The organism is Streptomyces mabaensis (assembly GCF_053763515.1).
The window spans coordinates 228,822-286,492 of record NZ_JBSOPZ010000004.1 but is presented as its reverse complement, the minus strand read 5'-3'; the positions used below and the strand labels follow the sequence as shown (position 1 = coordinate 286,492).

The window sequence follows — 57,671 nt, the reverse complement described above, 5'->3', positions numbered from 1 at the left end:
CTGACCCAAGGGCGGCGCTTCAAGGCCTACACCACCCTTGGAGGGTCCGGTTGTTGTCAGGTCCAGGGTGGGGGTTGTGCTGGTGATGGCCAATGCGTTCACCGTCGCCGCGCTGACGCCGGCCGAGTTGGTGGCAGCCCTCGCGGCGGTCCTGGGTGTGGCGCCGGCCGATGTTGATGTAGCCGATGCGAATGGCGATCAGGAAGGACGCCATTGGGACTCCCCGGTTCTGTGTACGTATGAGGTTCCGGATGGAGGTGACTTGCGCTTGATGCTGGATGTCTACGTCGCGGAGGAGCAGGCTGGAGCGCTCACCGAATCGGATGCAGCCAGGCGCTTGGCTGCATGGACGGGAAGCACGATCCTGTGGCCTGCCGCCGAGCCGTATCCGAGTGCCTACTGGGCTGTCACTCCTGTCGGCGCTGCGACGCGGGCCAGGGTCACGGCGTCAGATGGTGACGAGATGCGTTTCACCGTCGATGCCGTTGAAGCGACAGTGCCGGATCTGCCCCATGCGCGAGTCCAGCTCCTCCCAGAGATTCTGCGGTTGCACCCAGTCTCCACACCGGCGTCGCATGTCTTTCTCGCTCCGCTCCCCCCGGCGGATCCGGGTAGCGAGCAGGATCAGATCCGGGTGGCTCTTTCCTGGTGGGAACGACTGGCGCGGAGGATGGAGGACGGCTGGCCTCCGTCGGGACGCTACTCGGCAGAGATGTATGAGGAGGACTTGGCTATGAGGGACTTGTTGGAAGAGCTTGCACCCGGGATTCCTTCGAGATTCCAAGCGGGCTTCCTACGCGCCCTCAGGGACGTCGACGCCGTGTACGAAGCTCACACACTTCCGTGTCCTGACGAGACAGGGGACGGCGGGTGGTGGCGTCGACGACGGCCCCAGCTCATCACTCTTGAGGACTGAGTTGAGGAAGAAGTGCCTCGTGGCGTTCGATGGTGGAGCGGGAATGGCCGCATGCCGGCATCAAGTTCGGAACCCGTAGCTGGTGGGGACTTCAGACGATCTTGGATAGTATCCATGGCCGCCCGGCGTTGAGCTCGCACAGAGCGGTGAGGGGGTTCAGGTCGTGCCTTCGGACGGTGCAGAAGTAAACGGCGTGTCGCTACCTGCCGATTTTCTCGAGGAGTTCACTTCCGGGCTTCTCGCGATCTCGGCCGACTTCGTCGAGCAGGTCGGAAGCCGGCCCACGCTCGGAGAGCTGCTGGAGATTCTCGGCTGGGCGGCACCGGCGCAGAGCGAGTTTGTGACCGACGCGCTGGCGGTGCCGCTGAAGTTCAAAGCGAAGGCGAAGGGAAACAGGCGCTACGAGGAAGGTAGAGATTCACGTGTCGGCGAATTGAACGACTCGGTCTTCGTCGGCGCCGCCGACCTGCTGGCCTCCCTCGCCGAGAGCTCCGCCGCCGTACACCGGCAGCCAGTGTCGGCGTCGGTGTTCGCCTCAAGCGTCGCCTTGGCGCTGAAGGCATCGGCGATCCCTCTCCTGGACGCCAACAGCAAAGACGTGCTGAGCCTCGCCGTCGACCTTCCCAAACGGAAGCGAAAGCCCAGGATCGGCGACACCCTGTCCATCCCGGCCAAGGGCAGCGGATACCACCTGGCCGTAATCTTGGCGCGCAACGCCTTCGGCACTGCTCTCGGCTTGTTCCTGGGCACGTTTCCGTTGCCGAGGGTTGTAGCCGCGGACCGTGATGCTGTATTGCCCCACCCTGTCTATACGGACGAGCACCTGATCGGGTCGGGGCTCTGGAACATCGTCGGTCACAACGATGACCTGCTCGAGCTTTTCCCGGCCAAGCCTGAGATCTACCACGCGCCGGATCTGACGGTCCCTGGTGTAGAGCTCGGTGAATTCGGCGCGGCTGAGACAGCCGACGGCGAGATGCGGCTCCTCGGGGCTTACGAGGCCCGCGACGTCGGCCTCACCGACGGCACCTACCAACAAGGCTACGTGGGCGAGGAACTTCAGCGACTCCTCGACGACGGCTTTGCTGGTCCGGCTTCCGCCACTTGATTCGAGGAGGTCCGGAGGTCCTCATGGTGAAGATGGGCACGGCCGGTCGGCTGGTCGGTGGAGACGACGAGGGCCGCTCTATCCGGGTCGATCTGCTGATGGACCTTGCCGAGACTCAGGAGGAGCGGGGAGACGTCGAGGGTGTGCCCATCCGCCTGGCTGACGACCCCGGCATGGAGATCAACTGCATGGGCGAGTGCCGGGTTCTGATGCCCGCCTCGGCTCCGTCGACAAGCTTGACCAGGGTGACGTCAATCGGACCGCAGGACGAGAGGCTACGGAGGCAGGATGCGACGTGTGGTGAGGGGTTTCTGGGGACCGCGGGAGGAGTCGGCCGAGGCGCTGGCCGGACGCTGGAAGCTGACCCTGGACCGGCTTGCCGAGCTTCTCCCGGCGGCGGGTTCCGGGTCCGGGGCGGGCCAGGTGTGGACGTGGCGGCACGTCCACACGTCCGGACCCGCCACTGACTTCCGGCCTGACGAGGCGTCCCTCCTCGCCGCCCTGCGCGTGGAGCGGGCGGCCGACGGGTGGTCGGACCGTACCGGCTACGGATTGGGGCTCGTCAGCGGGGACGAACAGCGCTGGAAGATCGACATCAGCAGCCGGGCGGGCGGGGCCTCGGAGTTCCTGCTTCAGGCCATGGTGATCGGCATCGACTCGCCCGACGGTGCCGAGATCCCCGACGTCGCACTCCTCTCACTTGTCGCCGAGGCTTGGGAGCCCGACTTCGGCGATGTGACCGACGACGACATGCTCGACGCCCTGGAGGACGATGCCGGTTTCGGCCCCGATGAGCCTGCCGTCGGTTGGGTCGGCTACCTCTCGGCGGGTCGCGCGGCCCGGGTGCCGGCCGACGTGAAGGCTGCCCGCAAGGAGGTGCGCAGCGGCGGCATCCTCCTGGAGATCGCACCGCGTGGCGACGTGGACGGCGTGGTCCGCGCCAACGAGCAGCTGCGGGACGTCGGCGCGCTGGAACCGCTGCCCCGCCCGATGGGCCGGGCCGCGCTGTGACCGCCCAGGCGGGTGAGGCATTCGATACCGACCGGGCCGTGTCCCACATCGAGGCGCTGCTGTCTGAGCCCGTTCCGGTGGCCGGGTCGACGGTCAGCGAGGAGGAGGCGGTCACGGAGGGGTGGACCGTGACCAGGGGTGAGGGTTTTCTCATCGTCCCGCTCTGGGAGGGCAGGAGCCTCGTGGGTCTCCGGGATCCCGAGTGGAGCGAGGCGCTGGAGGCAGCCGAGGGGTACCTGGCCGACCTCGTACAAGAGTTGCACCGCCGGTGGGGCTCGCATCGGCGGGTGGCCATGCATGTGCCGCTCTTTCGGAAGCAGGCGGGTCAGCCCATGCCGGCGCTGTTCCAGGCGCTGTGCGACAACGACTCGTACGGGGATCTGACGGTGTGGGGGCCGGTGCCGGTGGGTGGCGAGGAAGGCGACGGCCGGTGGATCGGAGTCTCCGTTGGCCACAGTGATGGTGACGCCCCGCTCGTCATGGTCGCCGTCGTCAGCGACCGGCCGATCACCGAACTGGAGGACCAGCCGTAAGCGGTGCGCAGGACCTGCCACTCGGAGGGCCGGCCGGACCACCCCGGCGTCAGGGAGAGAGATCCTGAACTGATGGGCTGGCTCGCTGAGTTCTTTGCGCTCACCAGGGAGAGTGTGCTCGCTGACATCGAGCTGGGCGACGATACGGAAACGCTGGACGCGTTGCGTGGCCTCCTCGACAGGATCGACCTGGAGCACGATCCGCACGAGCGGCGTCAGGTGTTGCATGACGCCCTGGCCTATACGGTCGAGTGGCTGGCGGACTGACCCAGGGTCGGCGCTTCAAGGCCTACGCCATCCTTTGAGGGTCCGGTTGTTGTCAGGTCCAGGACGGAGGTAGTGCTGGTGATGGCCAATGTGTTCACCGTCGCCGAGCTGGCGCCGTCCGAGTTGGTGGCAGCCCTCGCGGCGATCGTCGGTGTGGAGCCGGCAGATGTCGATGTGGCCGATGTGAACGGCGATCAGGAGGGACGGAACTGGGACGCGGCCGTGCTCTGCGGCTACCACCTTCCTCCCGGCGGGGATTTGGCAGTGATGCTCGACATCTACATCGCGGATCGGGTGCCTGTGCAGCCGGACGAACCAGAGTTGTCCAGGCGCCTGGCGGTGTACGCCGGGACGACGGTCTTGTATCCGGCGGAGTCGCACCCCCATAGTGCGTACTGGGCCGTAACGCCTGACGGGTTGGTGACCCGGGCTCGTCTCGAGGCCTCAGACAACGACGAGCCGTCGTACACCGTGAGTGCGGTCGAGGCACCGGTACCGGATCTCCCGGGGGCGCAGGTGATGGTGCTCGAGGAGATCCTTTGGGAGGAGCGCATCGGCACGCCGGTGACTGACGCGTTCAGGGCGGCCACGTTCGAAGGTGAGCCCGGCAGTGATCAGGCTCGCACGCAGGTGGATCTGTTGCTGTGGGAGCGGCTGGTGCGGCGGCTGGAGGCGGACTGGGAGCCTTCTGGGCGCTACCGGGCCGATCTGTACGAGCAGGACCTTGAAGTGCGGGACGAGTTGGAACGGATCCGGAGACAGATCCCGACCGAGTACGCAGCAGCGTTCCACACAGCCTTGAGTCGGCTGGATGTTCTCTTCAGAGACCACACCGTGCCCGGCGGGGGCGCCGAGCCGGGAAACGGCGGCGCCTGGTGGCGACACCGCACACCGCGCCGCATTCCCTGGGGCTGGGAATAGCCGTCTCCCTGCATCCGACGTCGGCGATGGAGTACCTGAGGTTCTCGTGACGAGCGAACGGAACGCGAGCCTGGGCCAGCGTTCTGACCTGGATGTGTGAGGCAGACGTGGAAGACATCCTGTTCGGTGAGATGCCGGTGCGCGTGGTGCCTGGTGATCCAATGCCCTGCTCCGTACGACTGAGCCTTAGTGACCTGCTGGTCATCTCGGGGCCCTATCGGAGCGCGGACGACCATGAGGGGCACCTTCTGGAGACGAGTGGCGCCGGGACGTGGGTCTACGACGCCAGCGATGAACTGCGGTTCTCCTTGGACACTGGTGAGCTGGCGAGCGCCTGGTTTCAGATTCCGGGGAGCCTTGCTCCGGGCCGCGCTGATCTGGGTTCATGGCTGGGGGCCGGTCGTGTCGAGGGGCGGCCGGCAGTTGTCCCGGGCAGCAACTTTGACCTGCCGCCCGGGTCCGTGCGGTGGTGTGAGGGTTCCGGCTCGGTGCTGGTCTGTCTGACCGATGAGGGCTATTCGGGGAACGCAGCCGTCCGTTCGCGGCTGCGGATCGCGCAGGACCTCGACGTACTCATCGCCGATGGGCAGTACGCGGGTTGGCTTCTGGAGCATCCCGCCAGACATCTCGGCAACTCCTGGACGGGGCACCCGGATTTCCCCGAAGATCCCGAACTCGGCGCTTGGCTCGCGCGGTACTTCGCCCTCACCGATGACGTCGTGTTCGAGGCGATCGAAGACGGTGATGGCACACCACTCGATCGTCTCAAGGAGCTGCGGGCGGACGTCCACAGCGAGGAAGGGGACCGGCCCCGTCGCAGGATCTTCCGGGACGTGTTGGACGAGCTGATCGGCTGGCACACTCCCGCCCATGGTTGAGGCAAGGCCGGGCGGCGAGATCTCCCGCTGCCACAGCCTGGCGCGCGCGTGGAGATTGACCATGCTGGTCGCGCAGTGAGACTGGCCGCGGAGTGCTCGGTCAACGCGATGCTCTATGGCGCGGAGTACGAGATCCGACAGTAGTGCGGGGTCTTTGGACCCGCTTTTGGGCCCGTGGGCCCATGTGAGCCAGCAAACTGCCGCACTAGTGTCGTGAGCATGTCTGGCATGGGTGGGGTTTCAGGGGTGGGTGGGCGCGGGGGCGTAGGTCGGATACGGCGGCCGTGCGCCGATGCCGCGACATTTCCTTCGGAAGCGCCCTAGCGTAACGCTGTATATGCGGAAAGGGTGACGCGCTAGTGCGTGTCACGCAATTGGGGAGAGAGATATGGGTGTTGATGTCGTCCTGATGCAGGCGCATCAGCCTGGCACGAGTCCAAAGCGGCGTCAGAGGCAGCAGGTCGATGTTGTTCTAGATGGTGCAGATACATTCGCTCGACTTTGCGAAAAGAGTCAAAAGCCCATGCTCGGCAGGGTTGATCCGTACGGGACGCTCGCTCTGACGGCGGAAGATATGGCTCAGTTCATTTCCGAACTCGAGTCTCTGCGAGAGAGTGTGACTGTGGCGTCGCACAAGTCTCTACTTGAAAGCATCTGCCACCTGGCGCGGCGGTGTTTGGATGACCCGACCCTGGAGATCAGCCTCGAGGGTGACTGATGTTGATCGATTCGCCAAACACGTCCGGGTAGCGAGCTGCGCTTGCCGCTGAGGTCGTTATGCAGAGACCCCCGCTTCCGGGCTCGCCGGGAATCGATCCCCACCTTTGGCCTGACGGACGTGGCTGTCGCCCAGATGAGCATGACGTGCACCTGCATGAGATGTTCGGCTGCGGCAGTGGGGGGCTCCGGCGGTGACGTTCCGGTATGGGCGACAAGCCGCATGCGACGCACGCGGAAACCCAAGAGAGCCGAGTCATGGTGAGGATGCGAACGGTCGGTCGGCTGGTCGGTGGAGATGACGAGGGCCGCTATATCCGGGTCGATCTACCGTGGACGATTTGGGCATGGCGCCGTGCTGCGTACGTTGCCCCTTCCGAGCGACGTCCTCCCCCGGTCAGCCCACTGCCCCTCCCTCTACCCCCTTGTGCATGGGCATTCCTGGACGTGTTGTGGTGAGGAAGTGAGTTGAGAATGAAGTACCTCGTGGCGTTCGACAGCGAAGTGTGGAGACTGGCACGGCACTTGCTGGCCGCGGCGCTTGGGCGGGATTGGCCGGATGCCGACGTTCAGGTGTCGGAACCCGTCGACTCTGAGGTGCGCGACGTCGAGTGGCATCTGGTGGTTGGTGGAAGAGAGATTGAGGGTTACTCCAACGTCAACGGCCAGTGCATCTACCTCGTAGGGCCGCTCGATCTCGCTGCCCCATTTGTTGTCTGGTACCGAAAGCTCGTGCCGGAGAATGAAGAGGTCATCTTCTGTGACGATGCTTACAGCTTCGATGAAGAGGTCCGATTGGACACCACCGAGGAAGAAGTTGTAGCGATGGCTGAGGCTGCGTTCTGAGTCAAGCCTGTCAGCGCTGAGCGTACAGATGGCCGCGGAGAGGCCGAGTGGTGCGGCAGTCCATGGATGAGGTAACGCCCGTGGAGTGACATTCCACATCGAGGCGGGTCGGCCTCTCCAGTCGAGCGCGATGGACGCGATGGAGACGATCTCGAGCCAGATCTGATTCCTCGCCGCGTGGTGCTGGGGCAGGTTGCGCCGGCCGGTGTCGCGGGCCTTTCGGCTGCGCGGCCACGTCTGCTGTGTGTTGCCGGGGGTGATGGAGTGCCATCGCAGAGTTGGCCGGAACGCACATGCGTTCTCCGCACATGTGACCGACTGTATGTACTGTCTGACGCCACGCATGGGGAGTGCGGGGTCTCGTGAGTCCTGAGCGGCTCATGGGAGATGCTCTGGGGAGGGCGCAGTGCGCATGCACGGTGAGCGGTTCGGGGTACGACTCTCGGCACGTTGGCGGTCGTTGGCGGTCGGCACGCTCGTGCTGGCCTTGGCCGCCGGCACAGTGTCCGCGGAGGCAGCTTCACCGCCACCCTCGCCGTCGACCTCCGCGTCGGGCGGCGCGACCCCGTCGCCGCCGGCTTCCCCGGTGCCCAGTGTGAAACCGGCGTCGCCTGTCCCACCGAAGCCGACGGGCAGGTCCTCCAAGGCTGCCGCCGCGGGTGAGCCGACGACCAGCAACGCGGTCTATGCGTATGACGCGGTGGGCCGCCTGGTGGGCGTGACGGATCCGGCCGGGGAGACTGCCCGGTATCGCTTCGACGCGGCGGGCAACCGATTAGGCGTCGACCGGTTCGCGTCGAGTGAACTGTCCGTGTTGTCGGTTGTCCCGGTGCGGGCGGCGGCCGGTGCGAAGGTGACGCTGTCGGGTACCGGATTCTCGGCCACGGCGGCGTCCAACGCGGTGTCGTTCGGCGGCGTGGCAGGCGAAGTGGTCTCGGCCTCCCCGACACGTTTGGTGGTGACAGTTCCGGCCGGTGCCGCGCATGGCAAGGTCTCGGTCGTCGTGGGCGGGAAGAGCGTTGAGTCGCTCGAGGCGTTCACGCCCGCCTCGTCCGGACCGTCGATCTCGAAGATCGAGCCGGGTTCCGGCCAGGCCGGTACAGAGGTGAAGGCCACGGGATCAGGCTTCGCGGCGGCGGCCACGGACAACGTGGTGCGGTTCGGCGGCGGGATCGTGGCCGAGGTGGTCGGGCGTACCGATACGGCTCTGACGGTGAAGGTGCCCGCGGGAGCGGTCACCGGGCCGGTTGAAGTGGAGACCCCCGACGGACTGGCCGCCGCTGCCGCTCAGTTCCGCGTGCAGTCCGGTGGAGCCGGTGAGATCGAGTCCTCCGCCACTACGTCCGCAACAGATGAGACTCCGCCGACGCTGTCGGTCACCACTCCGGGCAACCGGGCGCAGGTGCTGTTCGACGCCGAGCAGGGTGAGGACGTCGGGCTCGGGTTCACCGGGAAAACGTTCAACCAGTCCGTGACGGCGAAGCTCTACGATCCGCAGGGCGTGCAGGTCGGCACAGGGCGTTCGTTCTCCGGTGCCGAGGCGGACTGGGAGATACGCGATCTGCCGCTCGCTGGGCGGTACTCGCTGATCATCGACCCCGGGCCGAACAACATCGGCGCGGTGACGGTGACTCTGTCGCACCCGCGGACGAGTGTGCTGGATCTCGCCGGACCGACCGCTGAGGTGCAGCTGACGCGTGCCGGTCAGGACGCGCAGTTGACCTTCCCCGGGGTGCAGGGGCAGTCGCTGAGTCTGGGCGTCGATACCGCGGGCATGACCAAGGCGACGTACGCACGGCTGTACGGCCCTGGCGGCGATGAGGTGGACAACGTCTTCGTGTCCGCCAAGCGCAAGGGATCCCTGGACGTCGACGCGCTGCCGGCGTCGGGCCAGTACACGGTGATCATTGACCCCGAAAACGGCGGCACAGGCGCGCTCAAAGTCACCGGATCGCGCTATGCGGATGCAGGAACCCTCGATCCGGCAGGCCCCGCAGTGGAGTTGGCGATCACCCGACCGGGGCAGAACGGCATCGCGCGGTTCTCGGCCGAGGCAGGACAGCGGGTGTCGCTCGGCGCGGCGAGCACGGGGCTGGGCACGTCCACCGAAGTGGAGATCCGCCGTCCGAACGGGACCCGGCTGGACTACTTCACCATGTCGGACCGCGCTCCCGAGGACTGGGACAGCGAGCCACTGCCGGAACCGGGGACGTACACGATCGTCGTCGAGCCGAATGAACTGGGCACCGGCACACTCGCTCTGACGCTGTCCCGTCCCGTAGCTGGTGTCCAACTGTCCACGACAGGGCCCTCCGGCACGGCTGCTGTCAGCCGTTCGGGCCAGAACGCGGAATGGTCCTTCCGGGCCGCGGCCGGGAACTTCCTCTCTCTGGGCCTCACCGGCAACACGTTCAGCTCGACGGTCCACGTGAGCGTCATCGCGCCCTCCGGCGCGAAGGTCGTGGACGAGAGGTACGTTTCCGCCGGCGCCGCCGGCACGATCGGCTTGCCCGATCTGGGGGAGACCGGCTCCTACCTGGTGATCGTGGACCCGAACGAGGGGAAGACAGGGACGCTGGCACTGACGCTGTCCGCCGATGTGCTTGCACCGGTATCCGCCGACGGCGCCGAAGTACCGGTCTCTGTGGGGCGGGCCGGACAGCGGGTGCGGGCCCGCTTCACTGCTGCGGACACCGTGTCACTCGGCGTCGCGGTGACCGCGAACACCGTGCCGCAGGCCACGGACATCCGCCTGGTCGGTCCGGGCGGCGGGGTGGGCACCTACGTCGGAAACGTGTCCAAAAACTCGGCAGAGGCGAAGTACCTGAACGGACTGACGCCGGGCGCCACCTACACACTGCTGTTCGAGCCCGACAAAGCAGCGACCGGCGGCATGACGCTGTGGCTGTCGAAGCCGGTCCTGGCAGGGGCGTTGTCGGTGAGCGCACCGACAGCACAAGGTCAGATCACCCGTCCCGGTCAGCAACTGGAGTTCACCGTCAACGTGTCGGCGGGCGACGGAGTCGCTGTCGACTTCACGGGCACCACGCTGGCCGGTCTGTCGCGTCTCTTCCACCGCGCACCCGGCGCCGCGGGCGAGGAGCAGATCGACACCCTGAGCAGCCAGGCTTTGGACGCCGACTTGAGGGCCCCGCTTGCCGCGGGCTCGCACCGCCTCTCCATACGGCCCATGGACGCGACCACCGGACGCACCAACGCGTCCCTCGTGCCGGACATCGACGGTGGAAACCTTGAGGTGGGAGGCGCTCAGCGGGCCGCCACCATCATCACCGCCGGACAGAACGCCCACTACACCTTCACCGGTACCAAGGGCCAGAAGCTGACGGTCGGGCTGAAGACACCGCCGTACGACTGGTCGCTCTCCGTCTTCGGACCGGACGGCAAGTGGCTCGTCGACTCGCGGTACATGACCTCCGCCAAACTGGCCGACGTTCTTCCCGTCCTTCCTGCCGCCGGTGTCTACACATTGGTGGTGAACCCGCAGTCCCGCAGGACAGGCACGTACACGCTGGGCGTATCGGCCACGGCCGCCGCTGCGACCACGGCCGCCGCTGCGGCCACAGCCAGCAGCCCGCATCCGCAGACCACGGAGAATGCGCCGGCAGCCAAAGCTCCGGCCGGCCTGGTGCCCTCGGGTGCGGATGCGTGGCAGCCGGGGAAGGTCAACCTGTCCGGCCAGGACTGGATCACGGCCCGCGGCCGTGCCCCGAAGGCCCCCGCCCAGTTGCGGGCTCCGCCGGGAACGACTGCGCTGACCGGGCGCGTACTGAAACTCGACGGAAAACCCCTGCCCAAGGTCACCGTCCGGGCCGGGAAGAAGTCGGCACGCACGGATGCCCAGGGCCGGTTCCTGCTCCCCGGAATCAGCGCGGACGCCACCACCCTGGTGGTGGACGGCGCGAGTGCGAACAGCAAGCAGCGGCAGTACGGCCGGTTCGACATCCGCATCACGCCGAAGGCCGGCACATCGGTGGACGTCGGATTCCCGGTGTGGATGACCCCGCTGGACACCAAGCACACCGTGAGGTTCGCCGCCCCCGCGAAGACCGAGGTGGTGCTGAAGACCCCGAAGATCCCGGGCCTCGAGGTACGTATTCCCAAGGGCTCCGTGGTTCGTGACGAGCAGGGAAAGCCCGTCACAGAGCTGGGGATCACGGCGATTCCGATCGACCGGCCACCTTTCCCGCTGCCGAAGAACAGCGTGGTGCCCGTCTACTTCACCGTGCAGCCCGGCGGCACCTACGTGTTCCCCAAGGGCGCGCAGGTCATCTACCCCAACTACACCCGCGAAGCCCCTGGCACCCGGGTCGAGTTCATGGACTACGACCCGAAGAAGAAGGGCTGGTACGTCTACGGCTACGGCAAGGTGTCCGCCGATGGCCGCCAGGTTGTCCCGGACGCGAAGACCCGCGTGTGGGCCTTCCACGGGGCGATGTTCAACGTCTCCGATCTCGTGCCCTGGGACGTGCCGTGGCTGAAGGACACCCTCGACTGGCTCTCCGGCGACCCGGTCGAGCTGGGCACCGGCCTGCTCACCGACTCGCGCACCGACCTGGCTGTCGCTGATGCACGCGGATCGGCCGAGGTCACCCGTACGTACTGGCAGGGCGACACCCGCACGAGGGCCTTCGGCATCGGGCGTGATCTCTCGTACAACGCGTTCCTGCACTCGAAGCAGCAGTACAAGGAAGTCGACCTGTACCTGCCGGGCGGCGCGAAGCTCCACTACGTACGGACGTCACCGGGGACCAGCTTCAACGATGCGGTCTTCGAACCCCTCGACACACCTTCCGAGTTCCATGGGTCGAAGATCGTCAACGGAGACGGCGAGTGGGAGCTGCGCTTCCGTGACGGCACGGTCTGGATCTTCCCGCAGTACGCGGCGCTGAAGGAGATCCGCGACCGGCACGGCAACACGGTCAGGCTGACCCGGCTGAACGGCAAGAAGGGCGAGATCACCCGCATCACCACGCCCGGTGGCCGCTGGATCAGCCTGGCCTACGACGCCCAGCACCGGGTGCGTGAAGCACGCGACAACACCGGCCGCACCACGACCTACACCTACGACAGTGCAGGCCGTCTGGAGACGGTGACCGACCCGGCGGGCAAGGTCAGCCGCTATACGTACGACGGCACCACCCACCGCATCAAGACCGCCGTCGACGCCCGCGGCATCACCTACATGACCAACACGTTCGACACGGACGGGCGGGTCAGGGAACAGATCCTCACCGAAGGCGCCAAGTACACCTTCGGCTACACGAAGAACGGCGCGGGAAAGATCACTGCCTCGGAGGTGACCGAGCCCGGCGGTGCGGTGCGGCGAGTCGAGTTCGATGCCGGCGGCTATGGCGTCTCCGACACCCAGGCCTATGGATCACCGCTGGCCCGCAAGACCATCTACCAGCGAGGTGCCTACCACCGCATCGATGCGGTCACGGACCCGTACGGCCGGCGGACCGAGCTGACTTACGACACCAACGGGAACATCACCTCCACCCAGGAGCTCGCGGGCACCGCGAACGCCCGCAGCTCGGGCACGGTCACATACGACGGCCCCTTCGACCAGCCGACCAAGGCGACCGACCCGCTGGGCAACAGCACCACCTTCGGCTACGACCCGTCCGGCAACCTGCACACGGTCACCGACCCGGAAGGCCGCACCACCAGGCTCAGCCACACCGCCGACGGACAGATCAAGACGGTCAGCGACGCCTCCGGGGCGGTCAGCGAGTACATCTACCGGCACGGCGAACGGGCGTCGGCAAGGGACGCCGAGGGCCGCACCTCCGGCCAGTTCAGGGACGCGGCGGGTCGCCTGACCGTGCTGACGGACCCGGCCGGTTCGGTCACCACCATCGCCTACGACAAGCTCAACCAGACCAGGCGCACCCTCGACCCGCTGGGCCAGTCGATCAGCTTCGACTACGACGACAACGGCAACCTCACCACACTCACCGACGCCCGCAGCAACACCACCACCTGGGCTTACGACCAGGCCGACCGGCCCAGGACGGCGACCGACCCGCTCGGTGCGCAGGCGAGCTTCGCGTACGACGCGGCCGGCCGGATCACGCAGGCCATCAGCCGCTCCGGGCAGGCGGCCACCGCCGAGTACGACCTGCTCGGGCGGCCGAAGAACGCCAAGCACGGCGTCAACACCCTGGGCCAGGCCGAGTCGACGGCCACCTACGCCTACGACGGCGTCGACCTCCTGGCGAAGATCACGGACACCCAGGCGGGTACCCAGGCCTTTACCTACGATGCCTTCGACCGGATCCGCTCGACCACCGGCCCGACCGGCACGGTCGGTTACGACTACGACAACCTGGACCGCCGCAAGGTAATGACCGCGGCCGGAGTCACCACCACCTACGGCTACGACAAGTCCTCCACCCTCACCTCGGTCAGCGCCGGCCCGGACACCGTCACGTTCGGGCTCGACCGGGTCGGCCGTGAGAAGACCGCCACCCTGCCTGGCGGCTTCACCCGAAGCACCGGCTACGACAAGACCGGCACGCTCACATCGATCGCCTACACCCGCGGTGCCGGCACGGTCGGCGACCTCACCTACAGCCGCGACATCCGCGGCCTGCAGACCGGCCTGACCGGCAGCCTCGCCAACGTCGCCCTGCCCGCGGCTGAATCCGGCGCCACCTTCGACAAGGACAACCGCCTCACGCAACTCGGCGGCCGCTCCTTCACCTACGACAGCGACGGCCGGCTCAAGACCGACGGCATCCGCGACTACACCTGGAACGCCCGGGGCCGGCTCACCGGACTCACCGAAGCCGGCCGGCCCTCGTCCTTCACCTATGACCCATTCGGCGGCCGCAGCGGCAAGACCATCGGCGGCACCGCCAACAGGTTCCTCACGGACGGCTCCAACCCCCTCGTCGAGCAGAACGGACTCGGCGAAACCACCGCCACAGTCACGACCTCGGGGCTGGACCGCTTCCTCACCCGCACCGAGGCCGGCAAGACCCAGATCTACCTCACCGATGCCCTGGGCACCGTCGTCGGCCTCGCCGATGCGGACGGCTCCATCGCCACACGCTACGCGTACGACCCCAACGGCCGGGCCACGGCCAGCGGTGCCACGTCATCGAACCCGTACACCTTCACGGGCCGGGAAGACGACGGAACCGGCCTGCTCTACTACCGCAACCGCTACTACGACCCCGCCACGGGCCGCTTCATCAGCCAGGACCCCATCGGCCACGCCGGCGGGCCCAACCTCTACCAGTACGCGCTGTCGTCCCCAACGACCTACACCGACCCTTCGGGCAACAGCCCGTTGATCGCCGGCTGCCTGGCGGGAGGCCTCACCGACGGCCTCATTGACTGGGGCTTCCAACGCCTTTCCGGTCGCAAGGTCAACTGGGGCCAGGTCGGCAGTGCCGCTGCCATGGGATGCGCCTTCGGAATGGTCGGAGCAGGCATCGGCGCGAAGTTGGGCGCAGGCGGTATGTGCAAGTCGCCGAACAGCTTCACCGGTGACACCCCGGTGATGATGGCCGACGGCACACGCAAGCCGATCAAGGACGTCAACGTAGGTGACAAGGTCGTCGCCGCCGACCCGGAAACCGGCGAGAGCGGCCCCCGCGAGGTCACCGCTCTCATCAAGGGCAGCGGCGACAAGCAGCTCGTCGACATCACCATCAAGCCCGGCGGCCCGGAGACCACCGCAACAGAAAGGCTCACCGCTACCAACGGCCACCCGTTCTGGGTCCCTTCACTCCGTAAGTGGGTCGACGCGGGCGAACTCCAGCCCACCCAGTGGCTCCGGACGAGCGCCGGCACATGGGTTCAGATCACAGCAGTACAACAGCGCACGGAATCAACGACGGTCTACAACCTCACGGTCGCCGACCTCCACACGTACTATGTGCTGGCGGGTGCCACGCCGGTCCTGGTTCACAACTGTGGCGGTGCCCTGAAGGGCGCTCAGCAAGTCGCTGATGCGTCAGCATCCATTCGCCCGTCCGCGTCAAGGCCGGCGGTTGCGGAAGCGATTCAGCTGTCGAGTGGGCGGGTCATAGCGAGTGCCAGTGTTCGCGGGGCGAAGGTTCGCATGCACCCGGCCGTTCAGGCAGTCCTCAATACGGTCGCTCCTGGCGCACGCGGTGTCGGCCATGGGCAATGCGGGATGGCTGTATGCCTCTCACAGGCACTCTTTAGTGGAGAGAGCCCAATAGGCGCCGATGCGGCAGCGGTCTTGATCAGAGGCGACGTTGGACATCCCAAGCATGGGTTCCCGGTAGGCCCGTGTAATAGCTGCAAGGCTCTTTCTGAGCACTTCAACCTCAACTTCTTGACAGGTGGCTAGGGTGAGTGAGCTATCCGAAGAGGCGGAGCGGGCACTAAGGCTCGCGGGTTGGTCGCCTGGTCGGTGCGTTGATACATCGGCCTGGCGTGCCCGACTAGAGGGCTCCGGATTCGTCATGCACGAGGCGGCCGAGGGCTTCCTCTCTGAATTCGGTGGTCTGTCTTTCGAGTACGGTGGTGACGGGATTTCACGGGCGCGAGAATCCTTCGAATTTGATCCGCTACTCGGACTCGGCGAGGATGACAGGTTCGGCGAGTGGGGTGAATTGATCGGGCGGAGGCTGTTCCCGATTGGTGAGCTTGATCAGGGACGGTATTTCCTTGGTCTCGACGAAGCGGCGACGATCTACCTTGTGGCCGATTGGCTGGGGCAGTTTGGTGTCGGACTCGACGGGATGGAGAGTCTCATTCTGGGCGTCGCGCCACAAGTGCTCTACGATTGCTATCCGAAACCTTGATTGCCGGATTAGGCTCGAGCGTGCACGATTTACCGAGTTTGACGGAACGGTTGCAGCCAGAATCCCGCAGGCTCGAATTCCGGCGGGCTCGCGCTGAGGCTCCTGCGGGCGAGCAAGGGTCGTTGTCACGGATGCAGGCGGCCTGGCAGGTTCCTACGGGTGAGACGCCGAGGTCGAAGCGTCGGCGTGAGGGTCCGAGAGTTCCAGAACGCGATTGGGGTGGTCATGCTCAGGCGGCGTACGTTGCTGGGGGCGTCCTCCGCGGCAGTGGTTCTCGGTGGAGGGGGGTACGTCGCGGCTCACTCCGGGATCTTGACGGGAGCGGGCGGCGCCAGTAATGCCCCGGACTGCATTCGCGGGGTCTTACCTGCGCCGCATGCTCGCTTGGTTGCCTTGGATCTCATGGACGGCTCAGCGCGCGAGAGTGCAGAACTCCGTAGCCTGCTGAAGGGTGTGGACAGGGCGCGAGGCTCTGGGGCGAGCGTCTGGATCGGTCTGGGAGCCGATTTATTGCCGCGTGCCGTCGAAGTGCCACGGCAGTTGAAGACCATGCCGCTGTTCGCCGGGGACGTCCTGGACCCCGCTCAGTCGCATGGTCACGTGCTGGTTCAGATTGCGGGGCGGACCGAGGCTGTCGTCCAGGCGGCCTGGGAGCACGTGGTGAAGACGGCTCCAGGGTGGCGGATCCGGTGGCAGATTGACGGGTTCCGGTCCGAGAACCGGGTCGAGGGTGGCGCCGGGCTGACGCGAAATCCGTTCCATTTCACCGAGGGATTCGGCAATCCGGGCAGTGAGCGGGAGCTCGCAAACCGGGCGCTGGTGCGGGCCGGTCAGGGGGAGCCGGAGTGGGCGGTCGGCGGGAGTTATCAGGTGGTGCGGATTGTCCGGCTGGCGACCGAGCTGTGGGACAGAGACTCCCTGCACGAACAGGAGCGGATCGTCGGGCGCCGCCGCGACGGGCGGTGGCTGGATGGCACACCTGTCGGTGAGAAGCCGAACCTCACGGCCGACCCCACGGGGAAGCTGACACCACTGGATTCGCACGTGCGACTGGCGGCTCCCGACCGGCGCAATCCGCCGCCGATCGTGCGGCGCAGCTACAGCTACGACCGCGGCGACGGCGACACCGGGCTCATCTTCTCCTGCTTCCAACGGGACTTGGAACAAGGCTTCGAGGACGTGCAGAAGCGACTGCAACACGAGGCCATGGCCAAATACCTCCTCACCACCGGTGGCGGGTACTTCTTCGTACCGCCGGCCGACGGGACCTGGATCGCGGCCATGTTCTCGGAGTGAGCCGAGCGAGCAAGAATGCTCCGTCTGGGACCGGCTGTTGGGTCCGACGAACATCAACTTTGGGCCCTGGGGCCCATGCCATAGGACCCGGTTCGCACTAGCGTACGTGGCAGGTCTGGTACGTGGGGGGAACAAGTGAGTACGGGTTCGCTGGGCAGCTCGGCTGCGGGTGGGGCGAGTTGGACGCCGTGGGTACCGGGGGAAGGCCGCCGGGAACTGCCGCGGACCGTACAGGCGGCGCAGGTGCTGCTGTACGCGCAGTTCGGCATGACGCTCCTCTACGTCCTGACGGTGCTGGCCATGGTGCCGTACTACAGCGGCGAGTTGTTCGGGCTGCTGGTCTACGACTCGCTGCCCGCCGTCCTGGGAGTGTTTCTGGCCCGCCGGGCCTGGTCCGGCGGCCGGTACATCAACTGGGCACTGATCGCGGCTGCGGCCCTCGTCGGGTTGCAGGCGATCGGATCCCTGCGGTACGGCGATGCGCGCGGCCTGACACAGCTGCTGCTGCCGGTGGCAGTGATCGTGCTGCTGTGCCGCCCGGCATCCAGGGAGTGGTTCGCCCTCCCGCTGGACAAGCGGTCGGAACCACGGCCGTTCAGCCTCGCCCGCATGATGCGGTGGCGGCCCCGGGACGAGGGGCAGACCGCCGTGGAGTACATCGGCCTGCTCGTGGTCGTGGTGGCCGTCATCGGGGGCCTGGTGGTGTCCGGGATCGGTACGGAGATCACTTCGAAAATCAGCTCGGCGATCTGCTCCATCGGGGGCGGCGGTGACTGCGACGGCGCGGACGACGGTACGGCTCCGGTGGCCGGTGGAGACCCGGAGGGCGGTACGGAGCCGGAAGGCGGCACCGGAGACCCGGACGGCGGGGAGAGCGGGGATGCTCCGGCCGGCGGGGATGCTCCGGCCGGCGGGGACGCTCCGGCCGGTGGTGACAGCCCGGACGGCGGCCCCGGTGATGAAGTGCAGGGCGGAGATTCGCCCGCGGCGGGTGGCGACGACGACTACACCACCCAGGACGGCTATGGGGACGGGCCCGTCCAGCTCGCGCCCGGGCCGATGGACGATCTCGGCTCCGAGCTGGACGAGTGGCAGAACGACCAGGAGCGGAACGACAAGACCTTCGGTGACCACTTCCGCGGCTTCTTCGTGGCGCCCGCGAAGAGTTTCGTCAAGGGCACAAGGGACTTCGTCAAGGACCCGGTCGGCGAGGTCAAAGCCGGCCTGGTGGGCCTCAAGGACTACTCCTCGGACTGGTTCTCGGAACGCGGCGACCGGATCTCCGGTGCGTGGAACGACGGGAATCCGCTGGAGGCCGGCTTCGAGGTCGTCAGTACCCCCTTCAGCTTCGTCAGCGATCTCGCGGTCAACACCGTCGTCGACAAGGAGAACTTCGACAAGGGGAACTGGGGCGCGGGGCTTGGCAACACGGTCCTGAACGTCGTCGGCATTTTCAGCCCGAAGTCGATCAAGAACCTCAAGAACCTGCCGAAGAAGCCCAAGGGCGCCGAGGCTGCCGGCGACGCGGCCGAGCGCGCCCGCAAGGCGGCGGAGGACGGCAACCTCGACGAGGCGATCAAGCACGCCGACGAGGCGCAGAAGCACGCGGACGAGGCCCGTAAGAAGGCGGAGAAGGCCGGCTGCACCATCGCGATGGGCCCGCGCATCCCGTACGGGGAGCAGCAGGCGCCGCGCGGCAGCCTCGGCGTGTCCGGTTCAGGCCGCGGTGACCTGGCGGCTTCGCCGGGCGTGCTCGCCTTCGTGGTGGCCGAAAAGAAGTGCGGCGACGACGATGCCGCCGCCGACGCACGCGATGCGCAGCAGCAGGCACTGGACGCGCGCGCCGACGTGCTCCGCCTCGCCATGGAGGAAGCCACGAAGGATCGCGTCCACGTACAGCCGGACCTGCTGGACAACCTTCTGAAGAAGGCGAAGGACGATCCGGACCCGAACAAGAAGGAGATCGGCAAGAAGGATGCCGCTGACGCCATCGACGAGCTCACCGACCTTCTGCAGCAGAAGAACGTCGACCCGCTGAGCCGTCAGCAGCTGGCGCAGAACGCGCTGAACTCGACGAACAAGGACAAGCTGGCCGAGAACATGGCCGAAGCCAATGTCACCCGTCGGGTTGCGAAGAACGAAGCCGCGGAAGGCAGCATCGTCTACTCGGGCGTGGGCGACGAGAAGAAGAACCGTTCCAAGCTGCCCGACGGAAACGGCGGCGAGATCGATGTCACCGGGATTCCGGAAGTCGATGTCGTCTACCGGGGCAAGGACGGCAAGACCCATGTGGTGGAGGTCAAGAACAGGGGGCAGGCGACCACCCAGTACTCCTTCCCCAAGCAGGTCGAGCGGCTCGGCGATTGGCAGAAGAAGAACCCCGGCCGGCAGGCACGCTACGAGATCGAGTCCAACGACAACTGGCACCAGGTCTTCGACCAGTTCCAGTACAAGCCGCAGAACAAGACGGACAAGGCGGCCAAGAAGCCGAAGGAGCGGCCGCCGGGCAACCCGGCGTCCGAGATGGCGAGGCACGACGTCGGGGTGCGCATCGCCGGCCAGGATGTATCGCCGTCGCAGCTCAAGAAGATGGAAGCCGCGTGGAACGCCAAGTCCGACACGGAGAAGTACGAAGCCCGGATGACCGGCAAGATGAAGGATCCGAAGACGGCCATGGAGTACCTGGGCGTTTCATGACGAGCGATCGGAACACGACCATGGGCGAGCGTGCTGATCTGGACGCCCTGGGAGCGGCGCTCGACGCCCTGCCGCCGCCGCGGTTCGTCTGGACGGATGAGCTGCATGACCTCTACGAGCGATCCGAGCACGAGTCGGATCTGCCGCTCACGGATGAGCAGAGGGAGGTGTTCGCAGGGCAGCGGCGCCGGGAGCAGTTGTCCTCAGCTGCTCATGAGCTGCTGCGGTCCCTGGAGGAGCAGGCGGAGAAGGGCGGTCTGCAGTCCGCCGCCGTACGTGCCGAGGCGGTCCGATTGGCGGAGCGCTGTGCGCGGGCCGGCCTCGGGGCGTCGGATACGGCGGTGCACTTGCTGTATGCGCTGGGCGCGCCGGCCGGTGAACAGGCCCTGATGCGTCTGGTGCGCGACGAGTCGGTGTCCGAGGACCAGAGGCTCAGGGCGCGTGAGTATCTGATCCGGCTGCGCCGTGCGGGTTACCGTGCCTCCGCGGAGGAGTCCGCGGAGGGCGAGGAGCCGCTGCTGCCTGCCGTGGTGAGGGAGATGCCTGAAGCCTGGGGGCTGGGCTTCAACTGGTACGACGCGGTTCCCGTGACCCGGGAGAACGTCGACCGCGCGCGGGCGGTGCTCGAGGCGCTGCTGCCTGCCGAACGGCTTACGTGGCCCGAGCCGCCGCCCCGGTGGGAAGGTGACTGGGACGAAGACGCGTTTGAGCGGCCGGAGTGGCTTGAGATCCGTATCGTGCTGAATGAGCTGATGCCTTACGCACGCCTGGTTACCCGGGAGCGGATGGCTGAGTTGCAGCGCGAGTGTGAGCTGGTGGGTCTGGACGCGGGTCTGGACGCCGGTTCCGAGGACTTCGTCGAGCGGTGGATCGTACGGATCAGGGCGTGGATCTCCGGAGAAGCCCTTGACTGGGTCGGTCGCTATGGCCGTGGGCGGCTGGATGAGATCACGCCATGGGCGATGGACCTCGCCGAGCTGTATGTGCAACGCGACGCCGCCGCGGAAGAGGCGGTGGGGATGCTCCGGCTGACGAACGAGGAACCGCGCAGTCGCGAGGTCTCGACCCGCCTCGCGGCCGATGAGTCGCTGCGGCCCGAGGTCCGGATGCTGGCCACGAACGCCCTGAGGTAGGGCGGCGCGCATCCAGCCGAACTGGGCCCAGAGCCTGCGGCTTTGGGTCCTGGGGCCCATGACGGGTCCGTCGGCCTCGAAGTAGCGTTCGGATCATGTCTGTAACGGGTGGCGGATTCACGGGAGTTGGGCTGCAGGGCGCGTACGGGGGTTCGGGCGCCGCCCAGGTGCCGCCCGTGTACGGGTCCGGCAGGCGGCCGAGGCCACGGCCGTTGCGGGTGGCGTTGGTCCTGGTTCGCGTGCTGTTCGGGTTCACGGTGCTGGGCGCGTTCGGGGTGCTGCTTGCGGCGTCGTCGGTGGATGCGGTGGACGGCGAGCTGCTTGGGCTGCTGCTGTACGCGGCTGCGCCCGGGGTGGCCGGGTTCGTACTCTCCCTGCGGGTGTGGCTGGGCGGAGTGTGGGTCTGGCGGGGCCTGCTGGGTGTTCAGGGCTGGCTGATCCTCGGGGCGTTGCGGATCCTGGGGGAGGGCGATGGCCGTGGTGTGACGCAGCTGGTGCTGCCGGTCGTCATCATCGTGCTGCTGTGCCGGCGGCCGGTGCGTGAGTGGTTCCTGCTCGAGGAGCGTGAGCGGGAGGAGTGGCGGCCGTTCAGCCTCTCCCGGATGATCCGGTGGCGTCGTGACGGCGGTCAGACGTCGGTCGAGTACATCGGACTGCTGGTTGTGGTGATCCTGGTGATCGCCGGTCTGGTGACGGCCGGGTTCACGTCCGAGATCGGTAAGACGGCGGGATCGAAGATCTGTGAGGCGGTCGGCGGTTCGGACTGCGGCGGGGACGACGGTGGTACGAACGTCGAGGCGGGCGAGGGCGCGGACACCGAGGGCGCGGATACCGAGGGTGCCACCGGCTCAGGCGGCACGGACGGCGGCAATGGCTCCGGCTCGGGTGGTGCCGCGAACGGCGGTGGGTCCTCCGGCGGTTCGGGATCGGCGTCCGGCGGTGACGCGGCCACCGGAGGGGAGTCCACCGGCGGAACCGGCAGCGGCTCCGGCGGAACCGGAGGCGAGTCCACCGGCGGAACCGGCGGCGGCTCCGGCGGCACCCAGGCCGGAGAGGGCACCGACAGCGTCGTCTACGAGGACACCGACGACGACAGGAGTGACGCCGCCGAGGGCGAGCCCGGCTGGGAAGGGGACGCGCCGGCCGACGACGGAGGCGGCGACGAGGAGGAGGAGGACTGCGGGGGCTGGGGCTTCTTCTCCTGCGCGGCCGACCGCGTCGGCCAGGTCGGCGAGGGCCTCTTCGTCGACGGGTTCTGGGGCGACGTCACCGGCATCGGCGACCTCTTCAGCGCCGACACCTGGTCGGGGATGGCGGACTACGGCAGCGCCCTGGGCGACCAGTGGTCCAAGGACTCCAAGGACGCCGGCGAGAAGTGGGAGAACGGTGACTACTTCGACGCGCTGACCGACTGGGGCGGTGCCTCGGTGAACACGGTCGTCAAGGTCGGCGACGACATCTTCGTCGGTGACGACGTCCGCGACATGTGGAACAACGGGGAGAAGACGAGGGCGGCCTCGAACGTCGTCTGGAACGTCGGCTCGTTCTTCATCCCTGGCTACAACGGAGCCAAGGTAGCCAGCAAGCTCGGCAAACTGGGCAAGCTCGGCAAGTTGGGTGCACTCGGCAAGGCCGCGGAGAAAGCCTCGAAGGCCGCCGAGAAGGCCCGTAAGGCGGCTGAGAAGGGCGATGTCAAGGCGGCGGAGAAGGCGGCCGACGAGGCGCAGAAGCACGCCGACGACGCAGCGAAGGAGCTGGCGGACAAGGGCTGCGTGATCCGCTCCGCCCCGGCTCCGGCCCGGATACCGGTCGGCGGTACGCCACCGTCCTTCGCCGGCGGGGTCAACGCCGCGGGCGAGTTCCGGGCGGCCTACCGCGTCAACGGCAGGCCCGTCGTCCTCGTCACCGGGAAGCCGAAGGGCTGCGACGGCGCCAGCCAGGAGGAGATCGACGCCGCCGAGAAGGCGCAGAAGGACGCCGACGCGGCGAAGGCGGCGGAGAAGGAGGCCGGCCGCAAGGCGGTCGCGAAGTGGAAGAAGCCCTCCTGGTACGGCGACCTGAAGAACCCGCGCAAGGGCTCCGTGGACGGCGGCGACGGCAAGTGGAAGTCCAAGAAGTCCGTCGCGTACGGGCCGAAGATGGAGAACTGGATGCGCTTCCAGGAACAGGTCTCCAAGGTCAAGCGCGGCAAGGAGTACGCCGTGAAGGACCCGAAGACCGGCCGGGACGTGGACTTCGACGGCTGGGACTCGGCCACCAAGACGTACAAGGAGGCCAAGTTCGGGTACGGCAAGAAGGTCCGGCCGGATGGCACCCTGGAGCCCGCACAGGCGAAGAAGTTCGTGGAGCAGGCGCGGCGGCAGCTGCGTGCCGCGAACGGCAAGCCGGTGGAATGGAACTTCTCCAACAAGCAGGCGGCCGACGCGGCGCAGAAGGCCTTCGACGAGGCTCGTGTCAGGGTGATCGTCAAGCACACGCCCTGGGAGAAGTAGGCAGAAGCAGGGGAGAGGCAGGAACATCCACCATGACCGAAGTGATCGTGACGGTCGAATGGGGACCGCGCGGCGAGAGCCCGCAGGTACTGGCGGAGCGCTGGCTCAGCCTGCTCGACAGGCTGACCGCGGCGTCCGGCGGTGAGCTGGGCCAGTGGCGCTGGGACGTGGACGGCCCCGCGCCGGGTCCGGCGGTCCCGGCGGACGCGAAGGAGTTCGCCGCGGCGCTGGAGGCGGCCAATCCGCAGGACGACGCGGACCTCATCGGCTGGACGGGCTTCGTGGTGGGCCGGCAGCCGGACGGCGGCTACGCCCGGCTGCGGATCTCGGCCGGCGGGACGGACGAGTACACGCCGTTCACCGCCACGCTCAACCTGTTCGCCGGACCCGGCGCGCAGGCCCCGCCGCTCGACGGCCGGTTCGATGCGGTCCTGGCCGTACTGGCTGACGTGTGGGACGCGGACTGCGGTCTCGTGTACGACCGTGAGCTGTTCGAGGCGGTCAAGTCGGCGTACGGCCTGTCCGCCGCGGACCCCCGGGTGGGATGGGCGGTCCACCTCTCCGCGAACCGGGCGGCCCGGGTTCCCGAGGACTTCCCGGCGCGGCGTCTGGACGCCGGGCACGGGGGAGCGGTCCTCGCCATCGGCACCGTGACGCAGGAGGTGCTCGCCGCGCAGCGGATCCTGGCCGATGCCGGGGCGCTGGAAGCGCTGCCCTTCCCGGCGGACCGGCCCAAGCTGTGACCGGCCGGGACGCGCTGGAGTTCAAGGCGGCCGTCGACGCCCGCGTCGCCGCCATCGAGGCCCTGGCCACGGCCGGGTTCGCCCCGCCGTGGCCGGGCTGCGTGGATCCGGGCCGGTCCGCGTACGGCGAGGACTTCGCGATCGTGGCGCTCCGGGTGAGCGAGGAGTTCTGGGACGACGAGGACGGCGAGGCCCTCGTCGCCGCCCACGAGGAGTTCGAGTCCGAGAAGTGGGGCGTGATTCTCGCCCTCGACACGCGCTGGGGTGAGCGCGTGCGGGTGGAGATGGAGCCGTACGCAGAGCTGGACGCGGAGGGCGCGGCGATGCCGCCGTTCTTCGCGGCCCTGTGCGAGCTGGGCTACTTCGACGACCTGGCGGTCTGGCGGGTCGGCGACCGCCGGCTCGCGGTCGGCGCCGGGCAGATGGACGCGGAGGAGCCGGTGGTGCTCTTCGCGGCGGTGACGAGTTCGGACGAGGGCTTCCCCGGCCGGGGTCACTGAGCCCGGCGACGGCCCCTCCCGTCCTTGACTGGGCCCCGGGCCCCGGTCCTGCGGTTTGGGTCCTGGGTGGCCCATGTCTTCGGGCCCGCCGGACTTTGGGCCCGCGACCCGTGACCATGGGGTCCCAGGGCCCATGTGCCCCATCCCCGGCGCTGCTTGGCTGACGGCTGTTGACCAGTCGATGCGACAGCAGTCCGTACGGGAGATGCCGTGAAGCAGGGCGAGGGTATTCCGCAGCCAGGCACGCATGGCCGTGGGCATGAGCGTGGGCACGGCCATGGGCGTGGGCGTGGCCGTCGACGAACGCGATTCGGCGACCAGGGGCAGACCGCTGTCGACTACATCGGCACCCTCGTAGTCGTCATCGCGGCCGTCGGGGCGCTCGTCGCGACCGGCATCGGACAGCAGATAGCCGCCGAGATAGCCGCGGCCATCTGCCGGGCGGTCGGCGGCAACTGCACCGCGTCCACCCCCGAGGGCACCGGCCCGAAGACAGATGCCGACTTCGAGCCGAAGCTGTGCAACCTCTCCACGGATACCGACACATCCGGCGGCAAGGCCAAGATCGGCTGGTTCGAGTGGGGCGAGGAGTACGGCTTCCAGGAGAAGGTCTTCCAGGCCAAGACCGATGTGAACGAGGACGGCAAGGTGGACGGCGACGACAAGATGGTCTACCTGACCTTCACCGACGCGGCGTCCGCCGGCGTCACCGGGAGTACCCCCGGTGTGAAGCTCGGCAAGCTCGGCAAGGCCGATGTCGACCTGGGCGCGGGGATCAAGGTCACCAATGGCGACACCTGGGTCTTCAAGAGTGAGGCAGAAGCGAAGGCGGTTCGCGAGGACCTCGAAGAGCTGAAGATGTGGGAGCAGAGCAACCGGCACAGCAATGCCCGCGGCGGTGGGCTCGGCAACAGCCTCCTCTACCTCTTCGGCAAGGGCCCGATGGCCAAGGAGGAGGAGCTGCGCGACCGGATCGAGAAGAGGCTGGGAGACGACCGGCAGATCAGCCAGGCCTCGGCCGACGTCAACGTGTCCGCCGACGGCGGCCTCAAGATCAGCGCGGGCGACGACAAGAAGCTGTCCGCCGCGCTCGGCGGCAACGTCAAGATCTCGCCCGGAGTGACTGTCACCACCGACAACTTCCGCAAGACCAAGTCGTACACCTACACCGCCAAGCTCGATTACGGCACGGAGGCCACGTACGAAGCCGGGCCGGTCAAGGGCGGCTCCGGCGCACAGGACGCCCGGACCGGAGCCATGACCGTCACGCGTGATCTGGAGACGGGCGAGCTGCTCAGGATCGACCTCGCGCAGACCGTCGAGAAGGGCAGGACGTCCGACAAGGCCGACATCGGCGGCGACAACGGTAAGAAGGACGACGACAAGCGCGGCGGCAAGGGCAAGGTCAAGGGCGGCGACAGCGATGTGACGATTGAGATCGAGACCAACTCGGTCGTTTTCGACAAGGACCCCGAGCCGGGGGACCAGGAGCAGGTGGCCAAGGACCGTGCGACGGCCGAGGCCTGGCTCGACGGTTCCGGTGACAACACGGCGCCCTTCACGTACATGTTCACCGATCACGACCTGACGAAGGCCGCCGGAAACGACAGCGCCTTCGACCGGATGATGTTCCAGCGGGGAATGTCCAGCAGGATCGCGTACGACGGCACCATCAACGCAGAGGAGTACGGATTCGAGATCTCCCTCGGCGCGAGCCTCGGCTTCTCGATCTCGAACGAGAAGAAGAGCGAGTCGCTGAGCGAGGCGCAGTTCCTGGGGGCGCCCCGTGCGGACGGCAGCCGCGCGTATGTTCCCTACAGCTACTGTGCGGGCTGAGAGAGAATTCGCACCCCGTAAGCCACCCGACGAGCCAGAGAGTGAGCAACTCCATGAAGGTCCGTAACGCCCTCACTCGTGGTGCCGGTTCCCTCGCCGCTGCTCTGCTGGCCGGCGCTCTGCTCGCCAGCTGCGGCACCAAGGGGACCGCGGCGGAGGTACCTGACGGGTGGGGAACGCTGGACACCAGGAGCCTGACGGTCGGCTACCCCGAGGGTTACCAGGAGCAGCCGGCGAGCGAGCGCAGCAAGCACAATGCCGCCGTGGCGCTGCAGACCGCGGGCGGCCTGCGGACCGGCATGGTCTCCGTACAGCTCGACTTCGCGACGGGCGTGAACAGCCCGGAGGAGGCGGAGGCCGCGGCGGGGGCCGGTGTGGGCCTCGGCTCCACGCACAAGGGCAACTCCGACGTCCAGCTGCACGGGGACGAGGAGGCGTCGGAAGCCAGGCGCCTCGACTACGAGTTCACGTCCACGGGGGAGGAGCGGACCCCGAAGAAGGGGACCCGTATGACCGGTGTGCTGGTGGCCGGGCTGGACTCCAAGGGCACCTGCTTCGCGGTCCGGATCAACGCGGTGAAGGGCTCGCTCACGGAGGCGCAGATCGACTCGTTCGTCAACAGCATCACCGTCAAGTGAGGGCCGGCCCGACCATGGACGACCTTGGCGCCGTACTCGGACTCGGGCTGGCCATCGCGTTCTTCGGCTGGCTGACCGTTCACTACCTGCGCCGTGCGCTGAGGATCCGCCGAATCCTGCGCCGAGGGGTGACGGCTCCGGGCGTATGCGTGCGGGTGGAGTCCAGTTCGTTCGACTCGGACACCCACCCGAGCGTGGTGCACACCTTCAGTTTCCGGACCGCCGACGGCAGGACGGTCGAGTTCGACGAGGCCGCGGCGCGCCGCATCCGGCAGGGGGACGCGGTGACCATCACCTACGACCCGGACGCCCCGGACCCGTCCAAGGCCGCGACCAGCGCCGGGCCCGGGTTTGGGGGGCCGGTCAGGCGCTACATGCTCTCGGGTATCGCGGTGGGGCTGGTCACCCTGGTCTGGATGGGCATCGCCGTCGGCGTCCTGGCCGGCTGACGTTCCTGGCAGGGGTGGTTTTCAATGATCGACCGTGAATTCGCCGTCCGGCTGGTGGAGGCGCAGCTGGAACGTGAGTCGCCGGGGCAGTTGCTGGTGGCGCATGTTGAGGAGCACGAACTGGCGTGGATTGTCTCCTACCAGTCCGCGGAGTATGTGCGGACGGGAGACCCCTCTCAGCTGCTGGTGGGCAATGGCCCGTATCTCGTCGATCGCGTTGATGGCGGACTGCACTCGATTGGTGTGGTGTCCTCGGTCACCGGCGCGTGGGAAGCGGACTACCGGACCCGCATCCGGAAGACGGCAACACGAACAGCGGTGGACAACCTGCACGACGAGATACGCCGGACGACAGCAACTCGCGGTCGGATCTTCGCCATGCACGTGCTGCGACAAGCGATTCCGGCGCTTGCTCACGCGGAGGTCGTCGAGTACGTCAATGCTCTGCAGAGCGGCTCCGCACCGGCCCATCTCGTGGCAGTCTCCACCAAGGCCCTCGTCCCCGAACCGGACCCCGTCCTCAGCGTCCACACCATCCAGAGAGGACGCACACGGGCCGGCTGAAAGCTGGGCCCCACATGGGCCCCAGGGCCCATGACGCGCCCGGAAACCGCTCGTAAGGTCTGCAGTGTGGAACCGCTGCTGATCATTCTCGCCGCCGTATGGGGTGCCGCCGCCGGGCTGTTCGTGCCGCGTGCCGCGTACCGGCTCTCCGTCGAGCCGGAGGAGGACACCCGCGATGCCTGCCACGCGGGCCACCCCCTCACGGGCCCGGCCCGTGGCTGGCTCGGCCGTGCGCACTGCCGCGACTGCGGCCGTGCCCGCGCGGCCCGTACGACGGTGACGGCCGGTACCGCGGCCGGTGCGGCGGCCGGTGCCGTGGCCGACACCTCCGCACCCACGGCCTCCCTGCCCGCCGCCCGTTACGCCCCCGAACTCATCGCCCCCCTCGTCACCGCACTGGTCTGCGCCGCCCTCGCCGCGGCCACCGGTACTCGGCCTGAGCTGGTCGTATGGCTGTTGCTCGCCCCCGTCGTCGTACTGCTGGGCGCGATCGACCTGGCTGTCCACCGGCTGCCCGATGTCCTGACCCTGCCGCTGGCCGTCGCGACCACCGCGCTGCTGGGCGTTGCGGCCCTGCTGCCTGAGTCCGCGGGATCCTGGCCGAACGCGCTCCTCGGTGGACTCGCCCTCGGCGGCGGGTATTTCGTCCTCTTCCTGATCAACCCGAAAGGCATGGGCTTCGGCGATGTGAAGCTGGCCGTCAGCCTGGGAATAGCGCTGGGCTGGTACGGCTGGCCGGTGCTCTTCGTCGGCGCCTTCGCCGGCTTCCTGTTCGGCTCGGTGTACGGACTCGGCCTCGTCGCCCTGCGCCGCGGGGGCCGTAAGACCGCCATCCCCTTCGGGCCGTTCATGGCGGCGGGAACCCTGACCGGTCTGCTGCTCGGCGCACTCGGCGCCTGACGCAACTCCGGGACGCCGGCCCATGTCTGGTCGTCCAGTGCGGTGGAGTACCTGGGAGTCTCGTGATGACGACGGAAGACGACACGGAGGCGCCTCTGCTCCCCGAGGCCGTACGCGCCCTGCCGTACTCCTGGGACTCCGCGATACGCCAACTGACGGCGGAAGGACCGGCCTGAGCGGCGCGGGACCTGCCCCGCCGGCCCGTAGTTGATCACCCACGCGCTCAGCTACTCCCCGGTGGTTCCATCGATGCGCTCGCGGAGCAGGTCCGCGTGGCCGTTGTGCCTCGCGTACTCCTCGATCATGTGGGTGAGGATGTAGCGCAGCGAGTACACCTCGTCGCCGTAACGCCCGGGGGTGTCAAGGGATTCGGCGGCGTTCACGATCGCGCGGGACCGCGCGCACTCCTCGTGCCAGACCTTGAACGCTTCGTCGGGATCGGCTGAGTCGATGTCGAACTCGGCGAACTCTCCAGGCCGGCCCCCCGGCCAATGGGCCCTGGCCCGCTCGTCGTTCAGCACGTTGCGGAACCAGCCCCGCTCCACCTCGGCCATGTGCCGTATCAGCCCGAGCAGGGACAGACCCGAGGGGGAAACGGCTCTTTCCCTGAGCTGCTCGGTGGTCAGCCCGGCGCACTTCAGGGCCAGGGTCTCGCGCTGGTACTGAAGGAAGCCGGTGAGCGTTGCACGCTCGTCGGCCACCTGCGGAGGTGCACTTCTCTGCTGATCTTCCATCGCGTCATCATGCCAAGCGATGCCAAGCGGGGTGCTTGCGGCCGCCGCCTACGGCGAGCGAGGTGTCAGACTTCCGTGATGGCCTCAAAGACGATCAACGCGGCGGCCGCCGGCACCTGGAAGCTCGGCGACCTGACAGTCAACCGCATCGGATTCGGCGCGATGCGCCTGACGGCGAACGCCGACGGGTCTCCCAGCGACCGGGACCGGGCGATCACCGTGCTCCGCCGCGCGGTCGAACTCGGCGTCAACCACGTCGACACCGCCGCGTTCTACTTCTCGCCGCTGCGCTCCGCCAACGAGCTGATCAACAACGCACTGGCCCCCTACCCGGACGACCTGGTGATCACCACCAAGGTCGGACCGGGCCGGGACCCGTCGGGGGAGTGGTGGTGGGCCACCCCGGGCCTACTGCGCGGCCAGGTCGAGGAGAACCTGCGCCAGCTCGGCCGCGACCACCTCGACGTGGTGAACCTGCGCGTCCCGAGGAAGGAGACGACCGGTTCGATCGCCGAGCATTTCGGTGTACTGGCAGACCTGCGCGCCGCCGGACTCATCCGCCACCTGGGCATCTCCAACGCCAGGCCCGACCACCTCGCCGAGGCCCAGGCCCTCGCGCCGGTGGTGTGCGTGCAGAACCCCTACGGCGTCGGCGCGTCATCCGAGGACCACGATTTCCTGCACGCCTGCGGTGAGGAGGGCGTCGCGTTCGTGCCGTTCTTCGCCATCGCCGGTGCCGGGCGAGAGGCGGGCGCAAGCGACGCCGACAGTGCCGAGGTGCTCGCCGTCGCGCGCGCACACGGGGCGACGGCCGCGCAGGTCCGGCTGGCATGGACGCTGCAGCGCGGACCGCACGTACTGGCCATCCCGGGCACCGGCAATCCGGACCACCTGACCGACAACGTGGCCGCCGGCGCGCTGCGGCTCTCGGCGGACGAACTCACCCTCCTCGAGTCCCTCCATCCGGTTGGTGAGTAAGTAATCCCGTGGCCCGGTGGTCGGGCTGTCCGGGAACATCCACCGGGTGGAAACCAAACCCGCCGGGGCGCTCCGGCTCATCCGCGCGAACCGGCCGTTCCGCGTGCTGTGGGCCGCCCGCACGGTGTCCTTCCTCGGCGACTCCCTGAGCCTCGTCACTCTGATGCTGTACGTCGCGGACTCCACCGGGCAGGCCCTGGCGGTGGCGCTGCTGCTGCTCGTCGGCGACTTCGCACCGGCGCTGCTCGGGCCGCTCACCGGCGTGATCACCGACCGGTTCGACCACAAGCGGGTCATGATCACCTGTGAGCTGGTGCAAGCGGCGCTGATGGCACTGATCGCGCTCTGGCTGCCCGCCCTGCCCGTACTGCTCCTTCTCGTCGGGCTGCGTGCGCTCGCGGGCCAGATCTTCCAGCCCGCCTCGCGCGCGATCGTTCCCTCGCTCGTACGCGACCGTGACCTCGAGGGTGCCAACGCCGCCGTGGGGCTGGGCACCAACGGCGGCGAGACGCTGGGCCCGCTGGTCGCGGCGCTGCTCCTGCCGCTGCTGGATGTACGAGGCGTACTGCTGGTCGACGCCGGCACGTTCCTGCTGTCGGCGGCGCTGCTGGCCCTGCTGCCCGCGGGGCGGCGGGGGCCGTCGGCGACGGCCGAGGGGACCACCGCGAGGACGGTGTGGAGCGACACGAAGGACGGCCTGCGTCACATCACGACGACTCCGCTGCTGCGGGCGATCGGGCTCGGCTTCTTCGCCGTGGTGGCGTTCAACGCGGTCGACGACGTCGCGCTGGTCTTCCTGGCCAAGGACACGCTGAACGGCGGCGACTCCGCGGTCGGTCTGCTGCTGGCGGCGGTCGGCATCGGGCTGTTCGCGGGGTACGCGTTGCTCGGCAGCCGGGGGCCGAAGCTCTCGATGACCGTACTGCTGCTGGTGGGCTTCGCGGTGAGCAGCGCGGGCAACCTGCTGACCGGCCTGGCCTGGTCGGTGGCCGCTGCGTTCGCCGTGCAGGCGACGCGCGGCCTCGGCATCGCGGCGATGGACGTGGCGACGAACACCCTGATCCAGCGGACGGTGCCGACGGGGCTGCTGGGCCGCGTCTTCGGCAGCCTGTACGGGGCGATCGGGGTGGCCGCGGCGGTCTCGTACCTGGCGGGTGGAGTGCTGCTCGACGCCACGAACCCGCCGGTGGTCTTCCTGGCGGCGGGCGCGGGAGGGCTGCTCGCGACGGCAGCGACGGCGCTGGCGCTGAGGGGGGTGGGGGGACGGGGGTGACGGCCGCCGGGGTTCGTTGTGCGGCGAAACCCGGGGCCGCCCGGTTGGTGAGTATGGCGGGCCGGGTCGGACCGTCAAGGGCGCTCCTGCGTCGCGTCGCTGCGCGATGGCCTACGGCCACCCCTGACCGTCCGCCCCGTCCCGCTGGTGCGGATGAGTGTCGGGCGGCCCCGGGGAGCGGGGCCCCACCTGAGGCTCGGGGCGGCCGCGCTGTGTTCAGTGGCCTCGGTCCGGCGGATCACCCCAGAAACTCGGCTCGGGGCGGCTGGGATTGCCCCCGTGGCGGCCTTCGACGGGTTCGTCAGCAGGCGTGCGACCTCACCTGCGGGTGAGGCCCCTCCCCTCCTCGGCCGAGCCCTCTACAGGGCTGGCGACACTGTCCCGTCACCCTGTCTGACCTGGGATTTTGTATCAGTCGAACCTATAATTGCCTGATGGGGAAAGGGGTTCGGATGGACCGGAACATACGCACCGTGGACGATGTTTTGAGGCTCCTGGACGGCCTGTTCGATGAGGAGGCCGACCGATGGACGGCCGGCGCGGCCTCTTGGTGGGACGGCTTCTACGAGGACCGCTCAAGGCCGGTGCCGTTCTTCGTGGCCAAGCCGGACGAGCACCTGGTCTCGTACCTCGACCGCGGCCTGATCACCGGGGGTCGTGCCCTCGACCTGGGTTGCGGGCCGGGCCGCAACGCACTCCATCTCGCCTCGCTGGGCTTCGAGGTGGATGCGGTCGACCTCTCCCCGGCGGCCGTCGCCTGGGCCGAGGACCGCGCCCGCGAGGCGGGGGCCGAGGTCCGATTCCACTGCGGCGACGCCTTCGCCCTCACCGGTACCGAACTGGGCGGCCCGTACGACCTGATCTGCGATTCCGGCTGCTTCCACCATCTGCCGCCGCACCGCCGCATCAGCTACCTCGACCTCATCGATCGCCTCCTCGCCCCCGGAGGCCATTTGGCCCTCAGCTGCTTCGCATCCGGCGAGATGGGGTCCGAACTCCCCGACTCCGACTTCTATCGCCAGTCCCGCCTCCATGGCGGCCTCGCCTACACACCGGAGTCCCTGCGCTGGATCTTCTCCGACCTGACGGAGGTCGAACTGCGCCGCATGCACGGCGAACCGCCCGAGTCGCCCCGCTTCGGCGAACCCTTCCTCTGGACAGCCCTGTTCCGCCGCGAGACCAGCGAGTAATGCAGTTCTAATGCTCAAACTGCATACGCCTGACGGTAGCTCAACGGGCGCCAGGCCCTGTGGCTGGCAAGCCACAGGGCCTCGCGCCGGCGCACACCGCACGCCGCGCGTTCAGAGTTCGGACAGCGACAGCTCCCACCGTGCGGTGTCCCGGTCGTGGGGGCAGCACCAGAAGACCCGGCCGTTCCCGACCGACACCGCCATCGGGTGTGCGTGGCCGGGGCACGGTGGAAACGGCTCGCTGCCCAGGTACTCCTGGGCCACGTCGGCAATCGCGTTGGCGAGATCCGACGTCAGGTGCGGTCCATCAGCCGCTGCGTTGGCAAAGACGCGTAGTGGCACGTCGTCGACGCTCACGTCGATCGCGGCTGCCGGGTAGTCCGTGGTGTTGTCGAGCTGAAGACCGAGGAGTCGAGCCGCGTCTGCCTGCTGCACCGAATCGTCGAACGCGGCCACGGCCATCACGACGACGCGGTGGTCGCTGAGGTCGGTGAGGGACTGAGCCACGCGTTCAGCGGCCGTTCGGACACGAGCGAGCAGATCAGCGGACGACGACAAAGGTTCCACCCACATTGAGTACCGCGGTTCCGGGCCGACCGCCGGCATTGACGCGGAAGGTCATCGTGTCGTGCCAGCTGAGGAGGTCACCACTGGTGATGCCGCCCTGAGTGCCGTGCAAAAAGTACCCGACCGGCACGTTGTGCGGAGCGTTCTGGCCAATCTTGCGGCTCCCCTTGTACCAGGAGAGGCCCTTCTCCTGCATGTTGCCGACGGCGATGGAGACCAGCTTGGAGGAGACGCGGTATCCCCAGTTCACGTTGTTGTGTCGGCAGTTGTACCGAACATCGAATCGTCCGTTCCGGTCCGTGATGACGGTATTCGATGTGCTGCACTTGATGACACGGTACTTGGGCCCGGGGTCGCCGCCCATCGGAGTGAGCGTCTCAACCGAGCCGGGCGGGGTGGCAGTGGTGGCTGCCGGATCTGCCGGATCGGCCTGCAGACTGTCTTCCAGCGTCTCTCGGACTTCGCCCGCCGTCTCGGGTGATACTGCGTCGTCAAGGGTCACCGTGAGCGATGAGTCGGTCCCGTCCACCGTGATGGTGTCGACTTCGGCCGGAGCCGGCGAAGCGTGAGCAGCCGCAGCGGTAGTGGTGGCGGTGACTGCGAACGAGCACGCAATGGAACCGGCCAGAACGGCACGCTGGATCTTCTGTATGAACATGTTCCCCCACAAGTGAATTGGCCCCGGTTGCCCGGGCTGCTGCCCTGGGTGGTGTCTCTGGGGCACGAGAAGATGACGTCCGTGCTTCCCATGAAGAGTGAAAGCCCGGACTGCAGTCCGTTGTGGTTCTCTGGCGGTGGTCAAGCGCAAGAGAATGGCGTTGCCGGCTGACTGCGCGCCCATGGTTTCATCGCGTGAGTAATGGATCTACCTCGCCGATAAAAACCGGACAAGGGTTGGCCGATAGATGGTCCTGCCCCGCCCCGCTCAGAGCGCCAAATGCATGATGTGCAGGCCGACATAACCCTTCGTCGGGTGGCGGAAGCCCTCCGGGACCGTGCCCACCACCTCGAAGCCGATCGACCGGTACAGCTTCACCGCGTACTCGTTCGTCTCCACGACCGCGTTGAACTGCATCGCCCGGTACCCCGCCGCGCGTGCCCACTCCACCGTGTACTCGCACAGCGCCCGGCCCACGCCCCGCCCGCCATGCGCCGGGTCGACCATGTAACTGGCACTCGCGACGTGCGAGCCATTGCCCGCCTGGTTGCGGTTCATCTTCGCCGTACCGAGGACCACACCCGCGTCGTCCACGGCGACGACCGTACGGTTCGGTGCCGACAGCAACCACCAGTCGAGGCCGTCCTCCTCGCCCAGGTCGAGCGGATAGGTGAAGGTCTCGCCCGCGGCGACGATCTTCTGGAAGAACGGCCAGATGACGGGCCAGTCCTCCGTGGTGGCTTCTCTGATCAGCATGTGGACAGGATGCCGGTCTTCGTCGGCCCAGTCAGTCGATTTGCATCCCGGCGTACGGGTCCGGCTCGCCCGTGTCCGGGTTCAGTCCGGCCAGCCAGCGCCGCTGCTCCTCGCGCCAGTGCACGAACCGCGGCGGGGCTCCGTCCCAGAAGACGAGGCTGACCGGGCAGTCCTCGAAGTCGTCCAGGAAGAGCCTGCGCAGGAACTCGGCCATGCCGTACGGATGGACCATGAACCTCGACGACGTGTGCCGCCCGACGACCAGCACCGGCCAGCGGTCCGGGTCGGGGTCCGTCGTCAGCCAGCACAGGATGTCCGGACCGGCGGTGATGCCCCAGGCCAGGATGGATTCGGGGTCGATGTCGAGCGGGCTCCGGCCGCCCTCCGTCTCCCACGTGTAGCGGGCGTTCGCCGTCTCGCTCGCGATGGAGCCGGGTTCCCACTGCGGACCCTGCTCCGGCAGCGGCAGCAGTACGCCGGCCTCGCCGTTGATTCCACCGCCGCCGTAGGTCGCCATGAAGGCCATGTAGTCGGCGGGGAAGCGGGTCTTCCAGACGGCCTCGGCGGCTGCCCAGTCGACCTGCTCGTCGGCTCCGTGTGCCGGCGGCATGATCTCGGACAGCGCTCTGACATGTGGGTTCTCCCCCATGGCCCCTACCCCTCTCCGTGCCCGCCGTGCCCAGCTCCAGCCCGATCAAGCCTGATCAAGGATGCCGTACGCAACCACGCCGGCCGCCGCTGGGCCCCGCCCCCTGTCACCGCATCTGGCGGCGCCAGGGCGCGCAGTCAGGAAGACGGCCCCGCGGCGATACTCACCCGCACGCCCGGCCGCATGCCCCAGCGCTCCATCGCGCCGGCCTCCGCCTCCAGTACGTGCCGCGAGCGCAGCCGGGGCAGGCCCAGCCGGCCCGGTTTCATCGTCCGAACCGCGATGACGTTCAACTCCCGGTCCAGGTAGGCGACATCGATCGCGAAGCGCATCCGGAACGTGTGCACGCTGCCCGCCGGGCTCAGCAGGATCGCCCCGTCGATACCGTCGCGGCCGAGCAGCCCGCGGGTTCTGGCGCGGTACGAGGCCGCGATCTCCAGCCGTACCCGGGCGCCTTGTCCCGCGCCCGCGCGCTCACCCTCGTCCCCGACCGTCAGCGTTCCCTTGCCGTCCTGCCAGCGCCGCCCCATGTCCCCCAGCCCTCCGCGTCGAATGCCGGCCGAGCGTACCGTCGTCTCCGTATCCGCGCTTCCTGACCAACCCCAACGGCATGGGCTTCGGCGACGTCAAGCCGGCGCTCTCGCCGGGGGTCACTCTTGGGTGGTACGGGTGGGGGGTACTGCCGCTGAGCGCCTTCGCGGGCTTCCACTGCGGCGCCGTATGCGGGCTGGGCCTTGTGCCGCAGGGCCGGGCGGGCCGCAGGACGGCCGTGCCCTCCGGTCCGTTCATGGCGGCGGGGGCGTTCGCCGGGCTACTGCTGGGCGTACTCGGTACGTAATCCCGGCGAGCCGGTGCACGCGACTCCCCATACGAGGGGTTATGGTGGAAACCCCCCCTCGGGCCGGTCCGTATCCCCCCCACGGACCGGCCCGTTTTTCTGCCCACGTTCCTGTGAACGGGCCATGAGCACGCTGTGAACCGGGACCGGAACCGGCCGGGTCCCGCCCGCCTCAGCCCCGGTTCGCCCAGATGTTCGTGCCCGGCGTGGACACCGCGAACGAGTCGATCTCCGTCAGCTCCTCGTCCGTCAGCTTGGCCCCGGCCAGCGCCGCCACGTTCTCCTCCAGCTGCCGCACGCTCGACGCGCCGATCAGGGCCGACGTCATTCGCTCGTCCCGCAGCACCCACGTCAGCGCGAGCTGCGCCAGCGACTGGCCGCGCCGCTGCGCGATGTCGTTGAGTCCGTTCAGCCGGCGCACCACCTCGTCCGAGAGCAGCTCCGGGTCCAGCGACTTGCCCTGCGTGGCACGCGAACCCTCCGGGATGCCCTTGAGGTACTTGCCGGTGAGCAGCCCCTGCGCGAGCGGCACGAAGGAGATGCAGCCCATGCCGGCCTCCTCCAGGGTGTCGAGCAGGCCGTCGTCCTCCGTCCAGCGGTTGATCATGGAGTACGAGGGCTGGTGGATGAGCGCCGGGACACCCATCTCCCTCAGCAGCGCGGCTGCCTCCGCCGTCTGCTCCGCGTTGTACGAGGAGACGCCCACGTACAGCGCCTTGCCCTGCTGCACGGCGGACGCGAGCGCGCCCATCGTCTCCTCCAGCGGGGTGTCCGGGTCGAAACGGTGCGAGTAGAAGATGTCGACGTAGTCGAGACCCATGCGGCCGAGCGAGGCGTCGAGCGAGGACAGCAGGTACTTACGGGAACCCCATTCGCCGTAGGGCCCCGCGTGCATCAGATAACCGGCCTTGGTCGAGATGATCAGCTCGTCCCGGTACGCCGAGAAGTCCTGCGCGAAGATCTTGCCGAAGTTGAGCTCGGCGGAGCCCGGCGGCGGACCGTAGTTGTTCGCCAGGTCGAAGTGCGTCACGCCCAGGTCGAACGCACGGCGCAGGATCTCGCGCTGCGAGTCCAGCGTGCGGTCGTCGCCGAAGTTGTGCCAGAGGCCGAGCGAGACGGCCGGGAGCTTCAGGCCGCTGCGCCCGGTGCGCCGGTACTCCATGGAGTCGTAGCGCGCGGCATCTGCCCGGTAGGTGGCGTGGAGAGAGGTTTCAGTCACGCTTCCCTCCCTATCACGTACTTGTGACACACCTGGGTTGGGCCGCTGACAGCCCCGCGCAGTAATGTGGCGGCCCGGGGGACTGGACGGACACCGCACGGAGTCATTGCACGGAGGGGCTGGAAGATCGTGAACCTGCGCGACCTGGTGTACGGGCTCTACGCACGCCGGGTGGAAGGCCGACTCGACCACGCCCAGGTGCCCAAGCACATCGGCGTCATCCTCGACGGCAACCGGCGCTGGGCGAAGGCGTCCGGCGGTACGACCGAGCAGGGCCACCAGGCCGGCGCGGACAAGATCCTGGAAATGCTCGGCTGGTGCGACGAGACCGATGTCGAGGTCGTCACCCTCTGGATGCTGTCCACGGACAACCTCGACCGCCCCGAGGAGGAGCTCCGCCCGCTCCTCGGCATCATCGAGAACACGGTCCGCAACCTCGCCGCCGACGGCCGCTGGCGCGTCCACCACGTCGGCACGCTCGATCTGCTGCCCGCCCGCACCCAGTCCGTACTGAAGGAGGCCGAGCAGGCCACCGCGGGAACTGGGGGTACCTCCCAGGCCGGAGGCTCTGGGGGAGGGATACTCGTCAATGTCGCAGTGGGCTACGGCGGCCGCCAGGAGATCGCCGACGCCGTGCGCTCGCTGCTCCTGGAGCACGCGGACAAGGGCACCTCCTTCGAGGAGCTCGCCGAGATCATCGATGTCGAGCACATCTCGGAGCACCTCTACACGCGCGGCCAACCGGACCCCGATCTGGTCATCCGTACGAGTGGCGAGCAGCGCCTGTCCGGCTTCATGCTCTGGCAGAGCGCGCACTCCGAGTACTACTTCTGCGAAGTCTTCTGGCCGGCCTTCCGCAAGGTGGATTTCCTGCGCGCCCTGCGCGACTACGCGGCCCGTCACCGCCGCTACGGCTCCTGAACCCCCGCTCCCCGGTCCGCCCCTTCTTCACCACTCGTTCACGAACCGTCCGTCATATGCCATGGCATGACGGCGGGTGTTCGAGGGAATATCCCTTCCAGGTCGACGTCCGAAAAGCATCGTCGGAGGACGTCGCATCTCAGTGGACGGCATGGGGCCGTCCACCCGGGAGGCCCTTTGCACCAGGACGACCGTGCGGTTCGTACGAACCACGTGGACGCGACGGAGGGTCGGCGCCCGGCCCATGCATCGTGGCCTGAGCCGACCTCATCCGAGGGGGTACGTCCTTCCGTGGTGACCAGCACAAAGCGCCGCATGCCCGACAGGCGCACCTACGTTCTCGACACCAGCGTCCTGCTGGCCGACCCCAACGCCGTGACCCGCTTCGACGAGCACGAAGTCGTGCTCCCGATCGTGGTCATCACGGAGTTGGAGGCCAAGAGGCACCATCCGGAGCTCGGCTACTTCGCCCGGCAGGCGCTGCGCCTGCTGGACGACTTCCGGATCCGGTACGGCCGCCTCGACGCCCCCATCCCGCTCGGGGACCTGGGCGGCTCGCTGCGCGTCGAGCTCAACCACTCCGATCCCGGCGTACTCCCGGCCGGCTTCCGTTTGGGGGACAACGACTCACGGATTCTCGCGGTCGCACGCAACCTGCAGGCCGAGGGGTACGACGTCACGGTCGTGTCGAAAGACCTTCCGCTGCGCATCAAGGCCTCCTCGGTCGGGCTGCTCGCCGAGGAATACCGGGCAGAACTGGCCATCACCGACTCCGGCTGGACCGGGATGAGTGAATTGTCGCTCTCGGCGGAGCAGGTGGACCTCCTCTACTCCGAGGACACGCTGTATGTCCCGGAGGCGAGCGACATGCCCGTCCACACCGGCCTGGTGCTCCAGTCCGAGCGCGGCAAGGCACTCGGCCGCATCACCGCCGAAGGCAACGTCCGCCTCGTCCGGGGCGACCGGGAGGCCTTCGGCATCCACGGCCGCAGCGCCGAGCAGCGCATCGCGCTCGACCTGCTCCTCGACCCCGACATCGGCATCGTCTCGATGGGCGGCCGGGCGGGTACGGGCAAGTCCGCGCTGGCGCTGTGCGCGGGCCTCGAAGCCGTACTGGAGCGCAGGCAGCACCAGAAGGTGATGGTCTTCCGGCCGCTGTACGCGGTGGGCGGGCAGGAGCTCGGCTATCTGCCCGGCACCGAGGCCGAGAAGATGAGCCCCTGGGCGCAGGCGGTCTTCGACACGCTGTCCGCCGTGGCCGGCCGTGAAGTGATCGAGGAGGTGCTGGGCCGCGGCATGCTGGAGGTGCTGCCGCTCACTCACATCCGGGGCCGCTCGCTGCACGACGCGTTCGTGATCGTCGACGAGGCGCAGTCACTGGAACGGAACGTCCTGCTGACCGTTCTGTCCCGGATCGGGGCGAACTCCCGAGTCGTACTGACCCATGACGTCGCCCAGCGCGACAACCTCAGGGTCGGGCGGTACGACGGAGTGGTCGCCGTGGTCGAGAAGTTGAAGGGGCATCCGCTCTTCGCGCATGTCACCCTCACCCGCTCGGAGCGCTCGCAGATCGCCGCCCTCGTGACCGAAATGCTGGAGGAAGGGTAGTTCTTTGCACCTTTCGCCCCCTTCCGGTAGGAGTTCGTAACGGACCCTCCAGGCAAAAGGGGCAAGGCAGTTGGCGCCGCCCGGCAAAGCGAAGGAGCTTAGCCGGGCGGCGCCGGGCTGCGCGCCACTTTCCGTAAAACACCTGGGACAAACGAGGTGTGAGCTTTCACACGCAACGGAGAATTGCTTCCCGCCCTCGGCCTACGGCAGAGTCTTGCTTCCGTCAGGCCCCGCATACGGCACACCCGTACCTCCAGAGGTACGGAGCACCACACAACTCAACAGCCGTAAGCCGTATGCCGCCCGAGCACCACGCGGCGCTCCTCGCAAGGGGAGTTGCCCACGGGCCCGTGTCTCCCGTGACCAGTCATCAGATGGAGACCAGCGCCAGGGGCACGATTGCGTCCGCGAGGTCACCGCTGCGGAAGCTGCTGGAAGGACACCGTGTGAGCCGGATCTCGGTCCGGGGATTCGCCGTGGCATCTGCCACTGCGGTCACCACAGTCGGCGCCGTCGTGGGTGTTGCCTCGGGCAACACCCAGCCCTCGAACGACCTCGAGGCGACCGCAGCCGGCACGACTCTCCTCACAGACATACCCGTTGGCGAGCAGGCGCAGGTCCAGACCGCGTCCCTGACGCAGCAGGCCGACGCCCAGGCTGCCGCCGCGGACACCGCGGCGAAGAAGTCCGCCGAGGAGGCCGCGCGACTGCAGGCCGCCAAGGACGCCAAGGCGAAGAAGGAAGCCGCCGAGGAGAAGGCAGAGCGCGAGCGCGAGGCGAAGGAAGAGGAAGAAGCCAAGCAGCAGGCCGCCAGCCGTTCCGCGACCCGCGACGCGTCCTCGTTCTCGGTGCAGAGCTCGTACACCGTTGAGCAGGTCAAGGCCATGGCACGCCAGATGGTGCCGGCCGACCAGTTCCAGTGCTTCAGCAACATCGTGACCCGCGAGTCCACCTGGAACTACCGGGCGGAGAACCCGTCCTCCGGGGCCTACGGCCTCGTCCAGGCGCTGCCCGGTACCAAGATGGCCTCGGCGGGTGCCGACTGGCGCACCAACCCCGCCACCCAGATCAAGTGGGGCCTCAACTACATGGACGACCGCTACGGCAGCCCGTGCGGCGCCTGGTCGTTCTGGCAGGCCAACCACTGGTACTAGGGAGTACCCGGCCCCTGGGCCCGAAGGCCCGAAGGCCCCGTGAAAGGGGCCGGCCGACGACCTCAACCTCGCGGAGCCCCTCGCCGTCCTACGGTGAGGGGCTCCGCGCGTGTACGGTCATCCCGGGGGAAGGGAAGCAGCATGCCAAAAACGCCAGGGTGGCTGGGCCGGCTCGGAGCCGGGCTGACCCGGATGGAACAGCGCCTCAACGAGCGTCGCGCCGCGAGTCACGCGGACGACGACGCGGACACCGCCATGGACGACGTGGACCGCGGAAACCACGCGACCCGCGCCGGCGATGAGCAGGACACCGGACGCGGTACGGCCGCGCCGGCTCCCGAGCACGCCCCGGGGCGTGACCACACCGCCGCCCAGGACCAAGCTGCCGCCCGCGACCACGTCCCCGCGCCGCCCGACTACGCGCCGTCCGTGGCGGCCCGGCCGCAACCCATGGACGCCATTCCCTGGGGCATGCGGGTCGCGGCGGAGGTGGGCTGGCGGCTGCTCGTACTGGCGGGCACGCTCTGGGTGTTGATGCGCGTCATCAGCGAGGTCCGCCTGGTCGTCCTCGCGTTCGTCGCCGCGCTCCTGATCACCGCCCTGCTCCAGCCCACCGTGGCCCGGCTCCGCAGACTCGGCCTGCCGCGCGGGCTGGCCACGGCCGTCACCGCCGTCACCGGCTTCGTCATCATCGGACTGGTCGGCTGGTTCGTGGTCTGGCAGGTCCTGGAGAACCTCGGCGACCTCTCCGACCGGGTCAGGGACGGCATCGACGAGCTCAAGCAGTGGGCACTGGACAGCCCGTTCCATGTCACTGACAAGCAGATCAACGACATCGCCGACAACCTCAGCGACACGGTCGGGACGAACACCGAGGAGATCACCTCGGCCGGACTCCAGGGCGTGACCGTGCTGGTGGAGATCCTCACCGGCATGCTCCTGGCGATGTTCTCGACGCTCTTCCTGCTCTACGACGGCAAGCGCATCTGGCAGTGGGTGCTCAAGCTGGTGCCCGGCCAGGCCCGGCCGGGCGTCGCGGGCGCCGGCCCGCGCGCGTGGCGCACGCTGACCGCCTATGTGCGGGGCACGGTGATAGTGGCCCTGATCGACGCGATCTTCATCGGCCTCGGCATCTACTTCCTCGATGTCCCGCTGGCGGTGCCGCTGGCCGTGTTCATCTTCCTCTTCGCCTTCATCCCGCTCGTGGGCGCCGTCGTCTCCGGAGCGCTGGCCGTGGTGGTCGCCCTGGTCACGCAGGGCGCGTTCACCGCGCTGATGGTGCTGGTCGTCGTACTCGCCGTACAGCAGCTCGAAGGCCATGTGCTGCAGCCGTTCATCCTCGGCCGCGCGGTCCGCGTGCATCCCCTCGCGGTGGTCCTGGCCGTCGCCGCGGGCGGCCTGACGGCGGGCATCGGCGGCGCGGTGGTGGCCGTACCGCTGGTGGCGGTGACCAACACGGTCGTCGGCTACCTGCGGGCGCATTCCCGGGAACAGGCCCTGCGCATCGGCCCGTCCCCGCACGGCGCGACGGCGGTGGACGTCGCGGGCGCCCCGGCGGAACGGGACGGACGAGCGTGATCTCAGAGCCGGAGATGGTGGGGGACTTCGGCCCGCCGGAACTGTCGGAAACGGTCGAGCCGCCGGCCGCGGAGCGGGACTCGCCGCGGCGGCCCTGGCTGTGGGCCCTGGGCGGGGCGGTGGTGGCATCCGCCGTGTGGGCGGGCGGGCTCTACGCGTTCGGCGGCGCCGCCGAACGGCTGCCGGACACGCGCGGCTACCAGGTGGACGAGCAGCTGTGCGAGAAGGCGAAGCTGTCGACCCTGACCGCGGAACTCGGGAAGAAGATCGACAGCCCGCTGGCGACGGTACGCAAGCACGCGGCCCTCGACCGGGCGAACTGCACCGTCCCCCTGCTGCCGGCGGCGGCGGACACGGAAGGGTTCACGATCGACCACGAAATCTGGATCGGGGTCGAGCTGCACAAGAAGACGGACCCGGCGGCGGAGTTCGAAGCGGACCTCACGCCCAACGAGTGGTACGGCGCCGCCGGCTTGAAGCCGGAAGCGGTACCGGGCCTGGGGGACCAGGCCTTTCTGGTGACGGAGGACGACCTCAGCCCGCCGCTGCTGAAAGTGCGCGACGGCGGGGCCGTGTTCACCCTTCAGATCACCGTCAGCGTGGGCTTCTCGGGGGACGCGGAGCCCGAGGGCGACTATCCGGAGCCCGATGTGTCCGGCCTGGAAACGCTGATGATCGAGGACATGCGGGAGCTGATGAGCACGCTCAAGTCGTGACCGACAGCCCGCCGGCCTTCAGCAGGGCCGTGACGTCGAGAGTGACTTTGGCGCCGATCGACTCGGGCAGGGTGACCTGCTGGCCCGGCGCGTAGAGCGCGTGCTTGTCGTACTCGTCGGCAAGGGGGTCCGTCAGCACGCGCACCCGCTCGTTCCTACGGTCGACGATCACGTAGACGGGGATCTTGGCCTCGGCGTACGCGCGGACCTTGTTCTTGAGGTCGTTGTTGTAGTTGCTGGAGGTCACCTCCAGGACCAGGCGGAAGCAGGCGGGGTCGTAGCAGTTGTTCTCGACGAGGTGTTCTTCGAGATCGGCGTCGACCACCACGAGGTCGGGAATGGCATAGTCCTCGGGTCCGCCGGGCAGCCAGAGGCCGAGTGCCTGGAGGACCTGGCTCTCCTCGCCGTGCAGGCCTGCGGCGAGGAAAGGGATCATGATGTCGGTCAGCGTTTGGGCGTGCGGGCCGTCCGGTGGTGGGGCCACGGTGATGACGCCTCCGATGATCTCGATCCGGTAGCCGGGGTGCTGCTCCATGAGCCTGTTGGCCGTTTCGAGCAGAGTTTCCGGCTTGCCGTCCCAGGGGTGCTCGACTGCTGCGGCAGACATGCGGGCCTCCTGATGGCTGGTGTCGAGAGCATCATCGTAGGCCCGTCCCCCCGCACATGTCCGGTAACGGAACGTGCACCCGTACGAGTGAACGAAGGGGCCCGCACACCGGAGTTCCGGTGGGCGGGCCCCTTCGCGTGCGTACCGCGTGCGTGCGGGGAACTACTCGGCCGCGAGTACGGCCTCCGAGTCGAGCGTCACGCCGACCGCCTGGATCACCGAGGCGATCTTGAACGCCTCCTGGATCGTCTCGCGGTCCACGCCGGCCTTGCGCAGCACCTGCTCGTGCGAGTCCAGGCACTGGCCGCACGCGTTGATCGCGGAGACGGCGAGCGACCACAGCTCGAAGTCGACCTTCTCCACACCCGGGTTGCCGATGATGTTCATCCGCAGACCCGCGCGCAGCGTCCCGTACTCGGGGTCCGACAGCAGGTGCCGGGTCCGGTAGAAGACGTTGTTCATGGCCATGACGGCGGCAGCCGACTTGGCGGCCGTGTACGCCTCGTCGGACAGGTTCGTCCTGGCCTCCGGCTCCAGCTCACGCAGCACCTTCGGCGAGCGCGAGGCGATCGCGCAGGCCAGGACGGTGCCCCACAGCTGCTGCTGCGGCAGGTCGCTGTTGCCGATGACCGAGCCGAGGTTCAGCCGCAGGTCCTTGGCATAGTCCGGGATCGCGGATTTCAGTGCGTCGAGGGCCATGGGTCACTCACCCGCCAGCAGCTTGACCGGGTCCAGGGTCTCGTCGCCGGACTTCCAGTTGCACGGGCACAGCTCGTCGGTCTGCAGCGCGTCGAGGACCCGCAGGACCTCCTTGGGGTTACGGCCCACTGAACCGGCGGTCACCATGCTGAACTGGATCTCGTTGTTCTGGTCGACGATGAAGACGGCGCGCTTGGCGAAGCCGTCCTCGCCCTCGATGCCGAGGTCGCGCATGAGCTCGTGCTTCGAGTCGGCCATCATCGGGAAGGGCAGGTCACGCAGGTCGGCGTGGTCCTTGCGCCAGGCGTGGTGGACGAACTCGGAGTCGCCGGAGAAGCCGAGCACCTGGGCGTCGCGGTCGGCGAACTCGTCGTTCAGCTTGCCGAAAGCGGCGATCTCGGTCGGGCACACGAAGGTGAAGTCCATGGGCCACGCGAAGACGATCTTCCACTTGCCCTCGTAGGTCTTGTGGTTGATCTGCTCGAACTCCTTGCCGCTCTCCAGAGAGACGCAGGCGGTCAGATCGAACCTGGGGAACTTGTCGCCGACAGTGAGCACAAACTCTCCTTGCAACGAGGAAAGGCCCCTTTTGGGGGCGCTTTTCCGCGGGGGTTGGACGGATCACCGATGGTGGCACGGCGGCTATTGATCACGGAAATAGCTAGACTGGGTCATCGTGATCGGAGGTGCCTATCAGTGTCTGTCAGTAATTCTGCCAGCAATAGGGGAGCGAGCCGGAGCAAGCAGCCCACCCTCGCGCAGCTGCGCGCCTTTGCCGCCGTGGCCGAGTACCTGCACTTCCGGGACGCGGCCGCCGCCATCGGGATGAGCCAGCCCGCGCTGTCGGGGGCCGTCTCGGCGCTGGAGGACGCCCTCGGCGTACAGCTGCTGGAGCGTACGACCCGCAAGGTGCTGCTCTCGTCCGCCGGGGAGCGGCTCGCCGTACGGGCGAAGGCTGTGCTCGACGCGGTCGGGGAGCTGATGGAGGAGGCCGAGGCGGTGCGGGCGCCCTTCACCGGGGTGCTGCGGCTCGGGGTGATTCCCACGGTGGCGCCCTATCTGCTGCCGACCGTGCTCTGGCTCATCCACGAGCGGTACCCGGAACTGGACCTCCAGGTGCACGAGGAGCAGACCGCGTCGCTGCTGGAGGGACTGTCCGGCGGCCGGCTGGACCTGCTGCTGCTCGCGGTGCCGCTCGGAGTGCCGGGGGTGACCGAACTGCCGCTGTTCGACGAGGACTTCGTGCTGGTCGCGCCGCGCGACCACTGGCTGGCGGGGCGCAACGACATCCCGCGCGAGGCGCTGCGCGAGCTGGATCTGCTGCTGCTCGACGAGGGGCACTGCCTGCGCGACCAGGCGCTCGACATTTGCCGGGAGGCGGGCCGTACCGATGGGGCCGCGGTCACGACCACCGCCGCCGGGCTCTCCACGCTGGTGCAGCTGGTCGCGGGCGGGCTCGGGGTGACGCTGCTGCCGCGTACCGCGCTGCGGGTGGAGGCCAGCCGTAACGAGCATCTGGCCACCGGGTACTTCGCCGAGCCGGCGCCGTCCCGGCGGATCGCGCTGGCGATGCGTACCGGCACGGCCCGGCAGGAGGAGTTCACCGCGTTCGCGGACGCGCTGCGGGAGGCGATGCGGCCGCTCCCGGTGTGGCCCGCCGAGTAGCGGGTCCGCACCAGGAGCGGACGGCTCACTCGGTGCGCAGGCCGTCCGGGCGCATCAGCCGCCACAGCGGTGGCAGGCTCAGTGCGGTGACCAGCAGGACCACGCCGGCGCCGATGCCGGCCATGGTGGCGACCGACATCCAGTCGACGCCGAAGCTCGTGCCCGCCATCTTCAGCAGGATCGAGCCGAGTCCCAGTCCCACGGCGGAGGAGAGGGCGAGGCCCAGCGCGACGGGGACGGCGGTCTGCCACAGGATCGACCAGCTGAGCGTGGTCCGGCGGGTGCCGAACGCCACCAGTGCCGACAACAGCCGCTTGCGCTCGCGCAGTTGCTCCAGCATGGAGACCAGCAGGCTGGCGCCGATGAGCATCAGCACTCCGGCGGCCCCGATGAACAGGCCCTTGCGGACGCTCGCGAACTTGGTCGACGTCTCGGTCGCCTGCACGGTCATGACGTACGCCAGGGGATTCGCCTCGTACGCGAGGTTGCGCACCCGGTCGGCGGCGGCGGACTCCCGCGGGTCGAGCTTGACGAACAGTGTGTACTGCATCGGCAGGCCGGACACCTTGGCGAGCGCGCCCGGGGTGGCCAGGACACCGCCGCGGTCGTAGCCGGTGGGGTCCGGCCGCGAGGGCACCCGTCGGGCGTCGGCCGGCACGGTCCACGCGATCTCGGCGCCCTTGGGGCCACCGCCGCTGTAGCTCGGGTCGATCACGAGCCGGCTGCCGGGCTGCGCGTGCTGGGCCACCGCCGCGCGCTCGTCGCCGCCCTCGGCGAGGAAGATGTCGCCGTCACGGCAGGAGCCGATCCGGGCGTTCTCCTTGAGGGCGGCGCAGTCGCCGATGGTCAGCGACAGCGATTCCGCCGGGTCCTTGGCGGTCGGTGACAGCGTGGCGAAGGCGAGGGCCGTCGCGTCCCGTACGCCTTCGGCGGCCTTGATCCGCTGGGACAGCTCCTGGGTCTGGGCGGGGGACAGGTCGCGAGCGGACACGGCCAGGTTGGCCCGGTCCGGGGACATCCCGCTGTTCCTGGTGTAGTCGCCCTGGATGCCGGCGAACAGCATCTGCAGGGCGATCGCCCCGGCGACCGCGACCGCGATGCCGTTGACCAGGCGGGCCGCCGTACCGCTGGTCAACTGGAGCCGTCGTACGGCCAGTTGCCAGGCGACCGTGCCGCCGCCGAGCCGGGCCACGACGAACTCCACCAGCCAGGGCAGCAGCGCGGTGACTCCGACCAGCAGCAGCACCACGCCGCCGGTCACCTGCCACTGGTTGAAGTCCCCGCCGTCCCGGCCCTGGCCCATCAGCGGGTAGAGCAGGGCGAGCCCGGCGAGCGGCGGCACCAGGCGCCACCACACCCGGCGTTTGCGCGGGACGCTGCTGCGCACCACGCCGAGCGGCTCGATGACGACTCCGCGCAGGGCGAAGAGGGTCACCGCGAGCGCCGCGGCCGGGACGGCGACGCCGACGAGCGCGGCCAGCGCCGGGCTCGGGTCGACGTCGGCCGGGAAGAGGTTGAGGCCGGCGACGGTGAAGTCCCCGACGAACTGCCTGCCGAGCAGGAAGAATCCGGCGCCGAAGAAGAGACCGAGCAGCGATCCGGCCAGGGCCTCACCGGCGGCGATGCGCCGGGTCATCCGTCCGTCGGCGCCGACCAGGCGCAGTGCGGCGAGCCGGCGGTCGCGCCGGTCGCCGCCGAAGCGCACGGCGGCGGCGATGAAGACCGCGACCGGCATCAGCAGGACGACGAAGATGATGACGACGAACAGGGCGAGGACCGGGTCCATCTCCTCGGCCGGGCCCATGGGGGCGAACGCGTTGATCCGCTCGACGCCGTCGGTGCTCGCCTTGAGGACGTCGCTGCCCGCGTAGTACGCGAGTTCGTGCGGGCCCAGCAGTCCTTCGTCGGTGATGGTTCCGATGATGCGGTAGTCGAGGCGTTCGCGCAGCAGCTCGCCCGAGGGGGAGTCGAGCAGGTCGGCCAGGGCGGGGGAGACGACCATCTCGCCGGCCCCGGGGTTCTTCGCCAGGCCGGGCGGCACCGGGGCCTTGTCTCCCTCGGGCAGCAGCAGCCGGCCGCGGACGTCTTTCCGGTCGTACGTGCTGTCGGTGCGGCCGACCAGCATGGTGTCGGCGGCCGGCCCGGTGGTGATGCCCGCGCCGAAGTCGTTACGGGCGTCGCCGCGCTGGTCGCGGGCGCCGAGGGCGGACGGTACGGCGGTGGTGAACAGCAGCAGCGCCACACCCAGGCCCACACCGACGGCGGTGAGCAGGGTGCGGGTCCAGCCCTCCCGGCCGCCGGTCACGGCGAACCGGGCGCCCATCCTCAGATCGTCGGCCCAGCTCATGCGACGCGCTCCGCCGTGTCGCTGGACGTGTCGCTGGACGTGCCGCTGGACATGTCGCGTGACTTGCCGTCACGGACGACGATCTCCCGGTCGGAGTAGGCCGCGACCCGCGCCTCATGGGTGACGAGCACCACGGCCGCGCGGGTGTCCCGGGCGGCGGCGGTGAAGAGCTGCATCACGCGCTCGCCGTTGAGCGAGTCCAGCGCGCCGGTCGGCTCGTCGGCGAAGAGCACGCGCGGGGAGGTGACCAGCGAGCGGGCGACGGCGACGCGCTGGCCCTGGCCGCCGGAGACCTCGCCGGGGCGCTTGTGGCCGAGTTCGGCGACCTCCAGGCGCTCCATCCACTCCAGTGCCTTGCGCTCGGCCTCCTTCTTCTTCACGCCGTTCAGCCGGAGCGGCAGGGCGACGTTCTCCGTACAGCTCAGTTCCGGTACGAGCTGGCCGAACTGGAAGACGAAGCCGAAGTCGCTGCGGCGCAGTGCGCTGCGTTCGGCGTCCGACATCGCGGTGAGGTCGCGGCCGTCGTACGTGATCGTGCCCGAGTCGGGGCGGACGATCCCGGCCAGGCAGTGCAGCAGGGTCGACTTGCCGGACCCGGAGGGGCCCATGACGGCGACGACCTCGCCGGGGCGGATGGTGAACTCCGCGCCGTCGAGCGCGGGGGTGGGCCCGTAGGCCTTGCGCAGTTGGGCGGCGGACAGCAGCGGGCCGGTCACTTCCGTACCTCCTGGGCGAGCTGGTCGAGGCGCGCGGCGGTGAGTTCCAGCCAGCGCAGGTCGGCCTCGAGGTGGAAGAGCGCGTGGTCGCAGATGAGCTGGTCGGCGAAGTCGCCGCTCACCTTGCGCCGGGTGAGCTCGCGCATCAGGCGCAGGTGCTCGGCGCGCTGGGTGTCGAGCAGACCGGCCGCGCTGCGGTCGGTGAGGAGCGCGAGGACGACCTTGGTGTAGAGGGTCGACTGGAGGTACGGCTCGGGCTTCTCGGGCTGCGCGAGCCAGCTCTCGACATCGGTGATGCCGGCTTCGGTGATCGCGTAGCGCTTGCGCTCCGGGCCGTCGCCGGCCTCTATCCCGTCGACCTCGACCAGACCGTTCTTCAGCAGCCGGGACATGGTCGAGTAGACCTGCCCGTAGTGCAGCGGACGGTCGTGTCCGAACTTCTCGTCGAACGCGCGCTTGAGGTCGTAACCGTGGCGTGGGCCGGACTCCAGGAGTCCCAGCAGGGTGTGGCCGATTGACATGCGCAGCACTCTACACACTGCGTATACACCCCATGTATACCCAGTGTGTAGAGAAGCTGACCTGCGGTTTCTTTCCGCAGGTCAGCTGCGATTGTCACGATTCGGTACGAGGATCCGCCTCCGGGGCAGCCTCCGGCGCCGCGTCCCGCGCCACGGCCCTGGGGGGCCGCCCGCGGCGGGGGATCGGGCCCGTGCCGCCGGGCAGCCGGCCCGACTCGGCCAGCGCCCGCCGCAGTACGAACTCGATCTGTGCGTTCGCGCTGCGCAGTTCCTCGCCGGCCCAGCGCGCCAGCGCCTCGTACACCAGGGGGTCCAGCCGCAGCAGCACCTGCTTGCGCTGCTGCGGCCTGCCCTTCGGGCTGCCGGGGTCCGTCACTGGTAGAGCGTGCCGGTGTTGAGGACCGGCTGGGCGGCCCGGTCGCCGCACAGCACCACCATCAGGTTGCTGACCATCGCCGCCTTGCGCTCCGAGTCGAGCTCGACGATGTCCTGCTCGGCGATCCGGGTGAGTGCCATCTCCACCATGCCGACCGCGCCCTCGACGATCTGCTTGCGGGCGGCGACGACGGCCCCGGCCTGCTGGCGCTGGAGCATCGCCGACGCGATCTCGGGCGCGTATGCGAGGTGGGTGAAGCGGGACTCGATGATGTGGACGCCGGCCGCCTCGACCCGGGCGTGCAGTTCTATGGCGAGCTTCTCGGTGATCTCCTCCGCGTTGCCGCGCAGTGAGAGGCCGTCCTCCTCGTGGGCGTCGTACGGGTACTCGATCGCGATGTGGCGGACGGCGGCCTCGGTCTGGGTCGAGACGAACTCCAGGAAGTCGTCCACCTCGAACATCGCCTGCGCGGTGTCCTCGACCTTCCAGACCACGACCGCGGCGAGCTCGATCGGGTTGCCGTAGGCGTCGTTGACCTTGAGTACGGCGGTCTCGTGGTTGCGCACCCGGGTCGAGATCTTGGCGCGGGAGGTCAGCGGGTTGACCCAGCGCAGTCCGTCGGTGCGGATCGTCCCCCGGTAGCGGCCGAAGAGCTGGACGACGCGGGCCTCGCCCGGCGCCACCATGTTCAGCCCGCACATCGCGAGGAACGCGGCGATGCCGACCAGGATGCCCGCGATGATCAGCGCGGCCTTGGCGCCGCCCGAACCGGCCGCGGCGCCGCCGGTGACGAGGCCGGCGCCGGCGGCCAGGCCCAGCAGGCCGAGCAGCAGGGCGAGGCCGCCGCCGATGCTGCGGGCGGCGAACTCGCGGACCCGCGGTGCGGGCATCTGTGGGAGATCGGCGGTGGTGTTCTCGGGCATGACTGGTCCCCGTTTCGGTCGTTCTGGGTCTAGCGAAGTGATATCAGATTACACGGGCTCGCAACCATGCACAGCTCTCAGGAGTCGGTTCCAGTGACACGGGTGCTCATTGTCACGTCCGGAAGGCCCGGATTGGCAGAGCTTTGTCCACAGGCGCGGTGTTAGCTTGCTGAGCTGACGTCGGGGGTTCACGAGCGGAGCAGTGGAGCATGGGCCGAGCAGAAGCACGACGAGCACAGCAGGGCGGTGCGCGCCGGGCGAGGAAGGCGGAGAAGCCGGGCGGCATACGCCGCTTCTTCACCTGGAAGAAGGTGCTGGGCACCTTCTTCGGACTCTGCCTGCTCCTGATGGGCGCCTTCGTGGTCCTCTACTTCACGGTGGAGGAGCCCGAGCCGAACGACCAGGCCCGGATGCAGAGCAACGTCTACACGTACAGCAACGGCAAGATCCTCGGCCGCACCGGCGATGTGAACCGGTCGATCGTCGGTCTCGACCGCATCCCCAAAGACGTCCAGATGGCCTTCGTCGCCGCCGAGAACAAGACCTTCTACCAGGACTCCGGCGTCGACCTGAAGGGCACCGCCCGCGGTCTGATCAACACCCTCTCGGGGCAGGGCAAGCAGGGCGGCTCGACGATCACCCAGCAGTACGTCAAGAACTACTACCTCGAGCAGGACCAGTCGGTCACCCGCAAGCTCAAGGAACTGGTGATCTCGCTCAAGGTCGACCAGCGCATGAGCAAGGACGAGATCCTCGCCGGCTACATCAACACCAGTTACTACGGGCGCGGTGCGTACGGCATCCAGGCCGCGGCCCAGGCGTACTACCGCGTCGACGCGAAGGATCTGACCGTCGACCAGGGCGCGTACCTCGCCGCTCTGCTCCAGGCCCCCAGCGCGTACGACTGGCACGCGGCCACCCCGACCGGCCGGAAGTTCGTCCAGGAGCGCTGGGACATCGTCCTCGGCCACATGGTCGACATGGGCCGGCTGGACGAGGCGAAGCGCGCCACGCTGAAGTTCCCCGTGCCGAAGGAGCCCCAGGCGGCGCCCGGCATGAGCGGCCAGGCCGGCTATCTCGTCGAGGCGGCCAAGTCGGAGCTGGAGAAGGCCGGGATCTCCAAGGCGGAACTCGACGCCGGCGGCTGGACGATCACGCTCAACATCGACCCCAAGAAGCAGCAGAAGCTGGAAAAGGCGGTCGAGGAGCAGCTGGAGGACAAGCTCGACCGCAAGAACAACAAGGTCGACGCGACCGTGCAGGCCGGTGCGACCTCGGTGGACCCCAAGACCGGGCACGTGGTTGCGATGTACGGCGGAGTCGACGCCACCCAGCACTACATCTCCAACGCGACCCGCTCCGACTACCAGCCGGGCTCGACCTTCAAGCCGTTCGTCCTGGCCTCCGCCATGGAGAACGAGTCCGTGACCCAGGACGGCAAGCCGATCAAACCCAACACCGTCTACGACGGCACCAGCCGCCGGCCGGTCGAGGGCAGCGAGACCGCTTTCGCCCCGCAGAACCTGGATGACAAGGACTGGGGTCCCGTCACGGTCCAGAAGGGCACCAACCACTCGCTCAACTCCGTCTACGCGCAGATGATCGTGGACGTCGGGCCCGACGAGGCGAAGAAGACCGCGCTCGCCCTCGGCATGAAGGACCGCGGCGGGTTCGACGAGCGTCCGGCCATGTCGCTGGGCCCGATGGGCGCGAGCACCGTGGACATGGCGGCCGCCTACGCGACCCTCGCCAACCACGGTGAGAAGGTCACCCCGGCGATCGTGAAGTCCGCCGAGCACAAGAGCCGCAAGGTCGAGCTGCCGAAGCCGGTGGGCGGCGAGGCGATCAGCCGGGTGAGTGCCGACACGGTCACCAAGGTGCTCACGGGCGTCGTCAACGAGGGCTCGGCGAGCGCCGTGCGGTCCAGCGCCTACGAGGCGGCCGGCAAGACCGGTACCTCCGAGCAGAACAAGTCGGCCTGGTTCACCGGCTACACGCCCGAACTGACCACGGTCGTCGCGCTGTTCGGCGAGTCCACCAAGGAGGGCGGCGGCCAGGTCTCGCTGACCGGAACCGCCAACTCCGGCCGTGCCAACGGCGGTGGCTTCCCGGCCAGGATCTGGAAGCAGTACACGCTGGACGCCCTGCGCGGGGGTGACACCAACCAGCGGTTCGACCTGGAGACGGACATGGGCCAGGTCGAGGCGCCCCCGACGCCGACCCAGGAGCCGACCGAGACCGAGGAGCCGGACCCGACGCAGACGCCGACGGACGAGCCGGACCCGACGCAGACGCCGACGGACGAGCCGGACCCGACCTTCTCCCCGGACGACCCGACGGACCAGCCGACCGGCGGCCTCATCGGCGGGCCGGGAGACACCACCGGTGGGGATACCGGCGGTGACACGGGCGGTGACACGGGCGGGGATACCGGCGGCGACACGGGAGGCGGGGAGGACAGCTTCCGGCCGCCGAGGCCGTAGGGCCAGGGCGGCCGGGAGGCTCCGGGCGGCCGGGAGCGGGGGCGTGGGCGGTCAGCCGCCGCGCCCCCGGACACCCCTAGGTACGAGCGGGTGCCGGCAGCTCGAACCAGACCACCTTTCCGCTGCTCAGCCGGGTCGCGCCCCACCGCCGCGCCAGCCGGTTGACCAGGAACAGACCCCGGCCGCCCTCGTCGGTGTCCCGGGCCCGGCGCTGCCGGGGCAGCTGCGGCGAGTCGTCGCCGACCTCGCAGCGCAGGACGTCCGTACGCAGCAGCCGCAGCGTGACCGGCCGCTCCGCGTACCGCACGGCGTTCGTCACCACCTCGCTGACCAGCAGCTCCACTGAGTCCGAGAGCTCCTCCAGGTCCCAGCGGGCCAGCGCCCGCCGGGCCAGGCGGCGGGCCCGCCCGGGAGCCCGCTCTTCCGGCTCAAGGAACCAGTACGCGACATCGCTCGGCGCGATCCCGTCGAAACGGGCGGCGAGCAGCGCGATGTCGTCGTCCCGGTCACCGGGGCCGAGCATGTCCAGGACGTCGTCGCACAGCGCCTCCAGCGGCGGCGGATGGTCCGGCCCGGTCAGCTGGGCGGTGGCGGCCAGCCGCTCCCGCAACTGCTCGATACCGGTCCAGACGTCGCGCAGCCGGGACTCGACCAGGCCGTCGGTGTACAGGAGCAGCGTCGCGCCGGCCGGGGCGTCCAGCTCGACCGCCTCGAAGTCGACGCCGCCGACGCCGATGGGCGCGCCGGGCGGCACCCGCAGCACCTCGGCGCGGCCGCCCAGGTGGAGCAGTACGGGCGGCGGATGGCCGGCGTTGGCGATGGTGATGCGGTGCGAGACCGGGTCGTACACGGCGTACAGGCAGGTCGCCATGCGGTCCGAGCCGAGCCGCTGGGCCTGCTCGTCGAGATGGTGCAGCACCTCGGCCGGGGGCAGGTCGAGCTGGGCCAGGGTCTGCGCGGTGGTGCGCAACTGGCCCATGATCGCGGCGGAGGTCATGGAGTGGCCCATGACGTCGCCGACGACCAGCGCGACCCGGCTGCCGGGCAGCGGGATCGCGTCGTACCAGTCACCGCCCACCCGGGCCGTCTCGGCGGCCGGCAGGTAGCGGCTGGCGAGCCGGACGCCGGTCGGCTGCGGCAGCGAGTCGGGCAGCATGGTGCGCTGGAGCTCGTCGGCGATGTACGCCTCGCGCCCGTACAGCACGGCCTTGTCGATGCCCAGCGCGGTGTGGGTGGCCAACTGGGCGGCCACCAGCAGGTCGTTGGGCTCGAACGCGGGCCGCTCCGGGCGGCGCAGGAACACCGCGGCCCCGATCACCCGGCGCCGGCCGCGCAGCGGGGCGAGGATCGCCCGGTGCCCGCCGGGTACGGGATGGTCGCCGCCCAGCAGCTCGGTCAGCGCGGCGCGCGCGGCGGCGGAGGCGCCGAACACCGGCCGTACGCCGCGGAGCACCTCGGCCAGCGCGCCGCCGGGCCGGATCTCGCACAGTTCGGCGGCGGGCATGTCCGTCTGCATGAACAGCTGCTGCCGGGCGGCCTCGGTCTCCGGGTCCGTGCCGTTGTCCGTGCTCTCGTCGATCGGGCGGAGCCGGTCGGTTCGCCGGAGCCGTAACACCACGGGGCCGGCGGGCCGTTCGTCGCCGACCGGCAGCGGGTCGCGAAGGTACACCAGGATCGCGTCGGAGAACGTCGGTACGGTGGCCCGGCACAGGCCCAGCACGATCTCGTCGAGGTCTATGCCCCGGGCGATCCGCCGGGTGGCGGCGCCCACGAACCGCAGCCGGTCCCCCTCGCGGCGAGCCGCCGCGGGGTCGGCGGCCGGGCCGGCGTCCTCGCGTATGCCCGCGGGGTCGGCGTCCAGACCGCGGGCGCCGGGGACGGCCCCGGCGCCGGCCAGGCCGTGCCCGTCCGTCCCGTGCCCGACCGTGCCGTGGACATCCGTCCCGTGCCCGACCGTGCCGTGGGCGTCCGTGCCATGTCCGTCCGCTGTGCTGTGCGGCTCGGCCTTGCCGTGGCCGTCCGCGGCGGCGCCGGGTCCGTCCTCCCTGGGCCGGGAGCGCGGCGCGGCCGACCGGGGCTGGGCGGGCACGCCGTCGGCGGCCGTTCCGGTACGCCGCTGCAGCGCCCCGCGCGGGTCCGCGGGCGCGGTCGGCCGGGCAGCTCCGGGCTGCGGGCCTTCGTGGGAGGTCGGGTACTCCGTCACGCGTGGGATTCCGTCCGTTCGCGCTTGATGTGCGCTGCACTCAACTCAGTCGCGGTATACCCGCTCAGCGGGAGGGACACCGTCAACTCCCTCCCTCAAGGCCCCTCTCGTTTCCTCTTGTGACGTTCGGTCAAGGTCCTTGCACGGCAGCGTCATTGCAGCTGCGCAGCCATACGGAGGACGATCCTACGTTTGAACCCCGGGGGCGCATCAAGGGTCTCATGAGGTCATATGCGCCGGGGTGCGGTCCCAGTCGTCCGGCAGCACCGGCACGGTCCACCGCGGGTCCGGCCGCCAGTCCTGCCAGCCGTCGCAGAACGGCCGGCCCCACGCCGTGATCACCTCGACCGCGGCGCGCCCGGCTCTTCGTACGCGCCGGGCCTGACCCGCGTTCATCAGTCCGGCCCGTTGCGCCTGGTCGAACTCGTCCTCGTCCAGCCAGTTCCAGCTGCGGTCGGGATGCACCGCGATGTCGAGGAAGTGGTCTTCGGAGTCGACTCCGCGGGTCCACCGGGTGCGGGGCTCCTCAAGGTTCACGTACCAGTTCTTGAAGCGCCAGCCCCGCTCCCAGAACAGCCACACCGACCACGGTTCACCGGGCCGGGCCAGCTTCAGCACCCCCGTACCGAACCAACGCGAGCGGACGGTGGTGCGGGGCGCGGTATAGCGGGTGGCGAGCGGCTCGTGGTGCACGGGCGTCCTTCCGTCCGCGAGCACCGGCTTCACACACTCGGTGCCCGGCGCCATCCACACCGCCAGCAGATCCGGGGTGTCCTCGACGACGGTCACCGGGCGGCAGATGTGGACATGGCCGTTCCCCTCCACGGCGTTGCCGCGGTAGCGCCAGAGGATGTGGTCTCCCGGCGACCAGGGGGAAGTGCCTGTCGTACCTGTCATGCGCAGATCTTAGGGGCGAAGGGGGCCGGGCGCTGCGGTACAGATCATGAAGATTCCGTTCATGGGCGAATCAGCAGGTCAGGGCCGGGTCATACGCAGCACGTCCAGGGCTTCGCCGAGCTGTTCCAGGGTCAGGTCCCCGC

General features: G+C 68.8%; 52 protein-coding genes (2 of these 52 cut by a window edge). 34 read left to right on the top strand and 18 right to left on the bottom strand.

Going from position 1 to position 57,671, the window contains the following annotated elements:
- From ACWV17_RS05730 to ACWV17_RS05620, 23 genes are all read left to right on the top strand, one after another.
- Nucleotides 1–4, top strand: the end of a protein-coding gene (locus ACWV17_RS05730; RefSeq protein WP_455358733.1) for a hypothetical protein. 749 nt of this gene lie to the left of the window's left edge; 4 of the gene's 753 nt are visible here — the last part of the coding sequence; the start codon falls outside the window, past its left edge; it ends in the stop codon at nucleotides 2–4.
- Between the two features lie 72 nt (nucleotides 5–76).
- Nucleotides 77–916: a hypothetical protein gene (locus tag ACWV17_RS05725; RefSeq protein ID WP_455358732.1), complete on the top strand. Its 840-nt coding sequence runs from the start codon at nucleotides 77–79 to the stop codon at nucleotides 914–916.
- 163 nt (nucleotides 917–1,079) lie between these two features.
- The gene (locus ACWV17_RS05720; protein ID WP_455358731.1) at nucleotides 1,080–2,024 is read left to right on the top strand and encodes a hypothetical protein; all 945 of its coding nucleotides are present in this window, start codon (nucleotides 1,080–1,082) and stop codon (nucleotides 2,022–2,024) included.
- A 288-nt stretch (nucleotides 2,025–2,312) separates the two neighbouring features.
- Nucleotides 2,313–3,035: an Imm52 family immunity protein gene (locus ACWV17_RS05715; RefSeq protein WP_455358730.1), complete on the top strand. Its 723-nt coding sequence runs from the start codon at nucleotides 2,313–2,315 to the stop codon at nucleotides 3,033–3,035.
- 38 nt (nucleotides 3,036–3,073) lie between these two features.
- Complete coding sequence (locus ACWV17_RS05710; RefSeq protein WP_455358729.1) at nucleotides 3,074–3,568, top strand: hypothetical protein; 495 nt, start codon at nucleotides 3,074–3,076, stop codon at nucleotides 3,566–3,568.
- Nucleotides 3,569–3,640: 72 nt separating this feature from the next.
- Nucleotides 3,641–3,835, top strand: a complete 195-nt coding sequence (locus ACWV17_RS05705; protein WP_455358728.1) for a hypothetical protein — start codon at nucleotides 3,641–3,643, stop codon at nucleotides 3,833–3,835.
- A 72-nt stretch (nucleotides 3,836–3,907) separates the two neighbouring features.
- Nucleotides 3,908–4,756 (top strand): hypothetical protein, encoded by an 849-nt coding sequence (locus ACWV17_RS05700; RefSeq protein ID WP_455358727.1) that lies wholly within the window; start codon nucleotides 3,908–3,910, stop codon nucleotides 4,754–4,756.
- A gap of 107 nt (nucleotides 4,757–4,863) precedes the next feature.
- Nucleotides 4,864–5,634 carry a hypothetical protein gene (locus ACWV17_RS05695; protein WP_455358726.1) on the top strand — a complete coding sequence of 257 codons (771 nt, stop codon included), beginning with the start codon at nucleotides 4,864–4,866 and terminating at the stop codon, nucleotides 5,632–5,634.
- 388 nt (nucleotides 5,635–6,022) lie between these two features.
- Nucleotides 6,023–6,352 (top strand): hypothetical protein, encoded by a 330-nt coding sequence (locus ACWV17_RS05690; protein ID WP_455358725.1) that lies wholly within the window; start codon nucleotides 6,023–6,025, stop codon nucleotides 6,350–6,352.
- 473 nt (nucleotides 6,353–6,825) lie between these two features.
- Nucleotides 6,826–7,197, top strand: coding sequence for a hypothetical protein (locus ACWV17_RS05685; RefSeq protein ID WP_455358724.1), 372 nt, complete (start codon nucleotides 6,826–6,828; stop codon nucleotides 7,195–7,197).
- A 586-nt stretch (nucleotides 7,198–7,783) separates the two neighbouring features.
- Nucleotides 7,784–15,547, top strand: a complete 7,764-nt coding sequence (locus ACWV17_RS05680) for an RHS repeat-associated core domain-containing protein (protein ID WP_455358723.1) — start codon at nucleotides 7,784–7,786, stop codon at nucleotides 15,545–15,547.
- Nucleotides 15,540–16,004 (top strand): SUKH-3 domain-containing protein, encoded by a 465-nt coding sequence (locus ACWV17_RS05675; protein ID WP_455358722.1) that lies wholly within the window; start codon nucleotides 15,540–15,542, stop codon nucleotides 16,002–16,004. The genes ACWV17_RS05680 and ACWV17_RS05675 overlap by 8 nt, the downstream gene beginning before the upstream one ends.
- 402 nt (nucleotides 16,005–16,406) lie before the next feature.
- Entirely contained in the window at nucleotides 16,407–17,300 is an 894-nt protein-coding gene (locus ACWV17_RS05670) for a Dyp-type peroxidase (protein WP_455358747.1), read from the top strand.
- Nucleotides 17,301–17,435: 135 nt separating this feature from the next.
- On the top strand, nucleotides 17,436–19,997 hold the full coding sequence (locus ACWV17_RS05665) for a hypothetical protein (RefSeq protein ID WP_455358721.1): 2,562 nt from the start codon (nucleotides 17,436–17,438) through the stop codon (nucleotides 19,995–19,997).
- Nucleotides 19,998–20,017: 20 nt separating this feature from the next.
- The gene (locus ACWV17_RS05660) at nucleotides 20,018–21,130 is read left to right on the top strand and encodes a hypothetical protein (protein ID WP_455358720.1); all 1,113 of its coding nucleotides are present in this window, start codon (nucleotides 20,018–20,020) and stop codon (nucleotides 21,128–21,130) included.
- Nucleotides 21,131–21,225: 95 nt separating this feature from the next.
- Nucleotides 21,226–23,622: a Tox-REase-5 domain-containing protein gene (locus ACWV17_RS05655; RefSeq protein WP_455358719.1), complete on the top strand. Its 2,397-nt coding sequence runs from the start codon at nucleotides 21,226–21,228 to the stop codon at nucleotides 23,620–23,622.
- Between the two features lie 32 nt (nucleotides 23,623–23,654).
- Nucleotides 23,655–24,365, top strand: a complete 711-nt coding sequence (locus tag ACWV17_RS05650; protein ID WP_455358718.1) for a hypothetical protein — start codon at nucleotides 23,655–23,657, stop codon at nucleotides 24,363–24,365.
- Nucleotides 24,362–24,865, top strand: a complete 504-nt coding sequence (locus tag ACWV17_RS05645) for a hypothetical protein (protein WP_455352736.1) — start codon at nucleotides 24,362–24,364, stop codon at nucleotides 24,863–24,865. Before ACWV17_RS05650 ends, ACWV17_RS05645 begins: the two co-directional genes overlap by 4 nt.
- Before the next feature lie 210 nt (nucleotides 24,866–25,075).
- Nucleotides 25,076–26,701 carry a hypothetical protein gene (locus ACWV17_RS05640; protein ID WP_455358717.1) on the top strand — a complete coding sequence of 542 codons (1,626 nt, stop codon included), beginning with the start codon at nucleotides 25,076–25,078 and terminating at the stop codon, nucleotides 26,699–26,701.
- A gap of 53 nt (nucleotides 26,702–26,754) precedes the next feature.
- Nucleotides 26,755–27,339 carry a hypothetical protein gene (locus tag ACWV17_RS05635; RefSeq protein ID WP_455358746.1) on the top strand — a complete coding sequence of 195 codons (585 nt, stop codon included), beginning with the start codon at nucleotides 26,755–26,757 and terminating at the stop codon, nucleotides 27,337–27,339.
- A gap of 14 nt (nucleotides 27,340–27,353) precedes the next feature.
- Entirely contained in the window at nucleotides 27,354–27,788 is a 435-nt protein-coding gene (locus tag ACWV17_RS05630) for a DUF3592 domain-containing protein (RefSeq protein ID WP_455358716.1), read from the top strand.
- A gap of 24 nt (nucleotides 27,789–27,812) precedes the next feature.
- Nucleotides 27,813–28,352, top strand: coding sequence for a YrhB domain-containing protein (locus tag ACWV17_RS05625; RefSeq protein WP_455358715.1), 540 nt, complete (start codon nucleotides 27,813–27,815; stop codon nucleotides 28,350–28,352).
- Nucleotides 28,353–28,418: 66 nt separating this feature from the next.
- Nucleotides 28,419–29,252: a prepilin peptidase gene (locus ACWV17_RS05620; protein WP_455358714.1), complete on the top strand. Its 834-nt coding sequence runs from the start codon at nucleotides 28,419–28,421 to the stop codon at nucleotides 29,250–29,252.
- A gap of 227 nt (nucleotides 29,253–29,479) precedes the next feature.
- Here the strand turns inward: ACWV17_RS05620 and ACWV17_RS05615 are convergent, their stop codons facing one another.
- On the bottom strand, nucleotides 29,480–29,986 hold the full coding sequence (locus tag ACWV17_RS05615; RefSeq protein ID WP_455358713.1) for a DinB family protein: 507 nt from the start codon (nucleotides 29,984–29,986) through the stop codon (nucleotides 29,480–29,482).
- 78 nt (nucleotides 29,987–30,064) lie between these two features.
- Here ACWV17_RS05615 and ACWV17_RS05610 point away from each other — a divergent pair, with 78 nt between their 5' ends.
- The 3 genes from ACWV17_RS05610 to ACWV17_RS05600 all read left to right on the top strand — a co-directional run bounded on the left by ACWV17_RS05610 (nucleotide 30,065) and on the right by ACWV17_RS05600 (nucleotide 33,427).
- Nucleotides 30,065–30,964 (top strand): aldo/keto reductase, encoded by a 900-nt coding sequence (locus tag ACWV17_RS05610; RefSeq protein WP_455358712.1) that lies wholly within the window; start codon nucleotides 30,065–30,067, stop codon nucleotides 30,962–30,964.
- Nucleotides 30,965–31,010: 46 nt separating this feature from the next.
- Nucleotides 31,011–32,237 (top strand): MFS transporter, encoded by a 1,227-nt coding sequence (locus tag ACWV17_RS05605; RefSeq protein ID WP_455358711.1) that lies wholly within the window; start codon nucleotides 31,011–31,013, stop codon nucleotides 32,235–32,237.
- 452 nt (nucleotides 32,238–32,689) lie between these two features.
- Entirely contained in the window at nucleotides 32,690–33,427 is a 738-nt protein-coding gene (locus ACWV17_RS05600) for a class I SAM-dependent methyltransferase (RefSeq protein WP_455358710.1), read from the top strand.
- Between the two features lie 111 nt (nucleotides 33,428–33,538).
- Here the strand turns inward: ACWV17_RS05600 and ACWV17_RS05595 are convergent, their stop codons facing one another.
- From ACWV17_RS05595 to ACWV17_RS05575, 5 genes are all read right to left on the bottom strand, one after another.
- On the bottom strand, nucleotides 33,539–33,934 hold the full coding sequence (locus tag ACWV17_RS05595; protein ID WP_455358709.1) for a hypothetical protein: 396 nt from the start codon (nucleotides 33,932–33,934) through the stop codon (nucleotides 33,539–33,541).
- A gap of 34 nt (nucleotides 33,935–33,968) precedes the next feature.
- Nucleotides 33,969–34,652, bottom strand: coding sequence for a hypothetical protein (locus ACWV17_RS05590; RefSeq protein ID WP_455358708.1), 684 nt, complete (start codon nucleotides 34,650–34,652; stop codon nucleotides 33,969–33,971).
- 267 nt (nucleotides 34,653–34,919) lie between these two features.
- Nucleotides 34,920–35,408: an N-acetyltransferase family protein gene (locus ACWV17_RS05585; protein WP_455358707.1), complete on the bottom strand. Its 489-nt coding sequence runs from the start codon at nucleotides 35,406–35,408 to the stop codon at nucleotides 34,920–34,922.
- A gap of 31 nt (nucleotides 35,409–35,439) precedes the next feature.
- Complete coding sequence (locus ACWV17_RS05580; protein ID WP_455358706.1) at nucleotides 35,440–36,057, bottom strand: SMI1/KNR4 family protein; 618 nt, start codon at nucleotides 36,055–36,057, stop codon at nucleotides 35,440–35,442.
- 137 nt (nucleotides 36,058–36,194) lie between these two features.
- Nucleotides 36,195–36,587, bottom strand: coding sequence for a DUF192 domain-containing protein (locus tag ACWV17_RS05575; RefSeq protein WP_455358705.1), 393 nt, complete (start codon nucleotides 36,585–36,587; stop codon nucleotides 36,195–36,197).
- A gap of 80 nt (nucleotides 36,588–36,667) precedes the next feature.
- Between ACWV17_RS05575 and ACWV17_RS05570 the strand changes: the two genes are divergently transcribed.
- Complete coding sequence (locus ACWV17_RS05570) at nucleotides 36,668–36,895, top strand: hypothetical protein (RefSeq protein WP_455358704.1); 228 nt, start codon at nucleotides 36,668–36,670, stop codon at nucleotides 36,893–36,895.
- 172 nt (nucleotides 36,896–37,067) lie between these two features.
- Here the strand turns inward: ACWV17_RS05570 and mgrA are convergent, their stop codons facing one another.
- Nucleotides 37,068–38,114 carry an L-glyceraldehyde 3-phosphate reductase gene (gene mgrA / locus ACWV17_RS05565; protein ID WP_455352723.1) on the bottom strand — a complete coding sequence of 349 codons (1,047 nt, stop codon included), beginning with the start codon at nucleotides 38,112–38,114 and terminating at the stop codon, nucleotides 37,068–37,070.
- Between the two features lie 129 nt (nucleotides 38,115–38,243).
- On the opposite strand from mgrA, the gene ACWV17_RS05560 reads away from it, so the two are divergent.
- From ACWV17_RS05560 to ACWV17_RS05540, 5 genes are all read left to right on the top strand, one after another.
- Complete coding sequence (locus ACWV17_RS05560) at nucleotides 38,244–39,035, top strand: isoprenyl transferase (protein ID WP_455358703.1); 792 nt, start codon at nucleotides 38,244–38,246, stop codon at nucleotides 39,033–39,035.
- A gap of 291 nt (nucleotides 39,036–39,326) precedes the next feature.
- Nucleotides 39,327–40,643: a PhoH family protein gene (locus tag ACWV17_RS05555; RefSeq protein ID WP_455352722.1), complete on the top strand. Its 1,317-nt coding sequence runs from the start codon at nucleotides 39,327–39,329 to the stop codon at nucleotides 40,641–40,643.
- A gap of 446 nt (nucleotides 40,644–41,089) precedes the next feature.
- Nucleotides 41,090–41,797, top strand: a complete 708-nt coding sequence (locus ACWV17_RS05550) for an aggregation-promoting factor C-terminal-like domain-containing protein (protein WP_455352721.1) — start codon at nucleotides 41,090–41,092, stop codon at nucleotides 41,795–41,797.
- Nucleotides 41,798–41,938: 141 nt separating this feature from the next.
- A complete protein-coding gene (locus ACWV17_RS05545; protein ID WP_455358702.1) occupies nucleotides 41,939–43,375 on the top strand; it encodes an AI-2E family transporter in 1,437 nt (478 codons plus the stop codon).
- A complete protein-coding gene (locus ACWV17_RS05540) occupies nucleotides 43,372–44,091 on the top strand; it encodes a hypothetical protein (protein ID WP_455358701.1) in 720 nt (239 codons plus the stop codon). The genes ACWV17_RS05545 and ACWV17_RS05540 overlap by 4 nt, the downstream gene beginning before the upstream one ends.
- On the opposite strand, the gene ACWV17_RS05535 is transcribed toward ACWV17_RS05540, so the two are convergent.
- The 3 genes from ACWV17_RS05535 to ACWV17_RS05525 form a co-directional block, all read right to left on the bottom strand.
- On the bottom strand, nucleotides 44,081–44,698 hold the full coding sequence (locus ACWV17_RS05535) for a Uma2 family endonuclease (RefSeq protein WP_455358700.1): 618 nt from the start codon (nucleotides 44,696–44,698) through the stop codon (nucleotides 44,081–44,083). The genes ACWV17_RS05540 and ACWV17_RS05535 overlap by 11 nt on opposite strands.
- Nucleotides 44,699–44,860: 162 nt before the next feature.
- Nucleotides 44,861–45,397, bottom strand: a complete 537-nt coding sequence (locus ACWV17_RS05530) for an alkyl hydroperoxide reductase (RefSeq protein WP_455358699.1) — start codon at nucleotides 45,395–45,397, stop codon at nucleotides 44,861–44,863.
- Nucleotides 45,398–45,400: 3 nt separating this feature from the next.
- Nucleotides 45,401–45,955, bottom strand: coding sequence for a peroxiredoxin (locus ACWV17_RS05525; RefSeq protein WP_455358698.1), 555 nt, complete (start codon nucleotides 45,953–45,955; stop codon nucleotides 45,401–45,403).
- A gap of 138 nt (nucleotides 45,956–46,093) precedes the next feature.
- On the opposite strand from ACWV17_RS05525, the gene ACWV17_RS05520 reads away from it, so the two are divergent.
- Nucleotides 46,094–47,062, top strand: coding sequence for a hydrogen peroxide-inducible genes activator (locus ACWV17_RS05520; RefSeq protein ID WP_455358697.1), 969 nt, complete (start codon nucleotides 46,094–46,096; stop codon nucleotides 47,060–47,062).
- Between the two features lie 25 nt (nucleotides 47,063–47,087).
- Here the strand turns inward: ACWV17_RS05520 and ACWV17_RS05515 are convergent, their stop codons facing one another.
- From ACWV17_RS05515 to ACWV17_RS05495, 5 genes are all read right to left on the bottom strand, one after another.
- The gene (locus ACWV17_RS05515) at nucleotides 47,088–49,409 is read right to left on the bottom strand and encodes an FtsX-like permease family protein (RefSeq protein WP_455358696.1); all 2,322 of its coding nucleotides are present in this window, start codon (nucleotides 49,407–49,409) and stop codon (nucleotides 47,088–47,090) included.
- Complete coding sequence (locus ACWV17_RS05510; RefSeq protein WP_455358695.1) at nucleotides 49,406–50,125, bottom strand: ABC transporter ATP-binding protein; 720 nt, start codon at nucleotides 50,123–50,125, stop codon at nucleotides 49,406–49,408. The genes ACWV17_RS05515 and ACWV17_RS05510 overlap by 4 nt, the downstream gene beginning before the upstream one ends.
- On the bottom strand, nucleotides 50,122–50,646 hold the full coding sequence (locus ACWV17_RS05505; RefSeq protein ID WP_455352712.1) for a PadR family transcriptional regulator: 525 nt from the start codon (nucleotides 50,644–50,646) through the stop codon (nucleotides 50,122–50,124). Before ACWV17_RS05505 ends, ACWV17_RS05510 begins: the two co-directional genes overlap by 4 nt.
- Before the next feature lie 94 nt (nucleotides 50,647–50,740).
- Nucleotides 50,741–51,073: a hypothetical protein gene (locus tag ACWV17_RS05500; protein WP_455358694.1), complete on the bottom strand. Its 333-nt coding sequence runs from the start codon at nucleotides 51,071–51,073 to the stop codon at nucleotides 50,741–50,743.
- Nucleotides 51,019–51,945, bottom strand: coding sequence for an SPFH domain-containing protein (locus ACWV17_RS05495; RefSeq protein ID WP_455358693.1), 927 nt, complete (start codon nucleotides 51,943–51,945; stop codon nucleotides 51,019–51,021). The genes ACWV17_RS05500 and ACWV17_RS05495 overlap by 55 nt, the downstream gene beginning before the upstream one ends.
- 209 nt (nucleotides 51,946–52,154) lie before the next feature.
- Here ACWV17_RS05495 and ACWV17_RS05490 point away from each other — a divergent pair, with 209 nt between their 5' ends.
- Entirely contained in the window at nucleotides 52,155–54,428 is a 2,274-nt protein-coding gene (locus ACWV17_RS05490) for a transglycosylase domain-containing protein (RefSeq protein ID WP_455358692.1), read from the top strand.
- 76 nt (nucleotides 54,429–54,504) lie between these two features.
- Here the strand turns inward: ACWV17_RS05490 and ACWV17_RS05485 are convergent, their stop codons facing one another.
- The 3 genes from ACWV17_RS05485 to ACWV17_RS05475 all read right to left on the bottom strand — a co-directional run.
- Nucleotides 54,505–56,631: a SpoIIE family protein phosphatase gene (locus tag ACWV17_RS05485; RefSeq protein WP_455358691.1), complete on the bottom strand. Its 2,127-nt coding sequence runs from the start codon at nucleotides 56,629–56,631 to the stop codon at nucleotides 54,505–54,507.
- Between the two features lie 219 nt (nucleotides 56,632–56,850).
- A complete protein-coding gene (gene fomD / locus ACWV17_RS05480; RefSeq protein WP_455358690.1) occupies nucleotides 56,851–57,528 on the bottom strand; it encodes a cytidylyl-2-hydroxypropylphosphonate hydrolase in 678 nt (225 codons plus the stop codon).
- Between the two features lie 78 nt (nucleotides 57,529–57,606).
- Nucleotides 57,607–57,671: the final stretch of a class II fumarate hydratase gene (locus tag ACWV17_RS05475; protein WP_455358689.1), read on the bottom strand. Its footprint extends 1,339 nt past the window's final position; the window shows 65 of its 1,404 coding nt (coding positions 1,340–1,404); the start codon falls outside the window, past its right edge; its stop codon occupies nucleotides 57,607–57,609.

Excerpts from the sequence above, each read along its gene's own strand:
- ACWV17_RS05705 (WP_455358728.1), top strand. The coding sequence starts at position 3,641 with ATGGGCTGGCTCGCTGAGTTCTTTGCGCTCACCAGGGAGAGTGTGCTC.
- ACWV17_RS05545 (WP_455358702.1), top strand. The coding sequence starts at position 41,939 with ATGCCAAAAACGCCAGGGTGGCTGGGCCGGCTCGGAGCCGGGCTGACC.
- ACWV17_RS05590 (WP_455358708.1), bottom strand. The coding sequence starts at position 34,652 with ATGTTCATACAGAAGATCCAGCGTGCCGTTCTGGCCGGTTCCATTGCG.
- ACWV17_RS05660 (WP_455358720.1), top strand. The coding sequence starts at position 20,018 with ATGGGCGAGCGTGCTGATCTGGACGCCCTGGGAGCGGCGCTCGACGCC.
- ACWV17_RS05600 (WP_455358710.1), top strand. The coding sequence starts at position 32,690 with ATGGACCGGAACATACGCACCGTGGACGATGTTTTGAGGCTCCTGGAC.
- ACWV17_RS05670 (WP_455358747.1), top strand. The coding sequence starts at position 16,407 with ATGGACGGCTCAGCGCGCGAGAGTGCAGAACTCCGTAGCCTGCTGAAG.
- ACWV17_RS05650 (WP_455358718.1), top strand. The coding sequence starts at position 23,655 with ATGACCGAAGTGATCGTGACGGTCGAATGGGGACCGCGCGGCGAGAGC.
- ACWV17_RS05535 (WP_455358700.1), bottom strand. The coding sequence starts at position 44,698 with ATGTCTGCCGCAGCAGTCGAGCACCCCTGGGACGGCAAGCCGGAAACT.
- ACWV17_RS05575 (WP_455358705.1), bottom strand. The coding sequence starts at position 36,587 with ATGGGGCGGCGCTGGCAGGACGGCAAGGGAACGCTGACGGTCGGGGAC.
- ACWV17_RS05635 (WP_455358746.1), top strand. The coding sequence starts at position 26,755 with ATGAAGGTCCGTAACGCCCTCACTCGTGGTGCCGGTTCCCTCGCCGCT.
- ACWV17_RS05570 (WP_455358704.1), top strand. The coding sequence starts at position 36,668 with ATGGGCTTCGGCGACGTCAAGCCGGCGCTCTCGCCGGGGGTCACTCTT.
- ACWV17_RS05610 (WP_455358712.1), top strand. The coding sequence starts at position 30,065 with ATGGCCTCAAAGACGATCAACGCGGCGGCCGCCGGCACCTGGAAGCTC.
- ACWV17_RS05715 (WP_455358730.1), top strand. The coding sequence starts at position 2,313 with ATGCGACGTGTGGTGAGGGGTTTCTGGGGACCGCGGGAGGAGTCGGCC.
- ACWV17_RS05530 (WP_455358699.1), bottom strand. The coding sequence starts at position 45,397 with ATGGCCCTCGACGCACTGAAATCCGCGATCCCGGACTATGCCAAGGAC.
- ACWV17_RS05685 (WP_455358724.1), top strand. The coding sequence starts at position 6,826 with ATGAAGTACCTCGTGGCGTTCGACAGCGAAGTGTGGAGACTGGCACGG.
- ACWV17_RS05495 (WP_455358693.1), bottom strand. The coding sequence starts at position 51,945 with ATGCCCGAGAACACCACCGCCGATCTCCCACAGATGCCCGCACCGCGG.
- ACWV17_RS05625 (WP_455358715.1), top strand. The coding sequence starts at position 27,813 with ATGATCGACCGTGAATTCGCCGTCCGGCTGGTGGAGGCGCAGCTGGAA.
- ACWV17_RS05515 (WP_455358696.1), bottom strand. The coding sequence starts at position 49,409 with ATGAGCTGGGCCGACGATCTGAGGATGGGCGCCCGGTTCGCCGTGACC.
- ACWV17_RS05585 (WP_455358707.1), bottom strand. The coding sequence starts at position 35,408 with ATGCTGATCAGAGAAGCCACCACGGAGGACTGGCCCGTCATCTGGCCG.
- ACWV17_RS05580 (WP_455358706.1), bottom strand. The coding sequence starts at position 36,057 with ATGGGGGAGAACCCACATGTCAGAGCGCTGTCCGAGATCATGCCGCCG.
- ACWV17_RS05505 (WP_455352712.1), bottom strand. The coding sequence starts at position 50,646 with ATGTCAATCGGCCACACCCTGCTGGGACTCCTGGAGTCCGGCCCACGC.
- fomD (WP_455358690.1), bottom strand. The coding sequence starts at position 57,528 with ATGACAGGTACGACAGGCACTTCCCCCTGGTCGCCGGGAGACCACATC.
- ACWV17_RS05615 (WP_455358713.1), bottom strand. The coding sequence starts at position 29,986 with ATGGAAGATCAGCAGAGAAGTGCACCTCCGCAGGTGGCCGACGAGCGT.
- ACWV17_RS05690 (WP_455358725.1), top strand. The coding sequence starts at position 6,023 with ATGGGTGTTGATGTCGTCCTGATGCAGGCGCATCAGCCTGGCACGAGT.
- ACWV17_RS05655 (WP_455358719.1), top strand. The coding sequence starts at position 21,226 with ATGTCTGTAACGGGTGGCGGATTCACGGGAGTTGGGCTGCAGGGCGCG.
- ACWV17_RS05490 (WP_455358692.1), top strand. The coding sequence starts at position 52,155 with ATGGGCCGAGCAGAAGCACGACGAGCACAGCAGGGCGGTGCGCGCCGG.
- ACWV17_RS05630 (WP_455358716.1), top strand. The coding sequence starts at position 27,354 with ATGGACGACCTTGGCGCCGTACTCGGACTCGGGCTGGCCATCGCGTTC.